Raw genomic sequence first — 57,671 nt, 5'->3', positions numbered from 1 at the left:
TCGACGTTGATGCCCACCATCGCCTCGCCCAGGCCGCGGGAGACCTTGGCGATCACGTCCGGGTCGTCGTAGAAGGTGGTGGCCTTCACGATGGCCTCCGCGCGCTGCGCCGGGTTGCCGGACTTGAAGATGCCCGAGCCGACGAACACGCCCTCGGCGCCCAGCTGCATCATCATCGCCGCGTCGGCCGGGGTGGCGATGCCGCCGGCGGTGAACAGCACGACCGGCAGCTTGCCGGCCTCCGCGACCTCGCGGACCAGCTCGTAGGGCGCCTGGAGTTCCTTGGCGGCCACGTAGAGCTCGTCGGCGGGCAGGTTCTGGAGGCGGCGGATCTCCGCGCGGATCTTGCGCATGTGGGTGGTGGCGTTGGAGACGTCACCGGTGCCGGCCTCGCCCTTGGAGCGGATCATGGCCGCACCCTCGGTGATGCGGCGCAGCGCCTCGCCCAGGTTGGTCGCACCGCACACGAAGGGCACGGTGAACTGCCACTTGTCGATGTGGTTGGCGTAGTCGGCCGGGGTCAGCACCTCGGACTCGTCGATGTAGTCCACGCCCAGCGCCTGGAGGACCTGGGCCTCGACGAAGTGGCCGATGCGCGCCTTGGCCATGACCGGGATGGACACCGCGTTGATGATGCCGTCGATCATGTCCGGGTCGCTCATCCGGGACACGCCGCCCTGCGCGCGGATGTCGGCGGGCACGCGCTCGAGCGCCATGACCGCCACCGCGCCGGCGTCCTCGGCGATCTTGGCCTGCTCGGGGGTGACCACGTCCATGATCACGCCGCCCTTGAGCATCTCCGCCATGCCGCGCTTGACGCGGCCGGTGCCGGTGACGTGGGTACCGGAGTCGGTTTCAGTGGTCACGGCGAACCTTTCGAAGTCGAGTGGACGAACAGGCCAATCGTACGTCCGACGTGGACCCTCCAAGGAGGCCACTCCGACCCGTTCTCGGCAGGCCACTCACTGCTGCGCCGCAGGTAGTGGCCTACGCCACCCGAAGCGTCGGGCGGCGACCGATCAGCGGACATCCGCGTAGGCCCGGAACAACAGGGGCAGGTCGGCCGACCTTTGCGCCAACGCCTCCCAGCACCGGGCTACCAGTCCCCGCGCCTCCACGCCCGCCCACGGACGGGGCAGCAGCTCCGGCGGCAGCAGCGGGTCCGGCTCGACGGCCCGGGTGAACTCCGCCGCCAGTTCCACCGCGATCCGCAGCAACGACGCCCGGTCCGGCCCCTCCTCGATCAGGGCCAGCCGCTCCCGCGCGACCTCGGCGAGCCGGACGTGCCGGTCCGCGATTTCCCCCAACGGCCACAGCCGCGCGACCAGCGCCACCGCTCCCCGCTCCGTCCCGATGCGCAGGTCGGAGCTGGTCAGGAAGGTCACCGAGTCGAGCACCCCCAGCCGCTCGGCCTCGCCCTGGATCAACTCGTCCCAGTCGTGCGGCGACACGTAGAGACCGCCTTGCAGGGGCGCCCCGCCGAACCGGACGATGACGTCCCGGAACGCGTCCCGCGCCGGCCGCTGGGACTCCGGCACGGCGAACGCCACTAGGTGCCAGTTGCCGTCCCACGTCACCTCGCCGGCGTCCTGGCGGTACATGAACCGGACGAACTCGACGTCCGGCTCGGCGGCCCGCAGCGCGTCGGGCGTCATCCGCAGCACCCCGCGCCGCCCGCGGCCCTCCGCGCTGAACTTCCCCTCCGCGACCAGGCGCTTCACACACAGCCGCACCTGCTGGTCGGACATCCCGAGCGCGCCGGCGACGTCGTACAGCTCACCCGTGTCCACGGTCCCGTCGGCCCGCACGAGCGCTTCAACGACGGTCCTGGTTGGCACTTCCACGTCCATGTGTTCAAATCTACAACGATCGTAGCGAGAACGATAGTTTGGGGGATGTATGAAATTGTGGAAGGTGCTGGGCGTGCTCGTGGCGCTCGCGCTCGTGGCTGCCGGGTGGGTCGTCTACCAGCACGATTACGCGCTGAGAGAGGAACGGGTGACCATCGGCGGACCCGAGGGCGGCGGCGGTGGGGAGGCGGCGGGCGGCGACCCTCGGAGCGGCGGCGAGCTCCAAGGCGGCGGCCAAGGCAGCGGCGACGGGCTCAAAAGCGGCGGCCAAGGCAGCGGCGACGGGCTCAAAAGCGGCGGCCTCCAGAGTGGCGGTAACAGCGAAGGCAGCGGTGGTGAGCTCCAGGGCGTCCTGGCCCGTCCGGAGAGCGGCGAGCGGCACGGTCTCGTGGTGTTCGTCCACGGCGACGGCCCGATCGACGCCACCCACGACACCTTCTACCGCCCCCTCTGGGAAGCCTTCGCCCGCGCCGGCTACGCCTCCCTCTCCTGGGACAAGCCCGGCATCGCCGGCGCCCCCGGCAACTGGCTGCACCAGACCATGACCGACCGCGCCGACGAGGTCCGCCAAGCCATCGCCTGGGCCAAGACCCGACCCGACATCGACCCGAACCGCATCGGCCTGTGGGGCGCGAGCCAAGCCGGCTGGGTCATGCCCGCCGTCGCCGCCGACACCGACGTCCGCTTCATGATCGCCGTGGGCACCGCCGTCAACTGGTTGCGCCAAGGCCGGTACAACCTCCTGGCCGAACTCCCCGAGGGCGAAGACCCGCAAGCCGCGCTCGCCCGCCGCGAGTCCAGGCTCGACCTCGTCCGCCGCCGCGTTCCCTTCGACGAGTACCAGCGGAGCACCGGCGACCAGGAGATGACCCCGGACCGCTGGCGGTTCGTGCTGGCCAACTTCGAGTCCGACGCCACCGCCGACCTGGCCCGCGTGACGCAACCAGTACTCCTCCTGCTCGGCGACCACGACCGGAACGTCGACGTCACCGAAACCGAGACCACCTACCGCGGCCTGATCAAGGACGTGGAGGTGCACCGCTACCCGAACGCCACCCACGGACTCACCCGCGACACCAACCAGTTCCTCCTCACCGCCACCGCCATCGCCGCACCACGCGCGGTGTTCGCCCCCGGCGTCCTGGACGACCAGGTCCGGTTCCTGGAGCGGGTCCGATGAAGCTGGAGCGGGTCCGATGAAGGTCGTGGCCCTGGGCGGTGCGGGCGCGACGGGAGCGGTGGCCGCGCGGGTCGCCGCGAACCTGCCGAACGTCGACGAAGTGACGGTGGCCGACCGGGCCGGCGGCGTCCGCATCGACATCACCGACGACCGGGCGCTGCGCGACCTCCTCAAGCCCGCCGACGTCGTCCTCAACACGGTCGGCCCCTTCTACCGCTACGGCCCGACCGTCCTCGAAGCCGCGATCGACACCGGCACCCACTACCTCGACATCTGCGACGACTGGCAACCCACCCGCGACCTGCTCGCGCTGGACGGGGCCGCGCGCCGAGCCGGTGTGCGGGCCGTGGTCGGCATGGGCGCGAGCCCCGGCGCGAGCAACCTGCTGGCCGCGTTGGCGGTGCGCGAGCTGGACGTGGTCGAGGAGGTCCACACGGCCTGGCCGGCCGACGGCGACGGGGACACCGCGGCCACGGCGGCCGTGGTGCACTGGATGCTCCAGATCAGCGGCCGGATCGCCGTGGTCGACAACGGCGAGATCACCGAGGAACTGCCCCTGCGGCCGGTCACCCTGACCCTGCCCAGCGGCGCGTCGGGCACCGCCCACACGGTCGGCCACCCGGAGCCGCTGACCTTCCACACCACGTTCCGCCCGCGCCGGGCGACCACCCTCATGGTCGCCCGGCCGACCACGATCGCCTACCTGGACGTGCTGCGGCACGACATCGACCGGGGCCGCCTGACCCCCGACACCGCCGCCACCGCCCTGCTGCACCCCACCCCGGGCCGCCTGGCCAGGTCGTTGCTCCACCGCCCCGCCGGCCCCGGCACCCTGCCGCGCTTCTTCGCCGTGGCCACCGGCGGCGGCCGGGCGGTGGAAGCGCGCCTGGACCACCCGACCCTCCTGGACGACATGGCCGAGGCGACCGGCCTGCCGCTGGCGCTCGCCCTGGCCCAGCTGGACACCGTGCCGCCGGGCGTGCACGCGCCCGAAGCGGTCCTCGACCCGGACCGGTTCTTCCACGACCTGGCCCGCCACCACCCCGACGCGACCACGACGGTGATCCGGTGACTCTGCGTGCACCACCGGGCGGGTTCCTCCTGCCGGGGCACTTGGGGTTGTCCCATCGCCGCCACGGGTGTGAGATCGAACACTAAACACTTGTGGAGGGCGGTCATCATGGCAGTGAAAACCTCCGACAACGGCCACTCGGCAGGCGCGGTCGCTGTGGACGACCCGGCCAAGGTCCGCAACGTCGTGCTGGTCGGCCCGTCCGGCTCCGGCAAGACCACGCTCACCGAGGCCCTGCTCGCCACCACCGGCGTCCTGACCCGAGCGGGTTCGGTCACCGAGGGCAACACGGTCTGCGACCACGACCCCGCCGCCGTGCGGCAGCAGCGGTCGGTCGGCCTGGCCGTCGCCCCCGTCAAGCACGGGGACGTGAAGATCAACCTGATCGACACACCCGGGTACGCCGACTTCGTCGGTGAGCTGCGCGCCGGGTTGCGCGCCGCCGACGCGGCGCTGTTCGTGGTCAGCGCGGCCGAGGGCGTCGACGCGTCGACCATCGCGCTGTGGGAGGAGTGCGCGGCGGTCGGGATGCCGCGGGCCGTGGTGATCGCCCGCACCGACCACCACCGCGCCGACGTGATGGCGGAGATCGCGGCCTGCCAGGACGCCTTCGGCGCCGGCGTGGTCCCGCTGTACCTGCCCGGCGAGGACGACGCCCTGGTCAACCTGCTGACCACCGAGGACCCGCGCTACGAGGAGCAGCGCAACGCCCTGATCGAGGGGATCATCGCCGAGAGCGAGGACGAGACCCTCATGGACCGCTACCTGGGCGGCGAGGCGATCGACCAGGCGACCCTGGTCGCCGACCTGGAGACCGCGGTGGCGCGGGGCTCGTTCCACCCGGTCATGCCGGTGTGCGCGCTGACCGGCCAGGGCCTGACCGAACTGCTCGACGGCATCTCCCGCGCGTTCCCCTCCCCGCTGGAGCACCCCCTGCCGGACGTGACCGGCCTGGACGGCATCCCGCAGCCCCGCCTGGCCGCGGACCCGGACGGCCCGCTGGTCGCCGAGGTCGTGCGCACCGCGGTGGACTCCTACGTCGGCCGCGTGTCGCTGGTCCGGGTCTTCTCCGGCACGCTGCGCCCCGAGCGCCCGGTCCACGTCTCCGGCCACGGTATGGCCGACCGGGGCCACGAGGACCACGACGCCGACGAGCGGGTAGCCCACGTCTACTCCCCGCTCGGCGCGAACCTCCGCGAGGTCCCCTACTGCGTGGCCGGCGACCTGTGCGCGCTGACCAAGCTGGGTTCGGCGGAAACCGGCGACACCGTCTCCGCCCCCGAGAAACCCCTGCTGATGACTCCGTGGGAGATGCCCGAACCGCTCCTCCCGGTCGCGGTGGTCCCCCGGTCGCGCAGCGACGAGGACAACCTCGCCCGCAACCTGAGCAAGCTGGTCGCGGGCGACCCGACCCTGCGCCTGGAGCGCAACTCCGAGACCCACCAGCTGGTCCTGTGGTGCATGGGCGAGGCCCACGCGGACGTCGTCCTGGCCCGCCTGCGCGCCGGCGGCGCCGAGGTGGACACCGAACCGGTCCGCGTGGCGTTGCGGGAAACCTTCGCCGCCCAGTCCAAGGGCCACGGCCGGCACGTCAAGCAGTCCGGCGGCCACGGCCAGTACGCGGTCTGCGACGTCATCGTCGAGCCGTTGCCGCGCGGCTCGGGCTTCCAGTTCGTGGACAAGATCGTGGGCGGCGCGATCCCCAACCAGTTCATCCCCAGCGTGGAGAAGGGCGTACGGGCCCAGCTCGAACGCGGCCTGCACGGCGGCTACCCGGTGGTGGACGTCAAGGTCACCCTGGTGGACGGCAAGGCCCACTCGGTCGACTCCTCCGACGCGGCCTTCCAGACCGCGGGCTCCCTGGCCCTCAAGGACGCCGCCGCGAACGGCAAGATCCAACTGCTGGAACCGATGGACGAGCTGGCCATCCGCCTGCCCGACGAACACCTGGGCACCGTCCTGGGCGACCTGTCCGGCCGCCGCGGCCGGGTCCTGGGCACCGAAGCCGACACCGCGGGCTACACGATCATCCGCGCCGAGGTCCCCCAGACCGAACTGCTGAGGTACGCGATCGAACTGCGCTCCCTGACCTCGGGCACCGGCACCTACACCCGCCACTTCTGTCGCTACGACCCCCTCCCCCAATCCCTGGCCGCGCAAGCGAAGTGACCACCGCGCACCTTCCGACCGCCGCACCCGGACGACGGTCGGAAGACGCGCGTGCTCAGGTGTTCTGCGGGAAGCCCAGGTTCACGCCGCCGTGCGACGGGTCGAGCCAGCGGCCGGTCACGACCTTGGTCCGGGTGTAGAAGTGGACGCCCTCCGGCCCGTATGCGTGCGAGTCGCCGAACAGGGAGTCCTTCCACCCGCCGAACGAGTAGTACGCCACCGGCACGGGGATCGGCACGTTCACGCCGACCATCCCCACCTCGACCTCGTTCTGGAACCGCCGCGCCGCGCCGCCGTCGTTGGTGAAGATCGCCGTGCCGTTCCCGTACGGGTTGGCGTTGACGACCTCCACCGCCTCGTCGTAGCTGCCGGCACGCATCACCGACAGGACCGGCCCGAAGATCTCGTCCCGGTAGATCGACATGTCCGTCCCGACGTGGTCGAACAGGGTCGGACCCAGCCAGAACCCCTCGGCAGCGCCGTCGATCGGGTGCCCACGCCCGTCCACCACCAGCGAAGCACCCTCGGCCACACCAGTGTCCACATAGGACACGACCCGGTCCCGGTGTGCCCCGGTCACCAAAGGCCCCATCTCGCACCCCGGCCGACGACCGTCCCCGACGTGCAGCCGGGCGATGCGCTCCTCGATCTTCGCCACCAGCTCGTCGCCCACCGGGTCCACGGCGACCACGACCGAGATCGCCATGCACCGCTCCCCCGCCGACCCGAACCCGGCGGACACCGCCGCGTCCGCCGCCAGGTCGAGGTCGGCGTCCGGCAGCACGACCATGTGGTTCTTGGCACCGCCCAACGCCTGCACGCGCTTGCCGTGCCGGGTCCCGGTCTCGTAGACGTACCGGGCGATCGGCGTCGACCCCACGAACGACACCGCCTTGACGTCCGGGTGCTCCAGCAACCGGTCCACGGCCACCTTGTCCCCGTGCACCACGTTCAGCACCCCGTCCGGCAACCCGGCCTCGGCGAACAGCTCCGCGATGAACACCGACGCCGAAGGGTCTTTCTCGGAGGGCTTCAGCACCACGGTGTTGCCGCACGCGATCGCGTTGGGCACGAACCACAGCGGCACCATCGCGGGGAAGTTGAACGGCGAGATCACGCCCACCACGCCCAGCGGCTGCTGGATGGAGTAGACGTCCACCTTCGTGGATGCGTTCTCGCTGAACCCGCCCTTGAGCAGGTGCGGGATGCCGCAGGCGAACTCGACCGCCTCCAACGCCCGCTGCACCTCGCCCGCCGCGTCGGAGAGCACCTTGCCGTGCTCGGCGGTCACGATCGCCGCCAGCTCGGACTTGCGCGCGTTCAACAGCTCCCGGAACGCGAACATGACGTTGGCCCGCTGCGCCAGAGAAGCGCCGCGCCACACCGCGAAAGCCTCCCGCGCCGCCGCGACCGCTTCGTCCACAGTGGACGCGTCAGCGTAGTCCACCCGAGCCGCCACCTGCCCGGTGGCCGGATCGTAGACGTCACCGCTGCGCGCATTCTCGCCCTGCCACGACTTCCCGCCGATCCAGTGGGTGATCTTCACAGCACGTCTCCCAGGATGCCCAGTGCTTCCTCGACCTCGTCCTCGGTCACCGTCATCGGCGGCGCGAGCCGGATCACGTTGCCGTACAAGCCGCCCTTGCCCACCAGCAGCCCGCGCTCCCGCGCGCCCTCCAGCACGCCGGCGGCCTTCTTCGGGTCCGGCTCACCGCCCGGTCCGACCAGCTCGACGCCCACCATCAGGCCCTTGCCGCGCACGTCCCCGACGGCCGGCCGGTCCTCGGCGATGGCGCGCAGGCCGTCGATGAGCCGCTCGCCCATCTTCTCCGCGTTCTGCTGCAAGTCGTTGTCCAGCAGGAAGTTCAGCGTCGCCAACGCGCCGGTCGTGGACACCGGGTTGCCGCCGAAGGTGGAGATGGAGTTCGCGGTGATGCAGTCCATCAGGTCGCCGCGCGCCACGACGCCGCCGATCGCCAGGCCGTTGCCCAGGCCCTTGGCGAAGGTCATCGCGTCGGGGACCACCCCGTGCGCCTGGATGCCCCAGAAGTGCGAGCCGGTGCGGCCCCAGCCGGTCTGCACCTCGTCGGAGACGAAGAGGATGCCGTACTCGTCGAGGACTTCCTTGAACGCGCCGAACAACCCGTCCGGCGGGGTCGCGAAGCCGCCCACGCCCTGGATCGGCTCGGCGATCATGCACGCCACGTCGCCGGCGGTGGTCGTCTCGATGACCTCGCGCAGGTCGGCGACGCACGCCTTGACGTAGTCGGCGTCGGAGTAGTCCTTGAAGGGGCTGCGGAACCGGTAGCCGCCGTGCACCCAGCTCACCTTCACCGGGCTGAGCGAGGACGCCGACCAGCCCCGGTTGCCGGTGATCGCCTGGCTGGCGAAGGAACGCCCGTGGTAGGAGTTGCGCAGGGCGAGGACCTGGTCGCTGCGCCGGAACTGGGTGGCCAGCATGAGCGCGGTCTCGTTGGCCTCGGTGCCGGAGTTGGTGAAGAAGACCTTGGCGTCCGGGATGCCCGACAGCTCCGCGATCTTCTCCGCCAGCTCGACCTGGGACCGGATCAGGTACAGCGTCGAGGTGTGCAGGACGCCGGTGGCGAGCTGGGACCGGATGGCGTCGCTGATCTCGGCCACGTCGTAGCCGATCGCGTTGGTCAGGATGCCCGCGAAGAAGTCCAGGTAGGTGCGGCCGTCGCGGTCGGTGACCCGTCGGCCGGAGGCACTGGCCAACTCGATGGGGTTGTCGTAGTAGAGGGCGAGCCACTTCGGCATCACCGCGCGGTGCCGGGTCAACAGCTGATCACCTTCGGTGGGTGACATCGCGTCCTCCTCGTCGGGTCCCTGCCCGGAAGTGTGGTGGGACCGCGCGGGTGCTCGCCATGCACAACCTGTACCGCTTTTCGGGTCTTGGCATTACGTTGTGTCCATGTACCCCACGGTGGCGGAAGCCTTGGCCCTGCCAGTGGTCCGGCGCGGTGAGCCGAGGGTGCTCGCGGGAGCGGCCGGGATGCAGCGGCGGGTGCGGTGGGTGCACGCGGCGGAGGTCGCCGACATCGCCCACCTGCTGCGCGGTGGCGAGCTGGTGCTGACCACCGGGATCGCGCTGCCCGACGACCCGGCGGGGCTGCGGAAGTACGTCGACGACCTGGCCGCCGTGGGGGCGTCCGGGCTGGTTGTGGAGCTGGTGCGGCGGTGGAGCGACGGCGTGCCGGGCGCGCTGGTGGCCGCCGCCGAACGGCACGGGCTGCCGCTGGTGGCGCTGGCGCGGGAGACGCGGTTCGTCGCGGTGACCGAGGCCGTGGTGTCGCTGATCGTGGACGCCCAGCTCACCGAGCTGCGGGCGGCGGAGCAGGTGCACGAGACGTTCACGGCGCTGACCGTGGCCGGCGCGGAGCCCGCGGAGGTGCTGCGCGAGGTGGCGCGGACGTCCGGGCTGCCCGTCGTGCTGGAGACCCTCGGGCACGAGGTGCTCGCCTACGACGCCGCCGGCCAGGACCCGACCGCGCTGCTCGCCGACTGGGGCACGCGGTCGCACGCCGTCACCGTGTCGGAGCGGACGGCGTACCACGAAGGCGCGGGCTGGCTGGTGACCGTCGTCGGGGCGCGCGGCGCGGACTGGGGCCGGCTCGTGGTGGTGACCCCGGAACCGCCGCCGCACCGGCTGGTCGTGGTCGCCGAACGGGCGGCGTCGGCGCTGGCCGTGCACCGGCTGGTGGCGCGGGACCGGGAGTCGCTGGAACGCCAGACCCACCGGACGTTGCTGACCCAGCTGCTCGGCCACCCGCCGCACGACCTGCCCGCGCGGGCGGCGGCCCTGGGCGTGCCACTCGAACGGCGGCAGCTGGTGGGAGTCGCGATCCGGCCGGGTGCGGCGTCGGTGCCCGCGCAAGCGCTCGCCACCCAGGAGGTGTTGCGGGACCTGGCGGAGGCGACGGCGTTGGCGACCCGGCGGGTGACCGTGCCCGCGCTGGTCGGGGTCGTGGACGACACCTCCGTGCGCGCTCTGCTGTCGCTGCCGCCCGCCGCCGGGCTGGACGGTGTGCTGCGGCGCCTGGCGCGCGAGGTGCACCGGACCGCCGCCGCGACCCAGCACGCGTTGCCCGTGGTGATGGCCGTGGGGACGACGGTGTCCTCGGTGCCGGACGTGCGGCGCAGCCTCGGTGAGGCCGCCCACATCGCCGGCGCGGCACTGCGGTCGCCCGGGACCCGGCTGTACCACCGGCTCGACGACGTCCGGCTGCGCGGCCTGCTGCACCTGCTGCGCGACGACGAGCGGGTCCGGGCGTTCGCGGACCGGGAACTGGGCACGCTGGCCGCCCGGGACGCGGGCCAGGGCAGCCGGTTGCTGGAGCTGCTGCGGTGCTACTGCGAGCACGGGGGCAACAAGTCGGCGGCGGCAGCGGCGGCGCACCTGTCGCGGACGGCGTACTACCAGCAGTTGGGGCGGATCGAGCAGGTGCTGGGGGTGTCGCTGGAGGACCCGGAGTCGGTGCTCTCGCTCTACGTGGCCCTGCTCGTGCGCGAGATGGCGGACTGACCGGCGCGGAGGACGTCCCCCGCGCCGGTCGGGTCGGGCTCAGCCCTCGACGGGGGCGTCCACCGGCGGCTTGGCCACGTCGGGCAGCGACGACGGCACGTCGGGCACGTCCGGCAGCTTCGGCTGCTGCACGTTGGGCAGCTTGATCTCCGGCGGGGTGATCGAGCTCGGCGCGGCCGGGAGCGCGACGCCCTTGGTCAGGCTGCGCTCCTCCTCCGCCGTCGGCGCCTCGACCGGCAGCTTCGGCGTCTCCAGGGCGGCCTGGGCCTCGGGCAGCGCGACCGGCAGCTTCACGGTCTTGGCGTCCAGCAGGTCGGTGACCTGCTTGGTGACGTCGAAGTCGACCTTGGGGGCCTCACCCAACTTGCCCTCGGCGAGGTCGGGCGCCTCGGCGGCCGAAGCGGCCCCGGCCATGAGCGGCGAGGCACCGACGGCGAGGAGGGCGGCGGCACGCAGGATTCCGCGGGTGCGGTGTGCAGACACGATGTTCCTAACCTTTTGGGGACCGATCACTTGACCTCTCCGACATCGGCACCCACCCCGAACTTCCACACCCGCTCGATAGGGTGACTGACACTGCGTATCGCCAAGTCACCCGAACGAGGCCCCCCGTTGGACGGAGACTTAGCCAACACCCTGACCGGCTCCCCCACCGGCCCGGTCGTGCAGGCAGGCACCATCAAGGGCAACCTCCACTTCCACCCCTCGCCCCCACCGGTCGCGATCAACCAGTTGCCGCCGTCCGTGCCGCACTTCGTGGGCCGCGCCGATGAACTCGCCACCCTGACCGAGCACCTCGACACCGACGCCTTCCCGATCACCTACATCGCGGGCAGCGCCGGCGTCGGGAAGACGACGCTCGCCGTGCACTGGGCGCACCGGTGCCGCGACCGCTTCCCGGACGGGCAGCTCTACGTCGACCTGCGGGGATTCGGCCCGGACGAGCCGCTGAGTCCCGCCGCGGCGGTCCGCCGCTTCCTCGACGCGTTCCAGGTGTCCGGGGACCGACTGCCCGTCGACCCCGAGTCGCAGGCCGCGATGTTCCGGAGCCTGGTGCAGGACAAGCGGGTCCTCGTGCTCTTGGACAACGCCGTGGACGCCGACCAGATCCGTCCCCTGCTGCCCGGCAGCCCCACCTGCGCGGTGCTGATCACCAGCCGCAACCTGCTGCCCAGCCTCGTCGCCCGGGAACAGGCCAGGCAGGTCGTCCTCGACGTGCCGACCCTGGAGGAGGCCCGTGCGATCCTGTCGATCCACCTCGGCGCGGACCGGGTGCGCGCCGACAGCCGTGCGGCGGACGCCCTCGTCGAGCGCTGTGCCCGCCTGCCGATCGCCCTCACGATCGCCGGGGCGCAAGCGGTGACCGAGGCGCACCGCCCCCTCGACCGCATCGCCACCGCGTTGGCGGAACTGGCCACCGACGACAGCCCCCACACCGACCTCCAGGCGATCTTCGCCTCCTCCTACCGCGCCCTGCCCCCGGACGCCGCCCGCCTGTTCCGACTGCTCAGCCTGCACCCCGGCCCCGACATCGGCGAGGACGCCGCGGCGAGTCTCGCGGGCCGGCACCCGATCCGGCCGCTGCTGACCACCCTCATCCGGTTCTCCCTGCTGACCGAGCACGCACCCGGCCGCTTCCGCTCCCACGACCTGCTGCGCGAGTACGCCGCCGAACTCGCCGGGGCGGCCGAGCCCGAGGAGGCGGCGATCACGCGGCTGCTCGACCACTACCTGCACACCGCGCGGGCCGGTGAACGCCTGCTCTACCCGCGCCGCTCGCCCATCCCGTTCGACCCGCCCGCACCCGGCACCACGACCACGCCCCTGGCCGACCCCCTGGCCGCGATGCGGTGGTTCGCCCATGAGCACACGAACCTCCTGCGCGTGCTCGACCTCGCAGAGCAGCGCGGGATGACGGGCCACGTCTGGCGGCTGCCGTGGACCATGTCGTCGTACTTCGGGTGGCGGGGGCACTGGAGCGACTGGGCAGCCACCCAACGAAAGGCAGCGCGGGCCGCACTGAGCGAAGGCGCCGCGGAAGCCGCAGTGGTGCCCCTGCGCTTGCTCGGCCGCATCCACATGCTCAATCGCCGTTACGAGGACGCGGTCGAGATGCTCGAGGCCGCCCTCCGAATCTCGACCGAGCCCGCCGAAGAAGCCCACGTCCACCACATGATGAGCTTCGCGCGCCTGCGGCTCGGCCACCGGGCCGACGCGATGCGCCATGCGCGCCAGGCGCTCGGCTTGGCCCGCCGGGCCGGTCACCCCATAGCCGAAGCACGTTCCCTGGCCCAACTCGGTCGGGTCCTCGACGAGGTTGGTGAACACCGAGGCGGATTGGCGCACTTCCGCCGGGCGGCCGAGATCCTCTCGGCGGAGGACGACCTGCTCAACCTCGCCAGCGCCCTGAACGCCATCGGACGGTCGCTCCACCACCTCGGCGACCACCGCAGGGCCGTCGAGTACTACGGGGTCGTCGCTGCCCTCGAACGGGCGTGGGGCGACGTGTGGTCGCTGGCCCGCACCCTCGACCGCCTCGGCGACGCCCAGGACGCGCTCGGGGACCGCACCGCCGCCCGCAGTGCTTGGACCGAGGCGCTGTCACTGCTGGTCGAGATCGACCACCACGACGCCGACCTCGTCTCGGCGAAACTGGAGCGCGCGTGACGGTCCCGTGCCCGGGGGACGGGGGCACGGGACCGCTCGCTCACCGGACCCCGGAGGCTAGGGGTTGGTGATGCCCAGGGTGTACGCCCCCGAGCCGCTGTACGCGTGGACCCGGTAGCGGTAGTACCCAGGCGTCCCGTTGTAGGTCACCGACTCGTTGGCCTCCGGGCTGTCGCCCTTCGCCACCACGACCCACGAGCTGCCGTTCCACTTCTGGAGGTACAGGTCGAAGTCCGCGCCGGTCGGGCCGACCAGGCAGCCGACGTGCGCGCCCGAGACCGTGGACTGGTAGTAGCTGCCGCCCGGCTGGTAGGCCTGCCCGCCCGACGCCAGCGAGCCGTTGTACCTGGCTTCCGAAGAGGAGCAGCCGGTGGGCGGGTTGGGGTCGCCGCCCCCGCCGGTCACCAGGGACAGGCCGTAGGTCTGCAAGATCTCGTTGACCGGCTGGAAGTACGTCGTGCCGCCCGACGAGCAGTTGCCCGAACCGCCCGAGGTCACGCCCTGGGCCTGGTTGCCGGCCAGCAGGGAGCCGCCGGAGTCGCCCGGCTCGGCGCACACCGTGGTCTGGATCAGGCCGGTCACGGTGCCCTGCGGGTAGCTCACCGACGAGTTGCGGGCCTGGATGGTGCCGCAGTGCCAGCCCGTGGTGGAACCCGAGCGGCAGACCGTGGCGCCCACGGCCGCGTCCTGCGAGCCGGCCACGGAGACCGTGCCGCCGGAGTAGTTGTTCACCAGGCCGCGCGGGGTGTTGCCGGCCGCCACCTGCACCCAGGCGTAGTCGTTGCCGGGGAAGCTGGAGCCGCGGAAGGTGCCGCTCGGGTTGGACGTCGTGGCGCCGGTCGTGCCGCAGTGGCCGGCCGTCACGAAACCGCCGTTGACCGAGAAGCCCACCGAGCACCGGGTGCCGCTGCCGATCGTGTAGGCGTTGCCGCCGATGACGTCGATCAGCGGGCGCGGGGACTCGTCGGTCGTCACGTACCGCACGGCCGACGCCGCGACACCGCTGCCCGCCACGAACGCCCGCGCGGCGGCCAGCCCGGCCGGGTGCGACTTCACGACCACCGAGTTGCCGGCCACGTCCACGTACCAGCCCGGCACCGACCGCGGCGCCGCGCTCGCCCGACCGTCCAACTTGGACTTCAGGGCGTCCAGTTCGCGCTCGCTGTGCCGCACCACCCGACCGCCGGGGTACGCGGCGGCGTCGGTGACGGCGACCTGGAGGGCGCCGGACGAGTCGATCCACGCCCCGCCGAACCGGTCGGCCAGCCGCTTGCGCAGGCCGGCGGCGGTCGCGCTGGACGCCTTGTCCGCCGCCAGCCGCGCCCGCGCCTGCTCGGCGGACAGGCCGAGGTCGCGCTGGATCGCCGACAGGATCTCGGCGTCCTGGCCCGAGGCGTCCTGACTCGACGCCTGGGCACCCGGAGCGGCCACCACACCGGCCACCAGGGCCGCCGCGACCACGAGCGGTCTCAACAGTCTTGACATGGGGATTCTCCTCGAAGGGAGTGCAGGGATTCCCCGTGAAAAGTAATTCCGCCCGTCCGTTCGCGGTAATACCGCTTCGGTCATAAGACCCGGTGATGGCCAAGCAAAAAATCAGACCGCGGCGTGGTGCGGCACCGCCCCGAATTCCGGGTGGTCGGCGAGCCAGCCCGTGTACCGGGGGTTGCGCTCGGCCTTCTCCCGGTAGGCCTCCGCCGCGTACCGCAGGACCTGCGGTCCCAAAGCCGCCGCCGCGCTCTCCGGGTCCCAGCCGATCAGGTGCCGCCAACGCAGCGGCACGCCCGCGATGGGCAGCACCGCCAGGCCCGGCGTGCGGCGGAACGTCGGCTGGCACAGCGCGATCACGTCACCGGACTGCGCCAGGTCGATGCAGCCCATGATGTCCACCTCGTACAGCGTGCGCGGGGCGAACCCGGCCCGCGTGCAGGCCGCCGAGAAGCAGTCGCCGAAGCACCCGTCGCCGGGCGTCGCGGCCCACTGCATGTCCTTGAGCGCCGACAGCGGCACCTCGTCGAGCAGGGTCAGCGGGTGGTCCTCGGAGATCAGCACGCACACCGGGTCCACGGCGACGACGCTCCAGGTCAGCCCGTACTCCGAGGGCGGCGGCGCGTCACCGCACACCCCGACCAGCACGTAGTCCAGCCGCCCCTGCGCCACGGCCCCCGCCAGCTCCTCCCCCGACCAGGACACCTGGGTGCCGACGTGCGAGCCGGGGTGCGCCTCGGTCAGCCGGTGCACCAGGCCGCCGAGCATCGGCCCGTTCACCGCGCCCACCCGGAACCGGTCGCTGGGCTGGTCCTCGTCCACCAGGCGCAACGCGTCCTCCTGCAAACGGGAGAACGCGGGCAGGAGCACCCGGGCGCGTTCGAGCACCAGTTCGCCCAGCGCGGTGGGTCGCGCGCCCTTGTGGTCGCGGTCGAACAGCTTGCCGCCGAGCAGTCCCTCGATGCGGTGCAGTTGGGCGGTCAGGGCGGGTTGGGCCAGTCCCAGCACGGAGGAGGCCTTGGACAGGCTGCCCGCGTCGGCGATGGCGCAGACCACCCGCAGGTGCCGCAGTTCGAGCTTCACCCACCCGAAGGTAGGGACTGTGAACGGGGGTGTCGAGGGCCACCGCCGGTGCCCCGGCCCCGCTGACCGGGCCGGTCGGAGTGGCAATGGACAGAGTGTGCCCTGATCATGGCAAACGTGGACACTTCGACACTGCCCTTCGCACGCGGGCCGACCCGAGGATGCCGGGATGAACAACGCGCCGATTCGCCCTGGTGGACGGTGTTTCACGAGCGTAACAGGGGAGTGACCGATGGCCCTCGACTCCGCAACCCAGGTCACATCCGATCCTGACGGCCGCGTGGAGCTGCGCGACCACTCCGCCATCTCCGACAGCCCGCACTACAACCCCGAGCTCGCACCCGTGCCGCTCGAACAGCGCACGTGGACCACCTACAACTTCTTCGCGCTGTGGATGGGCATGGCGCACAACATCCCCAGCTACACCCTGGCCGCGTCGCTGGTCGCGCTGGGGATGGACTGGGTGCAGGCGTTCGTGACCATCACCCTGGGCAACCTGATCGTGCTGGTGCCCATGCTGCTCAACAGCCACGCGGGCACGAAGTACGGCATCCCGTTCCCGGTGTTCGCCCGCGCGTTCTACGGGATCCGGGGCGCGAACCTGGTGGCGTTGCTGCGGGCGTTCATCGCGTGCGCGTGGTTCGGCATCCAGACGTGGGTGGGCGGCAAGGCGCTGCACGTCATCGTCGGGCGGCTGGCCGGCGACGGGTGGGTGAACGCGCCCGTCGTGCTGGGCCAGGTGTGGACGCTGTGGCTGTGCTTCCTGGGCTTCTGGGTGGTGCAGATGCTGGTGATCTGGCGCGGCATGGACGCCATCCGCCGGTTCGAGAACTGGACCGCTCCCCTGGTCAGCGTCGGGTTCCTGGTCCTGCTGGCCTACGTGGCGATCAAGGCGGGCGGCTTCGGCCCGATCCTGTCCGAGCCGTCCAAGCTGGGGTGGGGCCCGGAGTTCTGGAAGGTGTTCTTCCCGGCCCTGATGGGCATGATCGCGTTCTGGTCGACGCTGTCGCTGAACATGCCCGACTTCACGCGGTTCGGCGGCAGCCAGCGCAAGCAGGCCGTGGGTCAGGTGCTCGGCCTGCCCACGACGATGTCGTTCATCGCGCTGGTGGCCATCCTGACCACGTCCGGCGCGATGGCGCTCTACGGCGAGGCGATCTGGGACCCGGCGGAGCTGGCGAGCCGGTTCGACTCGACCGCGGTGGTGCTGGTGGCGCTGGTCGCGCTGGTGCTGGCGACCATCTCGGCCAACCTCGCGGCCAACGTGGTCAGCCCGTCCTACGACTTCTCCAACGCGTTCCCCAAGAAGATCTCCTTCGCGCTGGGCGGGTTGATCACCGGGGTGATCGGCATCGTGATCCAGCCGTGGCGGCTGATCTCCGACCCGAGCATCTACATCTTCGCGTGGCTGGGCTTCTACGGCGGTCTGCTGGCGTCGGTGGCCGGGGTGTTCGTCGCGGGCTACTGGCTGATCTCGAAGACCCGGCTGGAGCTGCCCGACCTGTACCTGTCCGGGCGCGGCGCCTACTGGTTCCGCGCGGGCTGGAACTGGCGGGCGGTGCTGGCCACCGCCGTGGGCTCGGTGCTCGCGGTGGGCGGCGCGTACGGGGGTCCGTTCCCCGCGGACGGCCTGATCCCGGTGCTGAAACCGCTCTACGACTACAACTGGGTCGTCGGCCTGCTCGGCGGCCTCCTCGTCTACCTGGCGCTTGCGCCGCGGAGGGAGCACGCGTGAGCAACATCGTCCGCGCAGGGCTGGTCCAGCAGAAGTGGACCGGCGACAAGGAGTCGATGATCGCGAACGCGGTGGAGGCGGTCCGCACCGCCGCGTCGCAGGGCGCGCAGGTCGTGTGCCTGCAAGAGCTGTTCTACGGGCCGTACTTCTGCCAGGTGCAGGACGCGGACTACTACTCCTACACCGAGGGCATCCCCGACGGGCCGACCACCGAGCTGATGTGCCAGGTGGCCGAGCAGAACGGCGTCGTGCTCGTCGTGCCGATGTACGAGCAGGAGCAGCCGGGCGTCTACTTCAACACCGCCGCCGTGATCGACGCCGACGGCACCTACCTGGGCAAGCACCGCAAGAACCACATCCCGCAGGTGAAGGGGTTCTGGGAGAAGTTCTACTTCCGGCCCGGCAACCTGGGCTACCCCGTGTTCGACACGGCGGTGGGCAAGGTCGGCGTCTACATCTGCTACGAGCGGCACTTCCCCGAGGGCTGGCGGGCGCTGGGGTTGGGCGGCGCGCAGATCGTGTTCAACCCGTCCGCGACCTCGCGCGGGCTGTCGGAGTACCTGTGGCGGCTGGAGCAGCCGGCGGCGGCCGTGGCCAACGAGTACTACGTCGGCACGATCAACCGGGTTGGCGTGGAACCGTTGGGGGACAACGAGTTCTACGGCCAGTCGTACTTCGTGGACCCCCGCGGCCAGCTCGTGGGCGAGGCGGCGTCGGACACGGAGGAGGAGGTCGTCGTGCGCGACCTCGACATGGACAAGCTGGCCGAGGTGCGCGACCTGTGGGCGTTCTACCGCGACCGCCGCCCCGACTCGTACGAATCGCTGGTGAAGCCATGACGATCCTGATCAAGGGCGGCCTGGTGGTCAACGCCACCGGGGCCGTCGCGGCCGACGTGCTGGTGGACGGCGAGAAGATCGCCGCCCTGGTCGCGCCCGGCTTTCCCGTGCAGGCCGACGAGACGATCGACGCCGCCGGGAAGTACGTGATCCCCGGCGGGATCGACGCGCACACCCACATGGAGATGCCCTTCGGCGGCACGTTCTCCGCCGACACGTTCGCCACCGGCACCACGGCGGCGGCGTGGGGCGGGACGACGACCATCATCGACTTCGCGGTGCAGGCCAAGGGCACGTCCCTGTTGTCCACGTTGGACAAGTGGCACGCGAAGGCGGACGGGAACTGCGCGATCGACTACGGGTTCCACATGATCGTCTCCGACGTGACCGACACGTCGTTGAAGGAGATGGAGTCCTGCGTCGAGGCGGGCGTGAACACGTTCAAGATGTTCATGGCCTACCCCGGCGTCTTCTACGCCACCGACGGCGAGATCCTGCGCGCGATGCAGAAGGCCCGCGAGACCGGGTCCACGATCATGATGCACGCCGAGAACGGCATCGCGATCGACCAGCTGGTGGCGCAGGCGCTGGCGTCGGGGCGCACCGACCCGGTGGAGCACGGCCTGACCCGGCCGGCCGAGCTGGAGGGGGAGGCGACCTCGCGGGCGATCACGCTGGCCCGTGTGACCGGCGCGCCGCTCTACATCGTGCACCTGTCGGCGGCGCAGGCGCTGGACGCGGTGACCAAGGCCCGTGACACCGGGCAGAACGTGTTCGCCGAGACGTGCCCGCAGTACCTGTACCTGTCGCTGGAGGACCTGGCCAAGCCCGATTTCGAGGGCTCGAAGTACGTGGCCTCTCCCCCGCTGCGGCCCAAGGAGCACCAGTCGGAGCTGTGGCGGGGGCTGCGCACCAACGACCTGTCGGTGGTGTCGACCGACCACTGCCCGTTCTGCTTCAAGGACCAGAAAGAGCTCGGGCGCGGGGACTTCTCCAAGATCCCCAACGGGATACCCGGCGTCGAGCACCGGATGGACCTGCTGCACCAGGGCGTGGTGAAGGGCGAGATCAGCGTGGAGAGGTGGGTGGAGATCTGCTCGACCACCCCGGCGCGCATGTTCGGCCTGTACCCGCGCAAGGGGGTGGTGGCGCCCGGCGCGGACGCCGACCTCGTGGTGTACGACCCGAAACCCCGCCAGACGATCTCGGCGACCACGCACCACATGAACGTGGACTACTCGGCGTACGAGGGCATGGAGATCACCGGCCGGGTGGACACCGTGCTCTCGCGCGGCCGGGTGGTCGTGGACGGCGCGGGCTTCCACGGCTCGACCGGCCACGGCCGGTTCCTCTCCCGCGACCTGAACCAGTACCTGGTGTGAGGGGTGACCGCCGTGGACTTCGGCGTCGTGTTGCAGACCGACCCGCCCGCGCGGGACGTGATCGCGGGCCTGGAAGCCGCCGAGGACAACGGCTTCCGCTACGGCTGGACGTTCGACTCCACCGTGCTGTGGCAGGAGCCGTTCGTCATCTACTCGCAGGTGCTGGCGCGGACGTCGTCGCTGGTCGTCGGCCCGATGGTGACCAACCCGAGCACCCGGGACTGGTCCGTGCTGGCCTCGCTGTTCGCCACCTTGAACGACATGTTCGGCAACCGCACGGTGTGCGGGATCGGGCGGGGTGACTCGGCGCGACGGGTCATCGGGCAGAAACCCGCGTCACTGGCCTACCTGTCGCAGGCCATGACGGTCATCAAGGGGCTCGCGGAGGGCCGGGAGGTCGAGCACCACGGCACACCGGTGCGGATCCCCTGGGTGCGCAACGGGAAGCTGGAGATGTGGATGGCCGCCTACGGGCCGCGCGCCCTGCGGATGGTCGGCGAGCAGGCCGACGGGTTCATCCTGCAAACCGCCGACCCGGACATCGCGCGGTGGACCATCGGGTCCGTCCGCGAGGCGGCCGTCGCCGCCGGGCGCGATCCGTCGGAGATCACCATGTGCGTCGCCGCGCCCGCGTACGTCGGCGACGACCTGCCCCACCAGCGCGAACAACTGCGCTGGTTCGGCGGGATGGTGGGCAACCACGTGGCCGACCTGGTGGCGCGGTACGGCGAGGAGGGCGTGGTCCCGAAGGCGTTGACCGACTACATCAAGGACCGGGAGGGCTACGACTACTCCCACCACGGCAAGGCGGGCAACCGTTCGACGGACTTCGTGCCGGACTACATCGTGGACCGGTTCTGCCTGCTCGGACCGGCATCTGCGCACGTGGAGAGGCTGCGGGAGTTGGCGGAATTGGGCGTGGACAACTTCGCGCTCTACCTGATGCACGACGAGAAGGAGAAAACCCTGACCGCGTACGGGAACGAGGTCATTCCGCACGTCCCTTGACCTGGTGCGCGCTCCAACTCCTAGCGTCCTCGACGGGATCTAGGAGGCAGACATGACACGCATTCCCACTCGACACCTCGGCGACCTCGTCGTTTCCGCCCAGGGCCTCGGGTGCATGGGCATGAGCCACGGCTACGGCGCCACCGACGACGACCAGTCGGTGGCGACGGTGCGCCGTGCCCTCGACCTGGGCGTGACGATGCTGGACACCGCCGACTTCTACGGGTCCGGGCACAACGAGGAGCTGATCGGACGGGCCATCGCGGGACGGCGGGACGAGGTGGTGGTGGCCACGAAGTTCGGCTTCGCCAACCGGCTCGGCGAGCCGACGGTCATCCGCGGGGACGCCTTCCACGTGCGGCGGGCGTGCGAGGACTCGTTGCGGCGGCTCGGGGTCGACCACATCGACCTGTACTACCTGCACCGGGTGGACCCGACCGTGCCGGTCGAGGAGACCGTCGAGGCGATGTCCTCGCTGGTCCGGGTGGGCAAGGTGCGGCACCTGGGGTTGTCGGAGGCGAGCGCGGCGACCATCCGGCGGGCGCACGCGGTGCACCCGATCTCGGCGTTGCAGAGCGAGTGGTCGCTGTGGACGCGGGACGTCGAGGCGGAAGTCGTGCCGGTGTGCCGGGAGCTGGGGATCGGGCTGGTGCCGTTCTCTCCGTTGGGGAGGGGGTTCTTGACCGGGCGGTACCGGTCGGCCGACGAGTTCGCCACCGGTGACGTGCGGCGGACCCAGCCCCGGTTCGCCGACGAGAACCTGTCGCGGAACCTGGAGGTCGTCGGCGTGCTGGAGGCCTTGGCCGCTTCTCGGGGCATCACCGCAGGTCAGCTCGCTCTGGCGTGGGTGCAGCAGCGCGGGGAGGATGTGGTGCCGATCCCGGGTACGCGGCGGCAGGCCAACCTGGAAGAGAACCTCGCGGCGCTGACCGTGGAGCTGTCCGCGGACGACCTGGCGGTGCTCGACGGGGCCGCCGCGCAGGTCGCAGGCGCTCGCTACGACGTGACCAGTCTCAGCTTCGTCGACGGCTGAGATTTCCTCCGCGGCTCGCGCCCCGAAATTGTCGTACCCCGTCGCTAGCGTGCACGACATGATCACCACCGAGGACGAGGCCCGCTTCTGGGCCCTGCTGGAAGAGTCGTGGGCGAGTGCCGGACCCGATGCCGCGGCGGCGCGACGCGCGCTGGTGTCGCGCGATCCCGACGCCGACGACGGGTTCGACCACGCCGCCGTGCTGGAGGAGCAGGTCGAGGCCGTGCTGGACCGGCTGACAGAGCTGTGCGCGGACCTGTCGAGCGCGGAGCTGACAGCGCTGGACCGGGTGGCCGAGCGGAAGCTGTACGAAATCGACCGGGCGGACGTCCACGACCACACAGACGGGTCCGACGACGGCTTCCTGTACGCGCGCGGGTTCGTCCTGGTCCTGGGCCGGGAGTTCTACGAAGCGGTCGCGCGCGACCCGCGGTTGGCGGTGGCCGACGCGGAGGCCGAGGAGTTCTGCTACTTCTTCGCCCACTTGCACCAGGAGCGGTTCGGGGACTTCCCCGAGACGGGGTCGGGGATCTCCCGGGAATCCGGCGCCAACCGGGCCGGCTGGGCGGGAGCGGAGGTACCGTCGGAGGTGTGATCGACTTCGAGAAGGCGTCGGTGTTCAAGCTCGCCCCGTGCAGGCCCGAGGACATCGTGGGCCAGGTGTCCCCGATCCTCATCCAGGGCGAGCAGATCGTGTCGTGCTTCAAGACGGTGCGCGACTTCGTGGTGTTCACGAACAAGCGCGTGATCGCCGTGAACGTGCAGGGCATGACGGGGCGGAAGAAGGACTTCACGTCCCTGCCCTACAGCCGCGTGCAGGCGTTCTCCATCGAGACGGCGGGCACGTTCGACATGGACGCGGAACTGGACCTGTGGTTCTCCGGCCTGGGCAAGGTGCGCCTGGAGTTCCGCGGGCACGCCGACGTGCGCCTGCTCGGCCAGATGATCGCCACCTTCATCCTCTGACCCAGCCCAGGTGCCCTTCACCCGATCGTGCGACATGTCGATCTCGGAACCACTGGACGCTTCCCGCGTCCCCGTAAACAAGGAGCGCGGGCAGGGGCCACACAGGCACGGGGCACACGGCCACGGGCCACACGGACTCACCGAACCGAGCGAGTAACTCCGTCCCACCCGCCCAACGCCTCCGGCAACACCTCGGCGAACTGCACCGGGTACACGGTGTCACCGGTAGCCCGCAGCTCGTCCACCGACCACCACCGGTGCCGAGTGATGGTCTGCTGCTCCAACGCGTTGAACCGCGAGGTGTCCACAACCTCCGCCACCCCGGTCCGACACACGAAGAACCACTCCTCGGCCGCATAACTCAGCCCGTCGAAGCTGAACACCGCCCGCCGCTTCCACACCGGCCCGACCAGGTCGTCCGCCGACACCCGCAGCCCGGTCTCCTCGAACACCTCCCGCACGGCCGCGTCCGCCAGCTCCTCCCCCGGCTCCACCCCACCCCCCACGGTGAACCAGAACATCTCATCCGGCCGCGCGGGATCAAACCCCTCGAACAACAACACCCGCCCGTCCCGATCCACGAGCACCACCCGCGCCGACACCCGCTGGGTAGGCACGTCGTGCTGAGGCTCGGCGATCTCGAAGTACGACGGCGTAGGCGCGGTGCCCGCCAACCGCAACCACCGGACCAGCCGCCACCGCCGCAACGCCAACGTGTCCCGCACAGCGTCGTTGTGCACCCGCCGCGCCAACACGACCCGCTGCTCGGCATCGGACAACTCCGCCGCCAACGCCGGCGCCAACACGGACCGGTCAAGCCCGTCCAGCAGCGCGCTCAACTCGTTCTCAGCAGTCTCCCGCTCAACCCTCTCGGCCCGCTCAGCCCGATCAGCCGCCGCCCGCAACTCCCCGGTCCCACACACGGCCGCAACGGCCCGCGTCACCACCGCCCGCCGAGCAAGAGCCGCATCCAACGCCGCCCACGCCGCATCAGTCCGCACGTGCAACCGATCGAGCCGATTCGCCGTACCCAACACCCAAGGCCCAACTAGGACCAAAACGCCCAACAACACCAGAAACGCCCACGCCACACCAGAGCTGGTCACGCTTCCCCCACCCACACCCCACAACTAACCAAGCCACCCACACCCCAGCCGACCACACCCGCCGCACCCGACATACCGGACGCACCGGACGCACCGGAGCCAACCGCGCCCCGCGTACCCAAGCCAGCCGCACCCCAGCCGACCGCGCCCCGCGCAGCCGAGCCGGCGGCACTCCAGCCGACCGCGCCCCGCGCAGCCGAGCCGGCGGCGTCCGGCGTGCCGGAGCCGGTCACGCCTCGCCCACCCGCCGCGGGTCGGCCGCCATCGCGCTCTCGTACACCCGCAACACCTGCGCGGCCACCACAGCCCAGTCGTAGGTCATGACCCGCTGCCGCGCCGCGTCCACGTACTCCGCCCGCCGCCCCTCGTCCGCCAGCAGCTCGCCCAAAGCCGTCGCCAGCGCCGTCGAGTCGCCCACCGGGGTCAGCACGCCCGCCTTGCCGTCGTCGAGGACCCGGCGGAAGGCGTCCAGGTCGCTCGCCACCACCGCCGTCCCGGCCGACATCGCCTCGGTCAGGATGATCCCGAAGCTCTCCCCGCCGGTGTTCGGCGCGCAATACACATCGACGCTGCGCAGTGCACGCGCCTTCGTCTCGTCGTCCACCATGCCCAGGAACACCGTCCGCGCCGCCAACTCCGGCCCGGCGGCCTTGCGGAACTCGTCCTCGTCACCGCGTCCGACGACCAGCAGCCGCACGTCCGGAGGCAACTCCCGGAACGCGTCCAGCAGCACGGGCATCCCCTTGCGCGGCTCGCTGAACCGGCCGACGAACCCCACCGTCCCACCCGGGCGCGGGTAGCCGTCCAACGGTGACGCGTCGGCGAAGAACCCGACGTCCACCCCGTTGGGGATCTCCACCGCGTCCCCGCCCAGGTGTTCGACCTGCACCCGCCGGGCCAGCGCGGACACCGCGATCCGCGCGGTGATCTTCTCCAGGAACGGCTGGAGTACCCCCTGGAACGCCGCCAGCATCTTCGACCGGGGCGTGGAAGTGTGGAAAGTCGCCACGATCGGCCCGTCGGCGACCATCAACGCCAGCATCGACAACGACGGCGCGGTCGGTTCGTGCAGGTGCAGCACGTCGAAGTCGTGTTCGGCGATCCACCGCCGCACCCGCGTGAACGACACCGGCCCGAACGACAGCCGTGCTACCGACCCGTTGTAGGGGATGCTCACCGCGCGCCCGGCCGGCGTCACGAACTCGGGCACGGGTGTGTCGTCGTCGGCAGGCCCCAGCACCTCGACCTCGTGCCCCAGGGACCGCAGGGCGCGCGCCAGGTCGACCACGTGCGCCTGCACCCCTCCGGGAACCTCGAAGGAGTACGGGCAGACGATGCCGACCTTCACCGGGTGCCCTCCCTGCGGGCCAGCACCCGTTCCAGCGCCCTCTGCCTGCTCTCCGGCAGGTCGGCGAGCCACAGCTTCTGGAGCATGTGCCAGTCCGTGGGGTGCGCGGCGATGTCGGCGGCGAACACGTCCGCCAACTGCTGCGTGGCCGAGCCGACACCGCTGAGGCCGGCGACCCGGATCGGCGGGTGGATGCGGATGGACCAGCCGCCGTCGGTGAACCACACCCCGCACGGCAGCAGCGCGGCACCGGTCGTGGCGGCCAGGTGCGCGGGACCGGCGGGCATGAGGGTGCGTTCGCCGAAGAACGTCACCGGCACGCCGCCCGCGGTCAGGTCGCGGTCGGCGAGCAGGCACACGACCCCGTTCGAGCGCAGCCGCTCCGACAGCACCACCGCCGGGTTGCGGTCGCCACCCGTCAGCGGCACCACTTCGAAGCCCAGGGACTCGCGGAACCGGATGAACCGCCGGTAGAGCGACTCGGGCTGGAGGCGTTCGGCGACCGTGGTGAACTTGCCGACGTGGCCGACCAGCCACACACCGGCCATGTCCCAGTTGCCGGAGTGCGGCAGCGCGCAGATCGCGCCGTTGCCCGCCTTGAGCGCCGCGTCCAGGTTCTCGGCGCCGCTGACCGTCCGGTCGCACTCGGCGAAGGCGGCCTCGAGGTCCATCGACGGCAGCCGGAACGCCTCCCGCCAGTACCGGGCGTAGGACCGCAGGCTCAGCCGGACCAGTTCGTCCAGTTCCGCCTCACCCGCGCGCGGCACCACGCGCCGCAAGTTCGCGCGCAACTGCTCGACACCGCCACCGCCCCGCTTCGCCGCGAAGTCGGCGCCCCGGTCGAACAACGCGGCTGCCCACCGCTCGGGCAGCAACCGCACCAGCCGCCACCCCGCCCCGTAGCCGAGGTCGGCCAGCCGCTCCTTCATGTCCCCAGCTCCTTCGCGGCACGCCACACGGCCACCACCCGCTGCACCACCGTGACCACGACCAGGGCGGCCAGCAGGTACAGCGCCACGGGCAGGATGTACGGCACGCCCAACCCGTGCAGCCCGACCCCGACGAGCACGACGATGAACCGCTCGGCCCGCTCGGCCACGCCCCCGTCGGCGGAGAGCCCGGACGCCTCCGCCCGCGCCTTCACGTACGAGATGACCTGCGAACCCACCAGTGACACCAGCGCGGCGGCAGCCAGCCCCTTCTCCCCGGCCCCGAAGCACCACCAGGCGACGGCGGCGAACAACGCCCCGTCCGCGATCCGGTCGCAACTGGCGTCCAACACGGCCCCGAACTTCGTCCCACCGCCCTGCGCCCGCGCCATCGCGCCGTCGATCAGGTCGAACAGGACAAACGCCGTGACCACGGCGGCCCCGACGAACAACTGCCCGCGGGGGATGAACCACAGTGAGGCGGCAACGGACCCCACGGTCCCGGCGACCGTGACGACGTTCGGTGTGAGGCCGCGGCGCAGCAGCCACGCCCCGATCGGATCGGTGACGCGCGAGACGGACGCGCGGGCGAAGATGTTCAGCATGGGGCGGCGACTGCACCTACCGGTGGGGACGACTGGGTCTCGGGCAGCCTAACGGCCCAGCTCAGCGCGAGCCGACGCGGTAGGCGCAAGATCCCTGTCGTGTCGGCCACGACCAGCACGAACACGCCAGGCCCGGCCTCCGGCCCCCGACACCATCATCCCACGCCCCACCGACAAACCGACGCGACAACGGCCGGCGGGGCAGCCCGCGGCAACGGCACGGGCGGCACACGCGGCGCGCCTGCGGATGCGGGGCGACAGCGCGGGCGGCGCGGCACGGCGGCGCGGCGCAGCGGCGCGGCGCAGCGGCGCGGTGTGGGTGGCGCGGTGTGGGCGGCGGCGCTCTGGCTTGTGCGCGGTGTGCCGTGGCGACCATCCATCACTCGGGAGGCGCCGAGCCCCGCCGCGCCGCCCGCCGACACCGCTGGCCGGGCTGGCCCGCCAGCCCTCCGCACCGGCGCCGTGCGAAGGCCGCCTGACGCCGCCCAACGCCGCCGGACCCCGGCCGACTCAGCCGAGCTTGCGGTGGTCGGTGGCGATGGTGTCCAGCAAGTCGTCGAGCTGCTCCCCGCGCATCGCCAACCGCTCCAGCCGGTTGAACAGGGTCAAGTACTCGCGCACGTCATGCGGGTCGGTGATGGTCGCGTTGCCGGTCAGCACGCTCAGCGTCACGACGCGCTCGTCGTACACCTGGAACCCGTGCAGAGCCACCGTGTTCACGTCCGCCGTCCACGGCACGACGCCCAACTGCACGTTCGGCCGCCGCATCAACGTCCGCAGGTGGTCGATCTGCTCGCACATCAGGTCCGCCGAGCCCATCCGCCACCGCAGGGCGGCCTCGGCCAGCAGGAACACGAAGCGCTTGCCCAGGTCGTCCATGCGCGCGCGGCGGCTGCGCAGGGTCGCCACCGCTGTCTCCTGCTCGTGGGCCGGGGTCGCGGAGAGGACGACCCTCAGGTAGTTCTCGCTCTGCAACAGGGCGGGCACGCCGGCGTTCTGGAAGAAGCGGCTGGTCGTGGCCCTGGCCTCGATGCGGGCCACCGTCTGCTGGTGGCGGTGGGCGCCTCGGTGCAGGACCACTCGCCTCGTCTCGGCCTCGGCGTGCAGCTGGCGGGCCAGTTCCACCAGTTCGAGCCTGGTCTCGCGGGTCGCCGAGAGTTCGGCGACCAGGCGCTCCACGTCGGTCACGGACGGGAGGAGCATGCCGTTCTCGATCTTGGACAGCTTGGACTGGCTCATCCCGGTCGCCCGCGCGGTGGCCGTGCCGGTCATCTTGGCCTCCGTGCGCAGCCTGCGTAACTCGCGCGAGAGCCGTTCTCGGGCCAGCCGCGAACGCTCAGGTGCGGTCATGAAACGCACGTTATCGATGAACGCGGTCCGTGACGATCGGCCACACAGGGAATACTGGCCGTTACGCGGTGATCATCCCGCGATTCCGGCGTGATTCGCGCCACCCATCGGCCGCCAATGCACCTGCACGTGCGATTACCGCCGACGGAGAATCACAATTGCCAGGCCTCCGACAACAACTGCCGGGTTTCGCCCAGCAGCTGCGGCAGGACCTTGGTGTGTCCGATGACCGGCATGAAGTTCGCGTCGCCGCCCCACCGGGGCACCACGTGCTGGTGCAGGTGCGCCGCGATGCCGGCACCGGCCACGACGCCCTGGTTCATGCCGATGTTGAACCCGTGCGGCGAGGCCACGGCCCGGATCACGTGCATCGCCCGCTGGGTGAACGCGGCGAACTCCGCCGTCTCCTCCACCGTCAGGTCCGTGTAGTCCGGGACGTGCCGGTACGGCAGCACCATCAGGTGCCCCGGGTTGTACGGGTACAGGTTGAGCACCGCGAACACCCGCTCGCCGCGCGCGAGGATCAGGCCGTCGGCGTCGTCGAGTTCGACCACCCGGCAGAACGGGCAGCCCTCCGGCTCGTCGCCGACCGCCTTGCCCTCGCCGCGCACGTAGGAGAGGCGGTGCGGGGTCCACAGCCGCTGCAACGCGTCGTGGACCCCGACCCCGTCCTGTTCCTCGTACCGCGGCGTCACTGGACCAGGTCCGCCGTGGGCGAGGCGTTCTCGCGCCGCGCCACCCAGTCCACGATGGTCTCCACGGCCCGCGCCACCGGGACGCCGTTGATCTGCGTGCCGTCGCGGAACCGGAACGACACCGCGCCGCCCTCCACGTCCTTGGCGCCGGCCAGCAGCATGAACGGCACCTTCTGCGTGGTGTGGTTGCGGATCTTCTTCTGCATGCGGTCGTCGGAGGCGTCCACCTCGACGCGGATGCCGTGCGACTTCAACGCAGCCGCCACCTGCTCCAGGTGCTCCACGTGCTCGTCGGCGATCGGGATGCCGACCACCTGCACCGGGGCCAGCCACGCCGGGAACGCGCCCGCGTAGTGCTCGGTCAGCACGCCGAAGAACCGCTCGATGGACCCGAACAGCGCCCGGTGGATCATGATCGGCCGCTGCCGCGAGCCGTCCGGCGCGGTGTACTCCAGCTCGAACCGCTTGGGCTGGTTGAAGTCCAGCTGGATGGTCGACATCTGCCACGACCGGCCGATGGCGTCCTTGGCCTGCACCGAGATCTTCGGGCCGTAGAACGCGGCGCCGCCCGGGTCCGGGACCAGCTCCAATCCGGAGTCCAGGGCCGCCTGCCGCAGCGACTCGGTGGCGTCCTCCCACTCCTGCGGGTCGCCGATGAACTTCGGCGAGTCGTCCCGGGTGGACAGTTCCAGGTAGAAGTCCGTCAGGCCGTAGTCGGCGAGCAGGTCCAGCACGAACTTGAGCAGCGACCGCAGCTCGCCGGCCATCTGCTCCTTGGTGCAGTAGATGTGGGAGTCGTCCATCGTCAGGCCGCGCACGCGGGTGAGGCCGTGCACCACACCGGACTTCTCGTACCGGTAGACCGTGCCGAACTCGAACAGCCGCAGCGGCAGCTCGCGGTAGGACCGCCCGCGCGACCTGAAGATCAGGTTGTGCATCGGGCAGTTCATGGCCTTGAGGTAGTAGTCCTCGCCCTCGAACTCGATGGGCGGGAACATCGTGTCCGCGTAGTACGGCAGGTGCCCGGAGGTGTGGAACAGGCCGCTCTTGGTGATGTGCGGCGTGTTGACGAACTCGTAGTCGGACTCCTCGTGCCGGCGGCGCGAGTAGTTCTCCAGCTCGCGGCGGATGATGCCGCCCTTGGGGTGGAACACCGCGAGGCCCGAGCCCAGCTCGTCGGGGAAGCTGAACAGGTCCAGCTCGACACCGAGCTTGCGGTGGTCGCGGCGCTCGGCCTCGGCCAGCAGCTCCAGGTAGCCGTCCAGGGCCTCCTGCGACTCCCACGCCGTCCCGTAGATGCGCTGCAACTGCGGGTTGTTCTCGTTGCCGCGCCAGTACGCGGCGGCCACGCGGGTGAGCTTGAACGCCGGGATGTGCTTGGTCGTCGGCACGTGCGGGCCGCGGCACAGGTCGCCCCACACGCGCTCGCCGGAGCGCGGGTCGAGGTTGTCGTAGATGGTCAGCTCGCCGCCGCCGACCTCCATGACCTCGGCCGTGTCCACATCGCTCTTGATGTCGACCAGTTCGAGCTTGAACGGCTCGTTCGCCAGCTCGGCCTTGGCGGCGTCCACGGACTCCACCACGCGCCGGTCGAACCGCTGCGCGCCCTTGATGATCTGCTTCATGCGCTTTTCCAGCGCCTGGAGGTCCTCGGGCGTGAAGGGCTTGTCGACCTGGAAGTCGTAGTAGAAGCCGTCCTTGACCGGCGGGCCGATGCCCAGCTTGGCCTCGGGGAACTGCTGCTGGACGGCCTGGGCGAGGACGTGCGCGGCGGAGTGCCGGATCACGCTGCGGCCGTCGGGCGTGTCGGCGGCGACCGCCTCGACCTCGACGTCCACCCCCGGCGCCCACGACAGGTCGCGCAGGTGGCCCTCGGCGTCGCGGACGACGACGATCGCGTCCGGCCCCTTGCCCGGCAGCCCGGCCTCCCGGACGGCCGTGCCCGCAGTGGTCCCGGCCGGCACCACCACGCGCGGTGGGGCGAGAGCGGCTGCGGGGCTCGACTGGGACACGGTGACTCCTCGGGTCGCTGGTGGTGCCTTTCCCCGAGATGTTATCGGTGCTCACCCAGCGCTTATCGGCCGACATGGGTTGACGGTGCGTTGACGCGCACGAACTCCTCCCACGCGTCCACCGGGACGCCGGGCCGCCAGTGCCGCGCCGGCGGGCACACCGCCAGTTCGTGCACGCCCGACTCGGCGTAGTCGGCGACCACGTCCGGGTCGAGCCGTTCGGACGGCGTCACCACCACCTCGATCCCCGGCGGCAGGCCGGCGACCTGGTCGGCGGTCTGCCGGCGGTCGAGCATGAACCCGTACCAACCCTGGTGGCGGGCGGCACGGCGGCGGGCGGTCACGCTGTGTCCACCCACGTACACCGGAACCGGTCGCTGGCGCGGTCTCGGGTGGGCGTCCACCCCGCTGAACGACACGTGCTCGCCGTGGAACGCCGGCTCCGGCATCTCCCACAGCGCCTTCATGGCCGCCAGGTGCTCGTCGGCCCGCGCTCCCCGCCCCGCCATCGGCACCCCGACCGCCGTCATCTCCGGTTCGAGGTAGCCGACGCCCACCCCGAGGTCCAGCCGCCCGCCGCTGAGCACGTCGAGGGTGGCCAGCTGCTTGGCCAGCACGACGGGGTTGCGCTGGGGGAGGACCACGATCCCGGTGGCCAGCCGGACCCGCCGGGTGACGGCGGCCAGGTGCGCCAGGGCGAGCAGCGGGTCCAGGATCGGCAGGTCGGGGTCCATCGGGGACGGTGGCACCCGCGGCGACGGGGCCACGACGTGCTCACCCAGCCACAGCCGGTGGTACCCGAGGTCTTCGGCGAGCCCGCCGATCCTGGTGAGCGCCTCCGGTTCCGCGCACGGACCCATGTTGATGCCGAACAGGCCGATCTTCATGCCCTCGAACGTAGGTTCGCCCAGGACATGCGACAAATGAGAGTCCTGCACGCAAGCCATGCGTGGTAGGCATAGCTCCATGTCGGAGTTCACGCTGGTCGGCCTGCGGGTGCTGCGCGAGGTGGCGACCCGGGGCACCTTCACCGCCGCCGCCGAGGCGCTGGGGTACACGCAGTCGGCGGTGTCCCGCCAGGTGGCCGCCCTGGAGGCGGCGGCGGGCGTGCCCCTGTTCGAGCGGACGGCGCGGGGTGTCCGCCCGACCGCCGCCGGGCACGTCCTGCGCCGGCACGCGGACACCGTCCTCGACCAGCTCGACACCGCCCGCCGCGAACTGGACGGCGTGCGGGGCTCCCGGGGCCGGGTGCGCGTGGGCGCGTTCCCCACGGCCGTGGCGGCCCTCGTGCCCCGCGCGATCGCGACCCACCGGGCCGCTCACCCCGGGTCGGAGGTCGTGCTGCGCGAGGGCCTGACCCCCACTCACCTGCGACGACTGCGGGCGCGGACCGTGGACGTCGCCGTCGTGGCCACCCTGCCGGGCGTGCCCGCCGAGGAGGGCTTGGCGTTCGAACCGCTGCTGGACGACGTGCTGCTGCTGGCGGTCGCCCGTGACCACCCGCTGGCGGGTCGCGGTGAGGTGGGGTTGGCGGACCTGGCCGGGCAGCGGTGGATCGCGGGCAGCCACGACCCGAGCGACACCTTCCTGGGCGCCTGGCCGGACCCGCCGAAGGTGGAGTTCGCGGTGCGGGAGTGGACGGCCAAGCTGGGCTTGGTGGCGGCCGGGTTGGGCGTGACCCTGGTGCCGGGTCTGGCCGCACCCTCCGTGCGGCCGGACGTCGCCCTGGTGCGGGTGCGGGACCCGCAGGCCAGGCGGACGGTCGTCGTCGCGACCCGGGCGGACGACCCGGCGCACCCCTTCACGGACGCCCTGCGCGAGGCAGCGGCCCGGTTCCGGCTGTGAGGGTGTGCCGAGGACGATCCACAGTGGACACCCGGGCCTTCTAGTCGGTGATGAAGGCGGCCACCGACGAGGTCGCCGTGCGGCCCGTGGTGCGTTGGTAGCGGGTGACCAGGTCGCGGTGGCGGATCGCGCTGCCCAGGCGCCTTTCCCAGCGCAGCACGGGGTTGCGGCGCGGTGGCGGGAACCGGCGGGCCAGGTCGTGGACGAGGGCGGTGCGGTCGACGCGGGCCGTGTCGAGAACCCAGGCCACGCCCGGGTCGAGCGCGACCAGGACCAGTGCCAGGTGCTCGGGACGGTGCCGGCGTTCACGGCGGGCCAGGGCGAAGCGGAGGGAGGCTTCGTAGGCGGCCTGGGCGTCCAGGCCCAGCGGTGGGTCGAGCCGGGCGCAGCGGGCACGGGCCTTGGCCGCGCCGAGCGGGAAGAGGGGCTCGCGGGCGGGTGGTCGGTCGAGTCGGACACCGGCCACGAGCTGGTCGAAGTCGATCCCCAGGGTCTTCAGCGCGACCCGGTCCGCCGCCGCGCCCGCGCCCTGCGGTGCGGCCTGGTCGACGGCTTCGCGGATGGCGTCGTGGTGGCCGGTGAGGGAGGTCAGGGCGAGCAGGAGGTGCTCGCTGCCGGTGCGGGGGTGGTCGAGGTCGCGGGCGAGCCGGAGGGCGCGGTCGACGACCCGGCCGAGTTCGGGATCAGCGCGGAACACCGGGCTCACCCCTCCCGTACTTGCGGTGCACGGTCTGCTTGGTGACGCCGAGGCGGGTGGCGATGTCGCGCCAGGACCAGCCGGCGCGGCGGGCGGCGTCGACGTGCGCGGCCTCCAACTGCTCGACCAGGACCCGGAGCCGGGCCACGGCGCGCAACCCGGCGTCGGGGTCGGTCCCCTGCGCGGCCTGGCCGAGATCGGCGATGGTGGACATGTCGTCAACATATGCTGACGAGCGGGTGGCGTCAACACATGCTGACGGTCAACAGGACATTCACAGCCGGCGATCAGGATCCGCTCAGGTGGAGGACGCACGCTGGTGGAGCAGACCCATGAGCACAGGAGCCCCGCCATGCCAGACCAGCCGCACCCCGAGGGCACGCCGGACCCCGGCACCCAGCCGCTGAACCAGCCGACCGCACGAGCCGAACCCGAACCGCCGCACCAGCCCGCCGCGCCGCACGCCGCCGGGGATGCGCCGCGCGACGCCGGCACCGCACAAGCCGCCGGGTCCGAGCCGCCGCAGCAGCCCGCCGCGCCGCACGCCGCCGGAGCCGAACCGCCGCAGCAGCCCGCCGCAGCCAAGCCGACCGCCGAGAAGCCCGCTGAAGCCCACGCCGGAGCCGAGCCGCCGCCCGCCGCGCCGCCCGGGACCGGTCATCCCGCGCCGGCGCCCGGCCACTACCCGCCCCGCCGGGGTGCGGCGGTCGGCCGGGTCGCGCGGCACCGGGCCACGCAGTTGGTCGCGGTCGGGCTGCTCGGGCTCGTGCTCGGTGGCGGGTTCGTCGCCCTGCTCGACCAGGACCGCGGGCACGACCGGCGGAAAGGCGCGTTCGACCGGCCCGGACACTCCCGGATGGACGACCGCGGACCCGGCCGCATGGACGACCGCGGACCGGGCCGGGACTTCCGCGACCGCTGAAGAACCCGCCGCGGGACAACCCGGTGTCAGCTCAGGAAGCCGCGAAGCAGCGAGGCCGTGCCGTCGAGGTGCTCGGCCATCGCCCGCCGCGCGGCCTCCGGGTCGCCCGCCAGGATGTGCGTGACGATCCGCTCGTGCTGGTCGTTCGAGTGCGCCAGGTTGGGCGGCAGCAGCGGAATCCGGTCCAGCAGCTCGTTCACCCGCATCCGCACGTCGGCGATCGCGGCGGTCAGGGACGCCGACCCCGTCGACTCCGCGATCGCCAGGTGCAGCCGGGAATCCTTGCGCCGGTACTCGTCCAGCGACGCGCACGAGCACTCGGTCAGGCGCGCGCCCAGGTTCCGACGCTCCGCGGGTCCCAGCGAGCGCGACGCGGCGCACTCCGCCGCACCGGCCTCCAGCACCGCGCGCAGGGTGAGGGCGTCCAGCAGCTCGGGAGTCGCGATAGGACGTCCCGGGGAGGCCGCCGGCAGCGTGGTGTTGACGAACGTCCCGCCGTACCGGCCGCGCCGCGACTCGACGTACCCGGCGTCCTGCAAGGAGCGGATGGCCTCGCGCAGGGTCACCCGGCTCACGCCGAGCCGGGTCGCCAGTTCCCGTTCGGCGGGCAGCCGCTCGCCCGGCGGGACCACGCCCAGCCGGATCGCCTGCATGAGCCGCTCGACGGTCTCCTCGAACGCGTTGCCCGCCCGGACCGGGCGGAACAACGCGTCCTGCAAGGGCATCATCACCTAGAGCGGGGTGACGTAAGCGCCCGCGATACCGCCGTCGACCAGGAAGTTCGACGCGGTGATGAACGACGAGTCGTCGCTGGCCAGGAACGCCACCGCCGCCGCGATCTCCTCCGGCTCGGCGAAGCGCCCCAGCGGCACGTGCACCAGCCGCCGCGCCGCCCGCTCCGGGTCCTTGGCGAACAGCTCGCGCAGCAGCGGGGTGTTGACCGGTCCGGGCGACAGGGCGTTGACCCGCACCCCCTGGCGCGCGAACTGCACGCCCAGCTCCCGGCTCATCGCCAGCACGCCGCCCTTGGAGGCGGTGTAGGAGATCTGGGAGGTCGCCGCGCCCATCGTCGCCACGAAGGACGCCGTGTTGATCACGGAACCCTTGCCCCGCTCCAGCATGTGCGGGATGGAGTACTTGCAGCACAGGTAGACCGACGTGAGGTTGACCTTCTGCACCCGGTCCCACGCCTCGATGCCCGTGGTGAGGATCGAGTCGTCGTCGGGCGGCGAGATGCCCGCGTTGTTGAACGCGATGTCGACCGACCCGTACGTGTCGACCGTGGTCTGGTAGAGCGCCGACACCTGCTCCTCGTCGGTCACGTCCACCTGCACGAACAGCCCGTCCACCTCGTCGGCGGCGGCCTTGCCGGTGCCCGCGTCGAGGTCCGCGACGACCACCCGCGCGCCCTCGCTCGCGAGCCTGCGCACCGAGGCCAGGCCGATCCCGCTGCCGCCGCCGGTGACGACGGCCACCCGGCCTTCCAGTCGCTGTGCCATGTCTCTCCCAATCATCAATGAGCGATGAAGACGTTCTTGGTCTCGGTGAACGGTTCCAGCGCGTCCGGCCCCAGCTCCCGACCCAGGCCGGACTGCTTGAACCCGCCGAACGGCGTCCAGTACCGCACCGACGAGTGCGAGTTCACCGAGAGGTTCCCGGCCTCGACGGCCCGCGACACGCGCAGCGCCCGGCCCACGTCCCGCGTCCAGATCGACCCCGACAGCCCGTACTCGCTGTCGTTGGCCAGCCGCACGGCGTCCTCCTCCTCCGCGAACGGGATCACGGCCACCACCGGGCCGAAGATCTCGTCCACCGCCGCCGGGTCACGCGGCGACACGGGCGCGAGGACCGTCGGCGGGAACCAGAACCCGGGTCCATCAGGCGCGGAACCGCGGAACGCGACCGGTGCGTCGTCGGGGACGTAGGCCGACACCCGCTCCAGCTGCGTGGCCGAGATGAGCGGCCCCATCTCGGTCTTCTCGTCGCCGGGCTCGCCGACCACGACACCCTTGACGGCGGGCTCCAGCAGCTCCATGAACTTGTCGTACACCGAGGCCTGCACCAGGATCCGGGACCGCGCGCAGCAGTCCTGGCCCGCGTTGTCGAACACGCCGTAGGGCGCGGTGGCCGCCGCCTGCTCCAGGTCGGCGTCGGCGAAGACGATGTTGGCCGACTTGCCGCCCAGCTCCAGCGTCACCCGCTTCACCTGCTCGGCGCAGCCCGCCATGATCTGCTTGCCGACCCGCGTGGACCCGGTGAACACGACCTTGCGCACCGCCGGGTGCGTCACGAACCGTTGCCCCACCACAGGACCCGCCCCCGGCAGAACCTGGAACACACCCTCCGGGATGCCCGCCTCCAGCGCCAGTTCCGCCAGCCGCAGCGCGGTCAACGGGGTCAGCTCGGCGGGCTTGAGCACCACGGTGTTCCCGGCGGCCAGCGCGGGCGCGAAACCCCAGCCGGCGATGGGCATCGGGAAGTTCCACGGCACGATCACGCCGACCACGCCGAGCGGCTCCTGGAACGTCACGTCCCAGCCGCCCGCCACCGGGATCTGCCGCCCGAACAGCCGTTCCGGCGCGGCGGAGTAGTAGTGCAGGACGTCCCGGACGTTCCCGGCCTCCCAGCGGGCGTTGCCGATGGTGTGCCCGGCGTTGAGCACCTCCAGCGCCGCCAGCTCCTCGATCGCGCCGTCCACCTTGTCGGCGAACCGGCGCAGCAGCCGCGCCCGGTCGCCCGGCGCGACGGCCTTCCACGCCGGGAACGCGGCCTGCGCGCGGGCGATCGCCGCGTCGGTCTCCTCGACCGACGCCAGCTCGACCGACCGCACGACCTCCGCCGTCGCCGGGTTGATGACCTCGAAGGCAGTCACTCGCCGCCACCCTTCCTCGCCGCCTCGACGAACGCACCGAAGACCCGGTCCTCCCGGCTCGCCTCCGGGTGCGACTGGACACCCACCACGAACCGCCGGTCCGGCAGCTCCACCGCTTCCACGACCCCGTCCGGCGCGCGTCCGGTGACCACGAGCCCCTCCCCCAGCACGTCCAGCGCCTGGTGGTGGTGGCACATCACGGACACGGTCGGCCCGACGATCCCCGCCAACCGACCGGCCGACACGGTGACGTCGACCTTCTCGAACACCGCCGGGGTCACGTTGTGCCCGTCCACGTGCTGGGTCAACGTGCCACCCAACGCCACGTTGAGGATCTGCATCCCCCTGCACACCGCCAGCAACGGCAGGTCCTCCACCAACGCGCGGGACACCAGCGCGAACTCCGACTCGTCCCGCTCCACCGCAGCCGGACCGGTGCGGGGGTCACGGGAAGCGTTGTACCGCGCGGGATCGACGTCCGCGCCACCGGCCAGCACCAGTCCGTCCAAGAAGGACAGATCGGACCACTCCCCCACCGGGGGCAGCAGCACGGGCTGCCCGCCGGCGCGGACGACGGAGTCGAGGTAGTCCCGGTGCAGCACCGCGGCCTCGGCGTCCCACACGCCGAACCGCGTCCGCTCCAGGTACGTGCTGATCCCGATGAGCGGCCTAGAGCCGTTCGAAGCCACGGATGCGCTCCCAGTCGGTGACGGTCGAGTCGTAGGCGGCCAGCTCCACCCGGGCCGCGTTGAGGTAGTGGTCCACGACGTCCTTGCCGAACGCCTCGCGCGCGATCCCGCTCTGCGCCAGCAGGGACGCCGCGTCGCGCAGGGTGGTCGGCACGGTCGCCCGGTCCGAGCCGTAGGCGTTGCCCTCGAAGGCGTCCTCCAGCTGGAGGTCGTTCTCCACGCCGTGCAGCCCGGCCGCGATGAGCGCCGCCACCGCCAGGTACGGGTTGACGTCACCGCCGGGGACGCGGTTCTCGAACCGCAGCGACTGGCCATGCCCGACCACGCGCAGCGCGCACGTCCGGTTGTCCCGGCCCCACGCCACCGCCGTGGGCGCGAAGCTGCCCGGCACGAACCGCTTGTAGGAGTTGACGTTGGGCGCGAGGAAGTAGGTCAGCTCGCGCAGCCCGGCCAGCTGCCCGGCCAGGAAGGACTTCATCAGCCCGGACATCCCGTGCCCCTCGGCGAACACCGGCTCGCCGTCGGCCGAGCGCAGGCTCAGGTGGATGTGGCACGAGTTGCCCTCGCGCTCGTTGTACTTGGCCATGAAGGTCAGCGACTTCCCGTGCTGGGAGGCGATCTCCTTGGCGCCGGTCTTGTAGATGCTGTGGTTGTCGCACGTGGCCAGCGCTTCCTTGTACCGGAAGGCGATCTCGTGCTGACCGGGGTTGCACTCGCCCTTGGCCGACTCGACCTCCAGGCCCGCGCCGGCCATGTGGTTGCGGATGGCGCGCAGCAGCGGCTCGATGCGGGCGGTGCCCAGCAGGGAGTAGTCGACGTTGTACTGGTTGGAGGGGGTCAGGTCGCGGTAGCCGCGCCGCCAGGCCTCCTCGTAGGTGTCGTCGAAGACGATGAACTCCAGCTCGGTGCCCACGAACGCCTGCAACCCGCGCTCGGCGAGCCGGTCGAGCTGGCGGCGCAGGATCTGGCGGGGCGAGGCGACGACGGGCTCGCCGTTCTCCCACTCGATGTCGCACATCACCAGCGCGGTGCCCTCGTGCCACGGGACGCGGCGCAGCGTGGACAGGTCGGGCTTCATCACGAAGTCGCCGTAGCCCCGGTCCCAGGACGACATGGCGTACCCGGCGACGGTGTTCATGTCGACGTCCACCGCGAGCAGGTAGTTGCAGCCCTCGGCAGCGTGCGCGACCACCTCGTCGAGGAAGTAGCGCGCGGCGCAGCGCTTGCCCTGGAGCCGGCCCTGCATGTCCACGATCGCCACCAGCACGGTGTCGATCTCACCGGCGTCCACCAACTCGCGCAACTCGTCGACGGTGAGCATCCCGGCGTACCTCCAAAGGTATGACTGCGAGCCATTGGACGCCCCATCCTGACATCAACCAGGCCGGGACACCAGCCCCCCATTGACCTGGTCCTATTGACATGACCGCAGCGCACGCGTCACCCTCAACCACCTTCAAAGGAGCGCAACTAACCCATTAGGGAGCGCAGATGGCGAAGCACGTCGAGTACGAGAAGGTGGGCGACGAGTACCTGGAGCACCGACAGCTCAAACGCGGGGCGGCGGGCTGGGTCCTGCTGGCCGGACTCGGTGTCTCGTACGTGATCTCCGGCGACTTCGCCGGCTGGAACTTCGGCCTGGCCGAGGGCGGCTGGGGCGGCCTGCTGGTCGCCACTGTGCTCATGGGCGCCATGTACACGTGCATGGTGTTCGGCCTGGCCGAACTCGCCGCCGCGCTGCCCGTGGCGGGCGCGGGCTACGGTTTCGCCCGCCGCGCGCTCGGCCCGCTGGGCGGGTTCGCCACCGGCATCGCCATCCTCATCGAGTACGCCATCGCGCCCGCCGCCATCGCGGTGTTCATCGGCGGGTACGTCGAGACGCTCGGCCTGTTCGGGCTGACCAACGCGTGGCCGGTGTACCTGGTGTGCTTCCTGATCTTCATCGGCGTGCACCTGTACGGGGTGGGCGAGGCGCTGCGGCTGATGTTCGTGATCACCGGCATCGCCGTGGTGGCCCTGCTGGCGTTCGTCATCGGCATGATCCCCAAGTTCGACGCGGACAAGCTGTTCGACGTGGCGGGCGGGGACTTCCTGCCGTTCGGGGTGACCGGGGCGCTGGGCGCGCTGGTGTTCGCGATCTGGTTCTTCCTGGCCGTGGAGGGCGTTCCGCTGGCCGCCGAGGAGGCGCGCGACCCCAAGCGGGACATGCCGCGCGGGATCATCGGCGCGATGCTGGCGCTGCTGCTGTTCGCCGGGGCCATCCTGGTGTTCGCGCCCGGCGGGGCCGGGTCAGAGGTGCTGAAGGCGTCGAACAACCCGCTGCCCGACGCCGTGCGGGCCGCGTACGGCGGGGACAACCTGCTCGCGCAGGTGGTGAACTACGTCGGGCTGGCCGGTCTGGTGGCGAGCTTCTTCTCGATCATCTTCGCCTACTCGCGGCAGCTGTTCGCGCTGTCCCGGGCCGGGTACCTGCCGCGCTGGCTGTCGCGGACGGGCAAGCGCAAGACGCCGTACCTGGCGCTGATCGTGCCCGGCGCGATCGGGTTCATCCTCGCCTCGGTGACGCAGAACGGCGCTCTGCTGATCAACATCGCGGTGTTCGGGGCGGCGTTGTCGTACGTGCTGATGATGTTGTCGCACATCGTGTTGCGGGTGCGGGAGCCGAACCTGGAGCGGCCGTACCGGACGCCCGGCGGCGTGATCACGACCGGGGTGGCGCTGGTGCTGGCGGTCGCGGCCGTGGTGGCGACGTTCTTCGTCGACGAGCTGGCCGCAGGGATCACCGCGGGGATCGTCGTGGTCGCGTTGGCGTACTTCTGGTTTTACAGCCGCCACCACCTGGTCGCCGCCGCCCCGGAGGAGGAGTTCGCGGCCATCGAGCAGGCGGAGCGCGACCTGGCCTGATTCACGTAGCTGAACCCCGTCCACATACTTGACGGTCTAGACCACTCCCGAATAACCTCCGCCCAACCGCCGCCTACGGACGAGTCCCGTAGGAGCCCTCATGAAGCACCGCGCGTTAGCCGCGAGCGCCGCCACGCTCGCGGCCATCGCCATCTCCACAGCCGTGGTCGCCGCCCCACAGGCCCAACCCGCGGCGTCCGCCGCCGCGCTCGACCTGAGCCCCGCCAACCGCCGCGCTCCCCTGCCGGGTCTGCCGGACTGGAGCAAGGCGGGTTACCGGGGCGGGCAGAACCTGCCCACCGAGGCGGACCACACGTCCAACGCCGCCTGTCGGATCACGCCGGAGGAACTGGCCGCGCTGGGCGTGCGACCCAACGACGGCGCCGACGACACGGGCGGTTTGCAGTCGGCGATCGACACCATCCGGACGTCGTGCTCGCCCAGCGCCGGGTACACGAACCTGTCCCTGATCACCCTGCCGCCGGGCACGCTGGACGTGACCCGCGAACTGTTCGTGGACGCGGACTTCCTGACCCTGCGCGGGTCCACCGGCACCCGCGTGGTCTACCGGCCGGACACCAACACCCGCTACGACACCCTCACGCCCGACGGCAGCGACTGGGACGAGGACGGCATGACGTGCGGCAGCGGCCCCAAGGGCGGCTGGCTGTGGCCGGGACGCGGGCTGTTCCGCGTGCAGAGCCAGCAGGTGCACAGTTCGTACACCTCTGGGTGCACCGCCCCGAACCGGGCGGACCTGGTCAAGGGCACCGTGAACGTGCACTGGAAGGCCGGGGTCGCACTGTCTGCCCCGTCCCGCAAGGGTGAGAGCGTGGTGCGGGTGGTCCGCACGACCGGGTTCACAGTCGGCGGGCTGGTGAACGTCCGCGCGGCCAACAGCATGAAGTTCTACGAGGAGCAGCAGGCGCTGCCCACCGACTGGCCGTTGCAGAACCTGCACATGCGGCAGCGCATCCACGGCGTGGTGGCGGTGGGGTCCGGGCAGATCACGCTGGACACGCCGCTGGAGTTCGACCTGCCGGTGGACTCCACTTCGGACGGTTCCGCACCCATCGACGGGACTGTGTACGCGAGCAAGGCCAGCCCGCTGGTGGACCCGGTCGTCGGGGTCGGGTTCGAGAACTTCTCGTTCGGGTTGGAGTTGAACGGGCTGCCCAAGCTCGGCGGCGGCACGTACAGCGTCAGCCGGGACGACGCCGTGCACGACTACGGCAACATCGCGCCGGAGTACTCGATGCACGGCATCGTCTTCAAGTGGGCGGCCGATTCGTGGGTGCGCGGGATGACCATCGAGATGGTCGGGTCGCACCCGATCGTCACCGAGGAGGCCAAGAACATCCAGGTCGTCGGCAACACGATGGACGGCTCGTGGAACAAGGGCAAGGGCGGCAACGGGTACCTGCGCGGGAGCCGGGTGTGGGACAGCCTGTACGCCGGCAACACGACCCGCGACCTGCGGCACTTCACCTTCCAGTGGTCGGCGTCGAAGAACGTGGTGATCGGCAACGACTTCGACAGCGACCTCAACCTGCACGGCGGGTGGGAGCGGCACAACCTGTTCGAGCTCAACACCGTCCGCGTGCCGTACGACCACCGGTCGGGCTCGTGCACCGCGAACTGCGGCGAGGAGGGCGGCGGCGGTCCGGACGACAGCACCTGGTACCCGATCTGGTGGGGTGCGGGGAAGAAGGCGGTGAAGTGGTCCGGGGCGACCGGGCCGCAGAACGTCTTCTTCAACAACGACCTGGCGAAGCAGACCACGCCCGGCGGGGCTTACGTGCCGTACTACGCGAGCCAGTCCACGGTGTACCAGTTCGGGTGGAACGGCAGCAGCTACCAGCACTTGGCGCAAGCCGGGACGCCGATCCCGGACTGGGCCAGGCGCGAGACCCTCGACTACACCGGCAGCGGCGTCCACACCGCACTGACCGACCCTGGCCCCTCCCTGTTCCTGAAGTCCCTCAGCACCACCCCACCCACCAGCACCACGACACCCACCCCACCCACCACGACGACCACCACCAGGCCTCCGACCGGCGGGCTGACCGCCAAGTTCTCGCAAACCAACACCTGGTCCACCGGCTACAACGGCCAGTACGTGATCACCAACGGCGGCTCGACCCAGGTCACGTCGTGGCGCATCGAGTTCGACCTCCCCGCCGGGACCGCGCTGAGCAGCGCCTGGCGAGCCGACGTCACCCGGAACGGCACCCGCTACACCCTCACCAACAAGCCCTACAACGGCACCCTCGCCCCGGGCGCGTCGACCGACTTCGGCTTCGGCGTCACCGGCACCGGCCTGCCGCTCGACTGCAAGGTCAACGGCTCACCCTGCTGAAGTAGACGACCGGTCAACTACATAGACGCGCAGTAGACGACCGGTCAACTACTACCATCAGGCGGAAGATCGTCGGCGAGACGGGCGGCCGGCCGGGGAACCTACTGGCCGGTCGCCCTCCTGGTGGAGATGTGCGCGCGAGGTCCGCCCTGGCAGGATCAGGGCGTGAGTGACATTCAACGTGTTGGAGTGGTGGGTGGCGGGCTCATGGGGTCCGGCATCGCCGAGGTGTGCGCGCGTGCCGGCCTCGACGTGCTGGTCTCCGAGGTCAGCCACGACGCCACCGAGGCCGCGCGGGGGCGGATCGCCTCCTCGCTCGGCAAGGGCGTGCGCAGCGGGAAGCTCAGCGCCGAGGACCGGGACGCCGCACTGGAGCGCCTCCGGTTCACCACCGACCTCGCCGACTTCGCCGACCGGAACCTGGTCGTCGAGGCCGTCGCGGAGAACGAGCAGGTCAAGACCGAGGTCTTCGCCGCGCTGGACAAGGTCGTCGAGGACCGCCGGGCGATCTTCGCCTCGAACACCTCCTCGATCCCGATCATGAAGCTGGGCATGGCCACCAGCCGCCCCGAGCACGTCATCGGCGTGCACTTCTTCAACCCGGTCCCGGTGCTCAAGCTCGTCGAGCTGGTCCCCTCGCTGCTGACCGGCGAGCAGACCAAGCAGCGCGCGGAGGAGTTCGTGACCGGCGTCCTGCACAAGGAGGTCATCCTGTCGCAGGACCGGGCCGGGTTCGTGGTGAACGCCCTGCTCATCCCGTACCTGCTGTCCTCGATCCGGATGCTGGAGTCCGGCTTCGCCTCCGCCGAGGACATCGACAACGGCATGGTGCTGGGCTGCGCGCACCCGATGGGTCCGCTGCGCCTGGCCGACCTGATCGGCCTGGACACCACCAAGGCGATCGCCGAGTCGATGTACGACGAGTTCAAGGAGCCCCTGTACTCGCCGCCGCCGCTGCTGCTGCGCATGGTCGACGCCGGCCTGCTGGGCAAGAAGAGCGGACGCGGGTTCCACAACTACTCCCGCTGACCCCCGCGCGTGCATGGGACCGCCGCGACCCGGCCGTCCCACGCACGCCGCCGTCCCATGCACGCCGCCGTCCCATGCACGCGCCCGACCCGATCCGGTCCGGGCGCTCTACCACATGAGGATCCCTCACACGACCGCCGAACGGTATGAAAAGCCATTTACCGGCGCGTCTTGAATGGGAGACCGCATTGGTGCGGAAACCTCGGAGTTTACCGCACCGACCCACGCCGACAAAGAACACGATCCGTCATCGAGAGCGACGACACATTGAGACGAAAGGCTGACGACATTAGCCGTCAATATGCCGTTCGGAGCAGTTTCGGCTACCCGCCCCAAATGTGACAACGACCGCTCCGGCCGTTTAGAGTGCGCTGCGTCACGCCAGGGTCCCCCGGTGGACAAGTCCGCTTTGCTTGACGTACTTTCGGTGCGCACCCACGAGGAGGACTCGCCTTGGCCGCCAGAGAGGTATCCATCCGCGATTTCACCAGTCGGCAACTGACCTCCCTCCTGCATTCCGTGGGAATTGGCGACAATATCTCCGATTCCGTTTCGCTGCTCGCCGACGCGCTCGGCCCCGGCGGCCTGCGGCCGATTTCCGGCCCCCTCGGCTGGGCCTCCGGCGTGGCCGACGACCACACGCCGGTCGAGTTCTCCACCGCCTTCGGCATCGGCGAGCCGACCGCGGTCCGGATGATCGTCGAGCCGACCGCGGTCACCCCCTCGCGCGAGGACAACACCGCCGCCGCCCTGCGCGCGCTGCGCCGGATCGCCCGGCGGCCCGGCGTGGACACCTCCCGGTTCGACGCGGTCGCCGACCTGTTCCTGCCCGAGCGGCCCGAGCACGACTTCGTCCTCTGGTACTCGCTCGTCCTGCGGCACGCGGCGCCGCCCGCGGTGAAGGTGTACCTGAACCCCGAGGTCAGGGGCGGTGCCGCCGCCGAGGGGCTGGTCCGGGAAGCGCTGTCGCGCACCGGCTTCGCCGCCGGTCACGCCGCCCTGCGCGCCCACGCGGTGACCCGGCCGGGCCTGGACCGCTACTCGTTCTTCGCCCTGGACCTGGTCGAGCGGCACCGCGCGCGGGTCAAGGTCTACATCTCGCACGACCTCGCGGGAGTGGCCGACGTGGCCCGCGCCGCGCAGGCCGCGATCGGGGTCGACAGCGACCGGCTCCCGGACTTCTGCCTGCTCACGGGCGGTCGCGACCACCCCACGTTCGGGGGTCGCCCACTCGTGTCCAGCTTCACCTTCATGGACGGCGACGTCACCGCGCCCAGCGGCTACTCCCTGTACGTCCCGATCCGCGACTACGTCAACGACGACGCCGAGGCCCGCGCCCGCGTGCTCGCCGTGATGGCCAAGTACGGCCTGGACCCGACCCAGTTCGACCGCGCGCTGGACAGCGTCGCGCAACGCCCGCTGGACGAGGGCGTCGGCCTGATCGCGCACGTGTCGCTGCGCATGGGCCGGCCGCGTCCGGGCATCTCGGTCTACCTGTCCTCCGAGGCGCACAGCACGACGGCGCCCCGGTCCGCCACGAGCGTGGCGGTGTGAAGAAACGGCCGAAACCGCACGTCGAATGGCCCGTGGTCGACCACACCTGCGTGGTCGGCGCGGGCTTTTCCGGCCTCGCCGTCGCCGCCGCCCTGCGCTCCCGCGGCCTGCCGGTCACCGTGCTGGACCGCGGTGACGGCGTCGGCGGCCTCTGGCACCACCCCGACGCGGCCAGACCCGGCCCGGCCTACCCGTCGCTGCACCTCAACACCGCCCGCGGCCTGACCGGCTACCCGGACTTCCCCATGCCGCGCGACCTGCCCCGCTTCCCCCGCCACGACCAGGTCGCCGCCTACCTGCGCGACTACGCCGACCATAAGGGCGTCACGGAGGTGACGGAGCTGGGCGTCGAGGTCGAGTCGGTGGACCGCGACGACGACGGCACGTGGCTGGTGACCTCGGTCGACCGCTCCGGCCGGCGCCGCACCCGCGGGTTCGGCCACCTGGTGGTCGCCGCCGGCCACCACTGGTCGCCCAAAGTGCCCGCGCTGCCCGGTGACGAGACTTTTCCCGGTCGCAAATCGCACTCCTTCGACTACGCCGGTCCGGTGAACCACGCGGGCAAACGGGTGGTGGTCGTCGGGTTCGGCAACTCGGCCGCCGACATCGCCGTGGACCTGTCCCGCATCGCCGAGCGGACCATCCTGGTGCAGCGCAGCGGCCGGCACGTGCTGCCCAAGACCCTGCTCGGACTGCCTCTGGACGAAATCGCCGGGATGCGGTGGTGGACCCGCCTGGCGTTCCCGGAACAACGTCGGCTCATCGAGGTGCTGCTGCGGGTGATTCGCGGTCCGCTGCGCGACTACGGTCTCGTGGAACCGGACCACCCGTTGTTCGGCGGGGCCGTCATGGTGTCCGACGAACTGCTCAGCCGGATCGCGCACGGGGACGTCGTCGCGAAACCCGCGATCGCCCGCGTCGATCAGTCGGCTATACATTTCGCGGACGGCACGGTCGAGGTCGCCGACGAACTGCTCTACTGCACCGGGTACCACATCGAATTCCCATTCCTGCCCTTCGAATGGGTGTTCGAACCGGGCGGGCGGGTCGCGCTGTACCAGCGGGTCGTGTCACCCGCCCAGCCGGACCTCTATTTCGCCGGCCTGATCAAGCCGTTCGGGGCCATCACCCACCTGGTGCACGCGCAGGCGGAATGGATCGCCGACCTGGTCGAGGGAATCGCGGAACCGCCGTCGCCGCGCGCGATGCGCAAGGAGATCTCGGCGCACCTGGAGATGGCGGCGGCCCGCTACGGCACGTCGGCCGCCGACTCCATCCACGTCGACTTCGCGCCCTACCTGGCGGCGTTGCGGGCGCAACGCCGCTCCTCGGTGCTGACCACTCGACGCGGCTAGGTCACACCGTCGCGTCGAGGCGGTCCATCGTGTGCTGGATCAGGCTCACCAGCACGGCCTTGCTCGACTCGCGTTCCCGGGCGTCGCACAGCACCACCGGGATCGCGTCGTCCACGTCCAGCGCCCGCCGCACCTCGTCCACCTCGTACAGGTGCGAGCCCTCGAAGCAGTTGACCCCGATGACGAACGGGATGCCGCGCCGCTCGAAGAAGTCGATGGACGGGAAGCTCGAGTCCAGCCGCCGCGTGTCCACGAGGATCACCGCGCCGATCGCACCGTAGGCCAGCTCGTCCCACATGAACCAGAAGCGGTTCTGGCCGGGGGTGCCGAACAGGTACAGCACCACCTCGGGGTTGATGGTGATGCGGCCGAAGTCGAGGGCGACCGTCGTGGTCTCCTTCTGCTCCAGCCCCACCACGTCGTCGACCCCGACACCGGCCTCGGTGAGCAGCTCCTCGGTGTGCAGCGGCGGTATCTCGCTGACCGAGTTGACCATCGTCGTCTTGCCGGTGCCGAAACCGCCGGCGATGACGATCTTGACTGGGGTGGGGACCAGCAGTTCCCCGCCCGGCCGCTCAGATTCCACGGACACCATCCAGCACTGCCTGCAACAGGTTCCGGTCCGGTACCACCGGCACCCGGGAGGGGTCTCTGATCACGACGTCGCCGCGCTGGATCAGGTCGCTCAACAGCACCTTCACCACCACCAGCGGCACGTCCAGGTACGCGGCGACCTCGGCCACCGACAGCGGTCGCCGGCACAGCTCCATGATCTCCAGGTGCTCCACCGACAGCGCGTCCGGGTCCGACGGCGACGGCATCGCGCGCACCTGGGTCACCAGGTGCAGCTCCGGGCGCAGCGGACGGGTCCGGCCGCGCACCATCGCGTACGGGCGGACCAGCGGGCCCGCCGCCTCGTCGTACCACCAGTCCCCGCGGCTGGACTTCACGACGACCGCCGGGCGGTGGGCAACGCCGAGCCGGTGCCGCGCGGCGCGGAGGACAGGTAGGTGCCGACCCGCTTCACGAGCATGTTCATCTCGTAGGCGATCATGCCCATGTCGGAGTCCTCCTCGCCCAGCACCGCCAGGCACGCGCCGTGCCCGGCCGCCGTGACGAAGAGGTAGGCGTGCTCCATCTCCACGATGGTCTGCCGCACCGCGCCGCCGCCGAAGTGCCGACCCGTGCCGCGCGCGAGGCTCTGGAACGCCGAGGCCATCGCCGACAGGTGGTCGGAGTCGTCCTTGGACAGTCCCGGTGAGCGACCGAGCAGCAGGCCGTCCGCGGACAGCACCACCGCGTGCCGGGCACCCACCACACGGCTGACCAGGTCGTCCAACAACCAGTTCAGTTCGTTGTGCTGGCTGGTCATGTCGTTCATCGGCTTGCCTTTCCGGTTTCCGTCTCGTCCGGTCGCGGTCGGGGTCTACGGTTCGAGTGCGTCGTCGGAGCGGCGGGCGTCGCGCGTGCCCCGCTGGAACGCCGACAGGCCCTTGCGGGACCGTTCGGCGGACTGCTCGACGTCGACCTCGGCGAGCGGCTCGGGCGTGGGGTGGAAATCGTTGCGCACCAACTGGGGGGCGAGGTTCTGCTGCCGGCGGCGGCGCGGCAGCTCCGGCTTGTCGGCAGGGTCCTCGGCGCCCGCGGTGGTGCGCTTGCGCTGCGGCAGTTCCAGCTCGCCGCTGCGCTGGGACAGGTCGAGGGACCCGCTGTGCCGACTCAGGTCGGACTGGCTGAGGTCGGACTCGGTGAAGTCGAGCGATCCGCTGTGCGAGGGCAGGTTCAGTCCTCCGCTGAGTCGGTCGTCCGTTGGAAGGGAATCGCGGTTGGCCGCGGCCTCGGCGGCGGCCCAGAACCCTTCCAGCTCTCGGGAAGTACCGGGAAACCTGGCCTCGGGCACCACCTCCTCGGCCGGTTCGGGCACCAGCTGCTCCTCGTACGCGCGGCGCGGCAGCTGGCCGGTCTCGGCGATCTCGCCCGTGCCCGCGGGCCCTGCGACGATCGCGGACGGGATCAACACCAGGGCCAGCGTGCCGCCGTAGGGCGACTCGCGCAGCTCGACGTGGATGCCGCGGCGCGCGGCCAGGCGCGCCACCACGAACAGGCCCAGCCGGGACTCGCCGCGCAGCCGCATGGCGTCGAACTCCGGCGGGTCGGCGAGCATCGCGTTGTGCTGCTCGCGGTCCTCGGGGTTGATGCCCAGGCCGTGGTCCTCGATCTCCACCACCACGCCCTGCGGCACCTCGCTGGCGTGCACCTGCACCTGGGAGCGGGGCGAGGAGAACGCGGTGGCGTTGTCCACCAGCTCGGCGATCAGGTGGATGGTGTCGGCGACGGCCGCGCCGACCAGGGCGGTGTCGGGCACCGGGTTGACCTTGACCCGCACGTACTGCTCGGTCTCGGCGACCGCGGCGCGCAGGACGTCCAGCAGCCGCACGGGTTTGCGCCACTGCCGGCCGGGCTGCTCGCCCGCGAGGATGATCAGGTTCTCGGCGTTGCGGCGGGCGCGGGTGGCCAGGTGGTCGAGCTGGAACAGGGCGTCGAGCTGCTCGGGGTTCTCCTCCTCGCGCTCCAGCCGGTCCAGGATCTTGAGCTGGCGGTGCACCAGGCCCTGGTTGCGGTGGGCGATGTCGAGGAAGACCCGGTTCACGCCCTCGCGGGCCTGGCTCTCCTTCACCGCGGCGGCCACGGCGGTGTACTGGGCGGCGTTGAACGCGTCGGCCACCTGGCCGATCTCGTCGGTGCCGTAGTCCAGCGGCGGCACCTCGGCCTCGACGTCGACGTGCTTGCCCTCGCGCAGCCGGTCGACGATGTCGGGCAGCCGCTCGTGGGCCAGGGCGAGGGAGTCCTTCTTCAGCGAGGTCAGGCGGGTGATCAGGGCGCGGTTGACCAGGCGGTTGGAGGTGCGGACCGCGGTGATGATGCCGCCCAGGACCACGATCAGGGCGATGAGGCTGCCCACCAGCACGGTGATGAACCGGTTGTTGCCGCGGTCGAGGCCGACGTCGGCGGCCAGCGTGCCCTGGTCCACGGTCAGCGCGAACAGCTTCTCCGACACCGGTGCGGCCACCGTGCGCCACTCGTCCACGCCGAGCTTGACCTCGGGCGTGGCGATCAGCCGGTTCTCCAGGTCGACCAGCGCGCGCCAGCCCTGGGAGTCGGTCAGCACGCGGTACTCGCGCTGCACCGCCTCCTCGGCCGAGGGCATGACCGTCTCCAGCTGGGCGTGGTAGGAGCCGACGAGCCGGACGAACTCCAGCCGGTCCGCGACCGCGGGCTTGTCGACGGTCAGCGCGGCGGCGGCCACGGAGGAGGCGCGGGACATCCAGTCGGCGGCGCGGAACAGGTCGGTGGCGGTCAGACCGCCCTGGGCGGCCACCGCGTCGGGCACCGAGCGGGCCTGGGCGGTGAACAGCCGGGTGCCGGCGTCGATGATGTCGTTGTAGAACTTGTAGACCTGGTTGCGGTCGGCCTTGCCGCCCTCGAACTGGCGGCGCTGCTCGGGCAGCTGGTCGAGCTGGGCGTTCAGGCTGTCGATCTTGAGGACGATCTCGTCCGGCGCCTTGCCCGCGACGTCGGCGAAGGCGTTGCGCATGGACTTCGTCGTCTCGTCCACGACGCGCTGCTGGCGGCGCAGGTCGTCCAGGTCGGGCGCGCGCTGGCCGAGCGCGGTCATCGCGAGCTCGCGCTCCTTCTGGATGGCGACGAACGCGCTGACGGCGGGGATGGAGGCGTCCTTGACGCTGACCGCGACCGCACGGGTGTAGAAGCCGTCGAACACCGTGTAGGAGGAGAACGCCAACCACATCACCAGCAGGACCACGCTCGGCACGACCACCACACCGGTGAGCCGCGAGCGGATCGTCTTCTGGCTCGTCTCCGCCTTGCTCTTCTGCTTCACAGTGCTCCGCAGCCTCGTGAACTCGTCCACCTGGTCAGGCGCAGCACAACGAGCGCTGCCTCTTCGTCACCTGATCGTTGGCCACGGAACGGTAACACCTGAAGATCATCATTACGAAGAGACAGCGATCACGTGCGCGACGCGACTGCGAGGTTACCCAGTCGAGTGACATGCCGAACAGGGGGCTGATGTGAACTTTGCGCTCATCAGCCCCCTGACTCTTAACCCTTGAGACGCTCTACGGTCGCGGAACCGCTACCGCGTTGTACGGGGTCGTAGGCGTTGGTGGCGTGGTGAAACGGGCATTCGGCAGATAGAGGCGGTTGGCGAACGAGGCCACGGTGGTCGGCACGTCGAACCGCGGGTCCGTGATCTTCGTCACGAGCTTTCCGCTGGTACCGGCTTTGTCCAACGCGAATACCGAGACGGTGTTGAGCCGGTTCTGCACCACATGGAGTGTCCGGCCTTCCACCAACAGGCCGTCCCCGTTGGTCAGGACGTATCCGCCCAGGTCGACCACCTTGGTCACGCCGTCCGGACCGACCCGGTGCAGCAACCCGGTGTTGCTCTGCACGACCAACAGCGCGCGGCGGTCGGGGGTCTCGGCGATGCCGTTCGCATTGTTGACGTTGGGGGTGAGCTTGAAGTCGCCGGTCAGCGGGATTTCGGTGTGTGCGGCGGGCAGTTCGCCGTGCCGGCCGAATGCGATCTTGTAGAGGACGGCCTTCCGCGAGTCGGTGAAGTACGCGGCCCCATCGGTGATCACGACGTCGTTGACGAACGTGTCGGACGCGGCGAATGCATAAGACTTGAGGATCTCTCCCGTTCGCGCATCCACGACGCGCCCGTTGCCACCCGCTCCCCCGGCGACGAACAGCCGCTTCCACCGATCGACCTTCAACCCGACCGAAGCCGTCCCCGGCCCCTGGCTGAACACCTCACCCCGCCCGGTCCGCAGGTCGACCCGGTAGAGATCCCCATCGGCCCGCGACCCGAAGTAGGCGACGGGCGCGTGCCCGATCGCGATGCCCTCGGGCAGGAAGCCGGCGGGCAGGGCGAACTCGTCGGGGAAGGGCTGCGCTTGCTCGGCGGCGGCGGGCGCGGCGGTGATCAGGGAGATCCCCAAGACCACCGCGGCCAGCACACCGGGTGTGCGAGACATGACCACTCCTTCGGTTGTCCGTGGCCGCGAGTCTGGCGCAGCCCGGCGACGGGGTGAACGGTCTACAGCAAACCGACAGCAACCACCCCCGGACACGGAACCGGCCCGCCTCGAAGATCGAGACGGGCCGGACCGGCAGGGGTGCGCTCAGGCGCCCGGCGCGGAGGTCGACTCGGCGACCTTGTTGACAGACCAGTAATCGGTCGTCACGACACCGGCGGCAACTACCAGCGCAGCAGCGGTCACGAAGACCGCGATGGCACGGTTAAGCAAGTCAGGTTCTCCTATGACGCATGAAGGGTGCCCACTCTCACAATCGGATGTGGAGGGCTGGAACGATCTTGTCAGCCACACGCGCTTCGCGTCCACAGCACTAGCGATCTTGCTCCATCTTTCGTCGTCACCGGGACGATCCCCGGTCGGAGCAATGCGAGCGGCGTTCACACACACTTGGCGGCACAAGATCGGGTGTCCGTGCTCGAACGGTGATCAACGAGAAGACGACAAGCGCTCGGGTTCACTCGAACGGCAGGCGGCCGACCGGATGGCCGCGCTGGACACACCGCTCAAAGCACGCGAAACGCCAACACCTTCGGGTGATCTTCGGCGAATCCGCGGGCAAGATCAGCTCGTTTGCGTCTCCTGACCGCGCTCCACCGGGGAAGCGCCGGTCCGGGCGGTCGGGATGGCGCGGTCGCCGGTCACACGGGACAGTCGGGCTTCGACCTCCGGTGCGCGCGCGTCGCCCGCGTCGGTGAAGATCTTCAACGCCTGTGCCCAGCCCTCCTCCGCGGCGGCGTGGGCCTTGGCGCTCTCCCGCAGGTCGGCCAGCAGCAGCAAGGCTTCCGCCCGGCCCAGCGAGTTGCCCGCGCGGTCGGTGAGCTGCACGGCCTGGCGGGCGCAGTTCGTCGCGGCGACCACGTCGTGCATGTCCCGCTTGATCGACGCGAGGACGACGTAGGCACGGGCCGCCGTCGCGCGGTCGCCCGCGTCCCGGTGCAGCGCGACCGACGCCCTGGCGTACCGGTCGGCCGTGGGCAGGTCGCCGCGCCGCCGGTGCAGCTCGCCCAGCTCGCACAGCGTGTCGGCACGGCCGGAGACGTTGTCGATCCGCAGCTCCAACGCGCGCTGGAAGCACACCGCCGAGTCCAGGCGCCGGTTCTGGGTCATCGCCACCACGCCGAGCCGGTGCCAGGTGGCGGCCTCGATCTCGACCAGGTCGGCGCCACCGTCGCGCACCAGGGCCAGCACCTCCTCGTAGCGCTGGATGCCGCGCTCGACGAGCCCCTCCGCCACGTCGGCCTGGGCCAGGTTGTGGACGGAGGACGCCATCGCCAGCCGGCTGCCCGTCCGCTGCGCGATCAGGTGCCCGTAGTGGAAGTACCGACGCGCTTCGAGGTAGGACGACTCCTTGAGGGCCATCAGCCCCAGGTCGTTGTAGGACGCGCCTTCCGCGTCCAGGTCGCCGTCGAGCTGCGCCGCGCCGATCGCCATCGTCAGCGCGGACCGCGCCTCGTCGTAGTAGCCGCAGCGGCGGAACATGTCGCCCAGCAGGTGCGCGAGGCGGGTGACCCTGGTGTGCATCCCGCGACGGGCGGCGAGGTCCAGGACGGCCATGAGGTTGCCGCGCTCGCCGACCGCCCAGGCCCGCGCTTCGCGGTCGCTCTCGAACTCCAGCGGCAGGACGCCGTCCACCGGGGACGGCACGGGTATGCCGGGGCGGTAGGGGAACGTGATCGAGTCGGCTTCCTTGGCGGTGTGCAGGAAGAAGTCGACCAGGCGCTGTTCCGCGGCGGTTTGCTCGTCGGCGGGCACCTCGGCGCGCGCGCACTCCTCGGCGTACTCGCGCAGCAAGTCGTGGAAGCGGTAGCGGCGCAGTGAACCCGGCTGCTCGACCAGGTGCGTCGCGACCAGCAGTTCCAGGCAGTCCAGCGCGGCCGAGCGCCGCACGCCCAGGATCGCCGCCGCCGCGTCCACGCCGATGTCCGGGCCGGGGTGCAGACCGAGCAGGCGGAAGGTGCGCCGGTCGTCGTGCCGCAGCGCGCGGTAGGACCAGGAGAACACCGTCTTGAGGCTGTCGTCGCCGCCGTGGCCGCCGAGGTCGAGCAACCGCCGCTCGTCGCGCAGCTGCTCGACGAACTCGGCGAGCGGGGCGCCGGGGCTGGCGGCGATGCGGTGCGCCACGATGTCGATCGCCAGGGGCAGGCCCCGGCACAGGGTCACGAGGTCCTCGACCGCGCGCCGCTGGTGGGCGCCCCGGTCCCCGATCCGGGCGTCGAGCATCCGGACGGCGTCGGCGGTGTCCATAGAGGACACGGCAAACGTCCGGTGTCCCAGGCCTTGCAGGCGGTTGCGGCTGGTGATCACGACGGTGCAGGAGCGCAGCACCGCCAGCAGGGGTTCGACCTGCTTGCGCTCCCGGACGTTGTCCAGCACCACGAGCGCGCGCCGGTCGGCCAGCAGCGACTCCAGCCGGCGGGACCGGCGTTCGGCCGTGGTCAGGTGGTCGACGTCGGCGCCCAACGCCTCCAGGAAGCCGTCCACGACGGTGGCCGGTTCCAGGGCCGCGTCGGCGGAGAAGCCCTTGAGGTCGCGGTGCAGCACCCCGCCGGGGAACTGGTCGGCGACCCGGTGCGCCCAGTGCACGGCCAGCGCGGTCTTGCCCACCCCGGCCGCACCGTCGAGCAGGACGACACCGGGGCGCGGCTCGCGGTTCCCGCAGCCGGTCACCGCGTCGAGCTTGGCCAGGAGGGCTTCCCGGCCGACGAAGTCCTCGACGTCGTGCGGCAGCCTGCGGGGTGCGACGGCGCCGCCGCTCCACCGGCGCGGTTCGACGGGCGCGGGTTCGGACAGGCCTTCGAAGAACTCCTTGAGCGCTGCCGCCGCCGCGTCCTCGAACTCGTCCTGGAGCCGGCGGCGCATCGCGAAGTAGTAGGCCGTCATCTCGGTGCGCAGGTGCAGGCCGTGCAACGCTTCCAGCCTGCGCATCACCAGCGGCAGGTGCGCGGAGTCCTCGGGCGGCAGGCCGTCGGTGTGCGCCAGGACCGCGCGGTAGTCGCCCAGGGCCGCCAGGCTCTCGCACAGCGCGTTCTGGAGCGGCAGCCAGAGGTTGTCGCGGGCGTTGCGGCGCCAGGCTTGCGCGGGTTCGCCGGGGAGGTCCGCCAGCGGCTCGTCCAGCCAGTGGTCGATGGCCTCGCGCAGCAGGACGACGGCCGCCGCCGGGTCGGGCTGGGCCCGCGCTCGGTCGAGCAGGGCGGAAGCGGCGAAGTAGTCGATCTGCGCGTGCGGCACGACGATCCGGTAGGCGCCCCGGCGCTGCTCCAGCCAGGCCGCCCCGCGGACCGGGCGCAGCCCGTCGCGGATGCGGTTGGCGTAGTTGTAGAAGGTCTGCGCGATGTTCTTGGGCAACCTGTCCTCGGCCGTCCACATCCAGTCGACCAGGCTGGTGGTGGTGAACCACTCGCCCGGCCGCGTCAACAGCGCGCCGAGCATCGCCCGGGTCTTGGGCGCGGCCCAGTCCCGGCGCAGGCCGGCGTCCGCCCGTATGCGCGTTTGCCCCAAGATCGTGAAGAGACAGGTCACAGCGCCACCCCTCGCTGAAGCGCGTCCAGTATTGTGCGGCGGCCCGCACGGGAGTGTGCGTTGTGTTAAAAACGTTATCGTCTGTCAACCTTTTGACAGATCCCTGACAGATCATCGTGAATTGCGCCGCAATGTTGCGGAATTGCGCGTGCACCAGGCCCTGACCTGCACTGACATGTCCAATTGAGATCGCTGACATCGCTTTGGGCACACCGTGCCGCACCTTTTCCCCATCGACTCGAATCGAATGGGAGGTGGGCGTGGGCGGCGACGAGTGGACAAACGGGCCAATCGGCTTGGGAGCAGATGCACGGATCACCCGGACCGATTGCCGGATGGTGCTGGTGGTGGTGCCGCACGTGGTCGCGGGGACCCGGCTCGCGGACCTGCTGCCGCTGCTGGAGGCGGACCACCGCGTCCAGGTGCTGTTCACCGTGCACGGCGCGACGCACGGGACCGAGGAGTTCGTGCGCGGCCTCGGCGGGCACGTCCTGCCGTGGCGGCAGGCGATCCGGCACCGGTTCGACCTGGTGCTCGCGGCCAGCTTCCGCGGGCTGGACGAGGTGCACGGCGAGGTCATGGTGCTGCCCCACGGCGCGGGCGCGCTGAAATCCCGGGCCTTGCCTCGGCGGGGCGGCACGTTCCCGGTGCACGGGCTGAGCCGCGACCACCTGGTCCGGGACGGCCGGGTCGTCGCCTCGGCCCTCGTGCTGTCGCACCGGGACGAGTACCGGGTGCTGGCCCGGTCGTGCCCGGAGGCGCTGCCCGCGGCGGTGGTGGCCGGAGACGTGTGCCTGGACCGGCTGCTGGCCAGCGCCCCCTACCGCGACCACTACCGGCGGGCGCTGGGCGTGGCCCCCGACGAGCGGCTGGTCACGGTCAGCTCGACCTGGACCCGGCACTCGACCTTCGGCGCCCACATCGGCCTGTACGGGGCGCTGCTGGACCGCGGTGAACGAGTGGCCGCGGTGTTGCACCCGAACATCTGGAGCGTCCACGGCGCGCGGCAGGTGCGGGCGTGGCTGCCGCGCGAGGTGCTGGTGGTCCCGCCGGACGAGGGGTGGCGGGCGGCCGTGGTGGCGGCGGACGCGGTCGTCGGGGATTTCGGGTCCACCACGCAGTACGCCGCCGCGCTGGGCCGACCGGTGCTCGTCGTGCCGATCCCCGCTGGCCTGCTCCGGCCGGGCGGGCTCGCGGACCTGGTCTACCGCGCCGCGCCCGTGGTCGACCCCCGGTGCCCGCGGGTCGAGGACGCCGTCGTGGTGCCCGGCCTGGCGAAGAGGATCAGCTCCCGGCCCGGCGAGGCGGGAACCGCCACCCGCCGGGCGATGTACCGGTTGATGGGCCTGCCCGAGCCGGCGCGGGCGGTACCCGTCTCCCCCGTGGCGGTGCCCCGTGTGGTGCGGTGAGTGGCGGGCGGAGGCGCCCGGTGAGTGGCGGGCGGAGGCGCCCGGCGTGTGGCGGGTCGTGGGCGGGCCGTGGGACGGCTTCCTCGTCGTGGTGGGCGCGGTGGCCACCTGGCGGTGGGTCGCGGTGGCCGACCTGGTCGTCTAGACGGTGCCGCCGGCCGCAGGTTCGCCCGATCCCCACTCGCCCGTCGCGTGCTTTTCCGCGCGGAGCGCGCCGCTTTCGCGCCGAAGGCGCGCTTTTCCGCCGAAGGCGTTACGCCCGAAGGGCGGGGGGCTCTTGCGTTCCGCCAAGCGGCAGCGACCACGGGAAGGGCCTCGGTTTCTTTCCCCG

General features: G+C 71.2%; 49 protein-coding genes (1 of these 49 running past the window's edge). 21 read left to right on the top strand and 28 right to left on the bottom strand.

All coding sequences use genetic code 11. The features are described 5' to 3' along the window. A protein-coding gene (gene pdxS / locus WBN91_RS09015; protein WP_337721971.1) for a pyridoxal 5'-phosphate synthase lyase subunit PdxS crosses the window boundary here: on the bottom strand, window positions 1–866 show its 5' portion. Its footprint begins 43 nt before the window's first position; 866 of the gene's 909 nt are visible here — the first part of the coding sequence; the start codon lies at window positions 864–866; the stop codon falls past the left edge of the window. A gap of 153 nt (window positions 867–1,019) precedes the next feature. Beyond that, window positions 1,020–1,850: a PaaX family transcriptional regulator C-terminal domain-containing protein gene (locus WBN91_RS09010; protein ID WP_337721972.1), complete on the bottom strand. Its 831-nt coding sequence runs from the start codon at window positions 1,848–1,850 to the stop codon at window positions 1,020–1,022. Between the two features lie 49 nt (window positions 1,851–1,899). Between WBN91_RS09010 and WBN91_RS09005 the strand changes: the two genes are divergently transcribed. The 3 genes from WBN91_RS09005 to WBN91_RS08995 all read left to right on the top strand — a co-directional run bounded on the left by WBN91_RS09005 (window position 1,900) and on the right by WBN91_RS08995 (window position 6,271). Continuing rightward, on the top strand, window positions 1,900–3,030 hold the full coding sequence (locus tag WBN91_RS09005; RefSeq protein WP_337721973.1) for an alpha/beta hydrolase family protein: 1,131 nt from the start codon (window positions 1,900–1,902) through the stop codon (window positions 3,028–3,030). A gap of 16 nt (window positions 3,031–3,046) precedes the next feature. Further along, on the top strand, window positions 3,047–4,102 hold the full coding sequence (locus WBN91_RS09000; RefSeq protein ID WP_337721974.1) for a saccharopine dehydrogenase family protein: 1,056 nt from the start codon (window positions 3,047–3,049) through the stop codon (window positions 4,100–4,102). Window positions 4,103–4,210: 108 nt separating this feature from the next. Continuing rightward, window positions 4,211–6,271: an elongation factor G-like protein EF-G2 gene (locus WBN91_RS08995; protein ID WP_337721975.1), complete on the top strand. Its 2,061-nt coding sequence runs from the start codon at window positions 4,211–4,213 to the stop codon at window positions 6,269–6,271. 55 nt (window positions 6,272–6,326) lie between these two features. Here WBN91_RS08995 and WBN91_RS08990 read toward each other — a convergent pair whose 3' ends face one another. Both WBN91_RS08990 and WBN91_RS08985 read right to left on the bottom strand, forming a co-directional pair. Beyond that, on the bottom strand, window positions 6,327–7,817 hold the full coding sequence (locus tag WBN91_RS08990; protein ID WP_337721976.1) for a CoA-acylating methylmalonate-semialdehyde dehydrogenase: 1,491 nt from the start codon (window positions 7,815–7,817) through the stop codon (window positions 6,327–6,329). Further along, window positions 7,814–9,097: an aspartate aminotransferase family protein gene (locus tag WBN91_RS08985; protein ID WP_337721977.1), complete on the bottom strand. Its 1,284-nt coding sequence runs from the start codon at window positions 9,095–9,097 to the stop codon at window positions 7,814–7,816. The genes WBN91_RS08990 and WBN91_RS08985 overlap by 4 nt, the downstream gene beginning before the upstream one ends. Before the next feature lie 106 nt (window positions 9,098–9,203). On the opposite strand from WBN91_RS08985, the gene WBN91_RS08980 reads away from it, so the two are divergent. Continuing rightward, window positions 9,204–10,814 carry a PucR family transcriptional regulator gene (locus WBN91_RS08980; protein WP_337721978.1) on the top strand — a complete coding sequence of 537 codons (1,611 nt, stop codon included), beginning with the start codon at window positions 9,204–9,206 and terminating at the stop codon, window positions 10,812–10,814. Between the two features lie 39 nt (window positions 10,815–10,853). Here the strand turns inward: WBN91_RS08980 and WBN91_RS08975 are convergent, their stop codons facing one another. Beyond that, complete coding sequence (locus WBN91_RS08975) at window positions 10,854–11,297, bottom strand: hypothetical protein (protein WP_337721979.1); 444 nt, start codon at window positions 11,295–11,297, stop codon at window positions 10,854–10,856. Window positions 11,298–11,426: 129 nt separating this feature from the next. Between WBN91_RS08975 and WBN91_RS08970 the strand changes: the two genes are divergently transcribed. Continuing rightward, entirely contained in the window at window positions 11,427–13,481 is a 2,055-nt protein-coding gene (locus WBN91_RS08970) for an ATP-binding protein (protein ID WP_337721980.1), read from the top strand. Window positions 13,482–13,538: 57 nt separating this feature from the next. On the opposite strand, the gene WBN91_RS08965 is transcribed toward WBN91_RS08970, so the two are convergent. Next, window positions 13,539–14,966 carry a S1 family peptidase gene (locus WBN91_RS08965; protein WP_337721981.1) on the bottom strand — a complete coding sequence of 476 codons (1,428 nt, stop codon included), beginning with the start codon at window positions 14,964–14,966 and terminating at the stop codon, window positions 13,539–13,541. Window positions 14,967–15,077: 111 nt separating this feature from the next. Further along, entirely contained in the window at window positions 15,078–16,052 is a 975-nt protein-coding gene (locus WBN91_RS08960; RefSeq protein ID WP_337721982.1) for a LysR family transcriptional regulator, read from the bottom strand. Window positions 16,053–16,284: 232 nt separating this feature from the next. Between WBN91_RS08960 and WBN91_RS08955 the strand changes: the two genes are divergently transcribed. The 7 genes from WBN91_RS08955 to WBN91_RS08925 are packed head-to-tail and all read left to right on the top strand — an operon-like array spanning window position 16,285 to window position 23,015. After that, a complete protein-coding gene (locus tag WBN91_RS08955) occupies window positions 16,285–17,787 on the top strand; it encodes an NCS1 family nucleobase:cation symporter-1 (protein WP_337721983.1) in 1,503 nt (500 codons plus the stop codon). Further along, the gene (locus WBN91_RS08950) at window positions 17,784–18,626 is read left to right on the top strand and encodes a nitrilase-related carbon-nitrogen hydrolase (RefSeq protein WP_337721984.1); all 843 of its coding nucleotides are present in this window, start codon (window positions 17,784–17,786) and stop codon (window positions 18,624–18,626) included. The genes WBN91_RS08955 and WBN91_RS08950 overlap by 4 nt, the downstream gene beginning before the upstream one ends. Beyond that, complete coding sequence (hydA, locus tag WBN91_RS08945; RefSeq protein ID WP_337721985.1) at window positions 18,623–20,008, top strand: dihydropyrimidinase; 1,386 nt, start codon at window positions 18,623–18,625, stop codon at window positions 20,006–20,008. Before WBN91_RS08950 ends, hydA begins: the two co-directional genes overlap by 4 nt. Before the next feature lie 12 nt (window positions 20,009–20,020). Beyond that, window positions 20,021–21,016 carry a TIGR03842 family LLM class F420-dependent oxidoreductase gene (locus WBN91_RS08940; protein WP_337722109.1) on the top strand — a complete coding sequence of 332 codons (996 nt, stop codon included), beginning with the start codon at window positions 20,021–20,023 and terminating at the stop codon, window positions 21,014–21,016. Window positions 21,017–21,068: 52 nt separating this feature from the next. Beyond that, window positions 21,069–22,049 carry an aldo/keto reductase gene (locus WBN91_RS08935; RefSeq protein ID WP_337721986.1) on the top strand — a complete coding sequence of 327 codons (981 nt, stop codon included), beginning with the start codon at window positions 21,069–21,071 and terminating at the stop codon, window positions 22,047–22,049. Window positions 22,050–22,107: 58 nt separating this feature from the next. Next, the gene (locus WBN91_RS08930; protein ID WP_337721987.1) at window positions 22,108–22,644 is read left to right on the top strand and encodes a DUF4240 domain-containing protein; all 537 of its coding nucleotides are present in this window, start codon (window positions 22,108–22,110) and stop codon (window positions 22,642–22,644) included. Continuing rightward, window positions 22,641–23,015: a PH domain-containing protein gene (locus WBN91_RS08925; RefSeq protein ID WP_337721988.1), complete on the top strand. Its 375-nt coding sequence runs from the start codon at window positions 22,641–22,643 to the stop codon at window positions 23,013–23,015. The genes WBN91_RS08930 and WBN91_RS08925 overlap by 4 nt, the downstream gene beginning before the upstream one ends. A 137-nt stretch (window positions 23,016–23,152) precedes the next feature. On the opposite strand, the gene WBN91_RS08920 is transcribed toward WBN91_RS08925, so the two are convergent. From WBN91_RS08920 to WBN91_RS08885, 8 genes are all read right to left on the bottom strand, one after another. Further along, entirely contained in the window at window positions 23,153–24,016 is an 864-nt protein-coding gene (locus WBN91_RS08920; RefSeq protein ID WP_337721989.1) for an NUDIX hydrolase, read from the bottom strand. 334 nt (window positions 24,017–24,350) lie between these two features. Then, window positions 24,351–25,469, bottom strand: coding sequence for a glycosyltransferase family 4 protein (locus WBN91_RS08915; RefSeq protein ID WP_337721990.1), 1,119 nt, complete (start codon window positions 25,467–25,469; stop codon window positions 24,351–24,353). After that, window positions 25,466–26,398, bottom strand: a complete 933-nt coding sequence (locus WBN91_RS08910) for a phosphatidylinositol mannoside acyltransferase (RefSeq protein ID WP_337721991.1) — start codon at window positions 26,396–26,398, stop codon at window positions 25,466–25,468. Before WBN91_RS08910 ends, WBN91_RS08915 begins: the two co-directional genes overlap by 4 nt. After that, window positions 26,395–27,003, bottom strand: coding sequence for a phosphatidylinositol phosphate synthase (pgsA, locus tag WBN91_RS08905; RefSeq protein WP_337721992.1), 609 nt, complete (start codon window positions 27,001–27,003; stop codon window positions 26,395–26,397). The genes WBN91_RS08910 and pgsA overlap by 4 nt, the downstream gene beginning before the upstream one ends. A gap of 510 nt (window positions 27,004–27,513) precedes the next feature. Next, on the bottom strand, window positions 27,514–28,353 hold the full coding sequence (locus WBN91_RS08900) for a helix-turn-helix domain-containing protein (RefSeq protein ID WP_337721993.1): 840 nt from the start codon (window positions 28,351–28,353) through the stop codon (window positions 27,514–27,516). 152 nt (window positions 28,354–28,505) lie between these two features. Beyond that, window positions 28,506–29,048: an HIT family protein gene (locus WBN91_RS08895; protein WP_337721994.1), complete on the bottom strand. Its 543-nt coding sequence runs from the start codon at window positions 29,046–29,048 to the stop codon at window positions 28,506–28,508. Beyond that, complete coding sequence (gene thrS, locus WBN91_RS08890) at window positions 29,045–31,060, bottom strand: threonine--tRNA ligase (protein ID WP_337721995.1); 2,016 nt, start codon at window positions 31,058–31,060, stop codon at window positions 29,045–29,047. The genes WBN91_RS08895 and thrS overlap by 4 nt, the downstream gene beginning before the upstream one ends. 62 nt (window positions 31,061–31,122) lie before the next feature. Next, a complete protein-coding gene (locus tag WBN91_RS08885; RefSeq protein WP_337721996.1) occupies window positions 31,123–31,947 on the bottom strand; it encodes a TIGR03619 family F420-dependent LLM class oxidoreductase in 825 nt (274 codons plus the stop codon). 79 nt (window positions 31,948–32,026) lie between these two features. Between WBN91_RS08885 and WBN91_RS08880 the strand changes: the two genes are divergently transcribed. Continuing rightward, window positions 32,027–32,905 (top strand): LysR family transcriptional regulator, encoded by an 879-nt coding sequence (locus WBN91_RS08880; RefSeq protein WP_337721997.1) that lies wholly within the window; start codon window positions 32,027–32,029, stop codon window positions 32,903–32,905. 40 nt (window positions 32,906–32,945) lie between these two features. On the opposite strand, the gene WBN91_RS08875 is transcribed toward WBN91_RS08880, so the two are convergent. Continuing rightward, window positions 32,946–33,602: a peptidase gene (locus WBN91_RS08875; RefSeq protein ID WP_337721998.1), complete on the bottom strand. Its 657-nt coding sequence runs from the start codon at window positions 33,600–33,602 to the stop codon at window positions 32,946–32,948. Further along, window positions 33,589–33,816, bottom strand: a complete 228-nt coding sequence (locus WBN91_RS08870) for a helix-turn-helix domain-containing protein (protein WP_337721999.1) — start codon at window positions 33,814–33,816, stop codon at window positions 33,589–33,591. Before WBN91_RS08870 ends, WBN91_RS08875 begins: the two co-directional genes overlap by 14 nt. 138 nt (window positions 33,817–33,954) lie before the next feature. Between WBN91_RS08870 and WBN91_RS08865 the strand changes: the two genes are divergently transcribed. After that, window positions 33,955–34,524 (top strand): hypothetical protein, encoded by a 570-nt coding sequence (locus tag WBN91_RS08865; RefSeq protein WP_337722000.1) that lies wholly within the window; start codon window positions 33,955–33,957, stop codon window positions 34,522–34,524. A 26-nt stretch (window positions 34,525–34,550) separates the two neighbouring features. On the opposite strand, the gene WBN91_RS08860 is transcribed toward WBN91_RS08865, so the two are convergent. Genes WBN91_RS08860 through WBN91_RS08840 form a run of 5 tightly spaced genes read right to left on the bottom strand, consistent with a single transcriptional unit; the run spans window position 34,551 to window position 39,406 of the window. Next, on the bottom strand, window positions 34,551–35,252 hold the full coding sequence (locus WBN91_RS08860; RefSeq protein ID WP_337722001.1) for a FadR/GntR family transcriptional regulator: 702 nt from the start codon (window positions 35,250–35,252) through the stop codon (window positions 34,551–34,553). A gap of 3 nt (window positions 35,253–35,255) precedes the next feature. Continuing rightward, complete coding sequence (locus tag WBN91_RS08855; RefSeq protein WP_337722002.1) at window positions 35,256–36,023, bottom strand: 3-oxoacyl-ACP reductase; 768 nt, start codon at window positions 36,021–36,023, stop codon at window positions 35,256–35,258. Window positions 36,024–36,037: 14 nt separating this feature from the next. Continuing rightward, on the bottom strand, window positions 36,038–37,396 hold the full coding sequence (locus WBN91_RS08850; protein ID WP_337722003.1) for an aldehyde dehydrogenase family protein: 1,359 nt from the start codon (window positions 37,394–37,396) through the stop codon (window positions 36,038–36,040). Then, window positions 37,393–38,085: a gamma-glutamyl-gamma-aminobutyrate hydrolase family protein gene (locus WBN91_RS08845; protein WP_337722004.1), complete on the bottom strand. Its 693-nt coding sequence runs from the start codon at window positions 38,083–38,085 to the stop codon at window positions 37,393–37,395. Before WBN91_RS08845 ends, WBN91_RS08850 begins: the two co-directional genes overlap by 4 nt. After that, window positions 38,066–39,406 carry a glutamine synthetase family protein gene (locus tag WBN91_RS08840; protein ID WP_337722005.1) on the bottom strand — a complete coding sequence of 447 codons (1,341 nt, stop codon included), beginning with the start codon at window positions 39,404–39,406 and terminating at the stop codon, window positions 38,066–38,068. Before WBN91_RS08840 ends, WBN91_RS08845 begins: the two co-directional genes overlap by 20 nt. Before the next feature lie 170 nt (window positions 39,407–39,576). Here WBN91_RS08840 and eat point away from each other — a divergent pair, with 170 nt between their 5' ends. The 5 genes from eat to WBN91_RS08815 all read left to right on the top strand — a co-directional run bounded on the left by eat (window position 39,577) and on the right by WBN91_RS08815 (window position 47,286). Then, the gene (gene eat, locus WBN91_RS08835) at window positions 39,577–40,989 is read left to right on the top strand and encodes an ethanolamine permease (RefSeq protein ID WP_337722006.1); all 1,413 of its coding nucleotides are present in this window, start codon (window positions 39,577–39,579) and stop codon (window positions 40,987–40,989) included. A 100-nt stretch (window positions 40,990–41,089) separates the two neighbouring features. Continuing rightward, window positions 41,090–43,348, top strand: coding sequence for a cellulose binding domain-containing protein (locus tag WBN91_RS08830; protein ID WP_337722007.1), 2,259 nt, complete (start codon window positions 41,090–41,092; stop codon window positions 43,346–43,348). Between the two features lie 165 nt (window positions 43,349–43,513). Beyond that, window positions 43,514–44,377, top strand: coding sequence for a 3-hydroxybutyryl-CoA dehydrogenase (locus tag WBN91_RS08825; RefSeq protein WP_337722008.1), 864 nt, complete (start codon window positions 43,514–43,516; stop codon window positions 44,375–44,377). A gap of 519 nt (window positions 44,378–44,896) precedes the next feature. Continuing rightward, a complete protein-coding gene (locus tag WBN91_RS08820) occupies window positions 44,897–45,931 on the top strand; it encodes a tryptophan dimethylallyltransferase family protein (protein ID WP_337722009.1) in 1,035 nt (344 codons plus the stop codon). Continuing rightward, window positions 45,928–47,286 (top strand): flavin-containing monooxygenase, encoded by a 1,359-nt coding sequence (locus tag WBN91_RS08815; RefSeq protein ID WP_337722010.1) that lies wholly within the window; start codon window positions 45,928–45,930, stop codon window positions 47,284–47,286. Before WBN91_RS08820 ends, WBN91_RS08815 begins: the two co-directional genes overlap by 4 nt. A gap of 1 nt (window position 47,287) precedes the next feature. On the opposite strand, the gene WBN91_RS08810 is transcribed toward WBN91_RS08815, so the two are convergent. The 6 genes from WBN91_RS08810 to WBN91_RS08785 form a co-directional block, all read right to left on the bottom strand. Then, on the bottom strand, window positions 47,288–47,881 hold the full coding sequence (locus tag WBN91_RS08810) for a GTP-binding protein (RefSeq protein WP_337722011.1): 594 nt from the start codon (window positions 47,879–47,881) through the stop codon (window positions 47,288–47,290). Then, window positions 47,862–48,170 (bottom strand): DUF742 domain-containing protein, encoded by a 309-nt coding sequence (locus WBN91_RS08805; protein ID WP_246030183.1) that lies wholly within the window; start codon window positions 48,168–48,170, stop codon window positions 47,862–47,864. The genes WBN91_RS08810 and WBN91_RS08805 overlap by 20 nt, the downstream gene beginning before the upstream one ends. Before the next feature lie 62 nt (window positions 48,171–48,232). Beyond that, complete coding sequence (locus WBN91_RS08800) at window positions 48,233–48,667, bottom strand: roadblock/LC7 domain-containing protein (protein WP_337722012.1); 435 nt, start codon at window positions 48,665–48,667, stop codon at window positions 48,233–48,235. Between the two features lie 45 nt (window positions 48,668–48,712). Then, entirely contained in the window at window positions 48,713–51,187 is a 2,475-nt protein-coding gene (locus tag WBN91_RS08795; protein WP_337722013.1) for a sensor histidine kinase, read from the bottom strand. Window positions 51,188–51,425: 238 nt separating this feature from the next. Further along, the gene (locus WBN91_RS08790) at window positions 51,426–52,349 is read right to left on the bottom strand and encodes an SMP-30/gluconolactonase/LRE family protein (RefSeq protein ID WP_337722014.1); all 924 of its coding nucleotides are present in this window, start codon (window positions 52,347–52,349) and stop codon (window positions 51,426–51,428) included. A 624-nt stretch (window positions 52,350–52,973) separates the two neighbouring features. Then, window positions 52,974–55,931: an AfsR/SARP family transcriptional regulator gene (locus WBN91_RS08785; protein WP_337722015.1), complete on the bottom strand. Its 2,958-nt coding sequence runs from the start codon at window positions 55,929–55,931 to the stop codon at window positions 52,974–52,976. 335 nt (window positions 55,932–56,266) lie between these two features. Here WBN91_RS08785 and WBN91_RS08780 point away from each other — a divergent pair, with 335 nt between their 5' ends. Both WBN91_RS08780 and WBN91_RS08775 read left to right on the top strand, forming a co-directional pair. Beyond that, on the top strand, window positions 56,267–57,340 hold the full coding sequence (locus WBN91_RS08780; protein ID WP_337722016.1) for a hypothetical protein: 1,074 nt from the start codon (window positions 56,267–56,269) through the stop codon (window positions 57,338–57,340). Further along, on the top strand, window positions 57,327–57,485 hold the full coding sequence (locus WBN91_RS08775) for a hypothetical protein (RefSeq protein ID WP_337722017.1): 159 nt from the start codon (window positions 57,327–57,329) through the stop codon (window positions 57,483–57,485). The genes WBN91_RS08780 and WBN91_RS08775 overlap by 14 nt, the downstream gene beginning before the upstream one ends. Window positions 57,486–57,671: the final 186 nt, after the last annotated feature.

The sequence above is a fragment of the Saccharothrix sp. CCNWYY140 genome, from assembly GCF_037401995.1.
Lineage (GTDB): Bacteria > Actinomycetota > Actinomycetes > Mycobacteriales > Pseudonocardiaceae > Actinosynnema.
The sequence above is the reverse complement of the archived record's forward strand: the minus strand, read 5'-3'. Positions and strand labels throughout refer to the sequence as shown.

Bases quoted from the DNA above. Each gene is read 5' to 3' on its own strand.
- WBN91_RS08830 (WP_337722007.1), top strand. From the start codon at position 41,090: ATGAAGCACCGCGCGTTAGCCGCGAGCGCCGCCACGCTCGCGGCCATC.
- WBN91_RS08910 (WP_337721991.1), bottom strand. From the start codon at position 26,398: ATGAAGGAGCGGCTGGCCGACCTCGGCTACGGGGCGGGGTGGCGGCTG.
- WBN91_RS08805 (WP_246030183.1), bottom strand. From the start codon at position 48,170: ATGGTGCGCGGCCGGACCCGTCCGCTGCGCCCGGAGCTGCACCTGGTG.
- WBN91_RS09000 (WP_337721974.1), top strand. From the start codon at position 3,047: ATGAAGGTCGTGGCCCTGGGCGGTGCGGGCGCGACGGGAGCGGTGGCC.
- WBN91_RS08810 (WP_337722011.1), bottom strand. From the start codon at position 47,881: ATGGTGTCCGTGGAATCTGAGCGGCCGGGCGGGGAACTGCTGGTCCCC.
- WBN91_RS08865 (WP_337722000.1), top strand. From the start codon at position 33,955: ATGCCAGACCAGCCGCACCCCGAGGGCACGCCGGACCCCGGCACCCAG.
- WBN91_RS08860 (WP_337722001.1), bottom strand. From the start codon at position 35,252: ATGATGCCCTTGCAGGACGCGTTGTTCCGCCCGGTCCGGGCGGGCAAC.
- WBN91_RS08995 (WP_337721975.1), top strand. From the start codon at position 4,211: ATGGCAGTGAAAACCTCCGACAACGGCCACTCGGCAGGCGCGGTCGCT.
- WBN91_RS08885 (WP_337721996.1), bottom strand. From the start codon at position 31,947: ATGAAGATCGGCCTGTTCGGCATCAACATGGGTCCGTGCGCGGAACCG.
- WBN91_RS08880 (WP_337721997.1), top strand. From the start codon at position 32,027: ATGTCGGAGTTCACGCTGGTCGGCCTGCGGGTGCTGCGCGAGGTGGCG.
- WBN91_RS08980 (WP_337721978.1), top strand. From the start codon at position 9,204: ATGTACCCCACGGTGGCGGAAGCCTTGGCCCTGCCAGTGGTCCGGCGC.
- WBN91_RS08900 (WP_337721993.1), bottom strand. From the start codon at position 28,353: ATGACCGCACCTGAGCGTTCGCGGCTGGCCCGAGAACGGCTCTCGCGC.
- WBN91_RS08780 (WP_337722016.1), top strand. From the start codon at position 56,267: ATGGTGCTGGTGGTGGTGCCGCACGTGGTCGCGGGGACCCGGCTCGCG.
- WBN91_RS08855 (WP_337722002.1), bottom strand. From the start codon at position 36,023: ATGGCACAGCGACTGGAAGGCCGGGTGGCCGTCGTCACCGGCGGCGGC.
- WBN91_RS08790 (WP_337722014.1), bottom strand. From the start codon at position 52,349: ATGTCTCGCACACCCGGTGTGCTGGCCGCGGTGGTCTTGGGGATCTCC.
- hydA (WP_337721985.1), top strand. From the start codon at position 18,623: ATGACGATCCTGATCAAGGGCGGCCTGGTGGTCAACGCCACCGGGGCC.
- WBN91_RS08965 (WP_337721981.1), bottom strand. From the start codon at position 14,966: ATGTCAAGACTGTTGAGACCGCTCGTGGTCGCGGCGGCCCTGGTGGCC.
- WBN91_RS08935 (WP_337721986.1), top strand. From the start codon at position 21,069: ATGACACGCATTCCCACTCGACACCTCGGCGACCTCGTCGTTTCCGCC.
- WBN91_RS08985 (WP_337721977.1), bottom strand. From the start codon at position 9,097: ATGTCACCCACCGAAGGTGATCAGCTGTTGACCCGGCACCGCGCGGTG.
- WBN91_RS08800 (WP_337722012.1), bottom strand. From the start codon at position 48,667: ATGAACGACATGACCAGCCAGCACAACGAACTGAACTGGTTGTTGGAC.
- WBN91_RS08870 (WP_337721999.1), bottom strand. From the start codon at position 33,816: ATGTCCACCATCGCCGATCTCGGCCAGGCCGCGCAGGGGACCGACCCC.
- eat (WP_337722006.1), top strand. From the start codon at position 39,577: ATGGCGAAGCACGTCGAGTACGAGAAGGTGGGCGACGAGTACCTGGAG.
- pgsA (WP_337721992.1), bottom strand. From the start codon at position 27,003: ATGCTGAACATCTTCGCCCGCGCGTCCGTCTCGCGCGTCACCGATCCG.
- WBN91_RS09005 (WP_337721973.1), top strand. From the start codon at position 1,900: ATGAAATTGTGGAAGGTGCTGGGCGTGCTCGTGGCGCTCGCGCTCGTG.
- WBN91_RS08955 (WP_337721983.1), top strand. From the start codon at position 16,285: ATGGCCCTCGACTCCGCAACCCAGGTCACATCCGATCCTGACGGCCGC.
- WBN91_RS08840 (WP_337722005.1), bottom strand. From the start codon at position 39,406: ATGCTCACCGTCGACGAGTTGCGCGAGTTGGTGGACGCCGGTGAGATC.
- WBN91_RS09010 (WP_337721972.1), bottom strand. From the start codon at position 1,850: ATGGACGTGGAAGTGCCAACCAGGACCGTCGTTGAAGCGCTCGTGCGG.
- WBN91_RS08930 (WP_337721987.1), top strand. From the start codon at position 22,108: ATGATCACCACCGAGGACGAGGCCCGCTTCTGGGCCCTGCTGGAAGAG.